The sequence below is a fragment of the Streptomyces millisiae genome (assembly GCF_031845425.1).
GTDB classification, from domain to species: Bacteria; Actinomycetota; Actinomycetes; order Streptomycetales; family Streptomycetaceae; genus Streptomyces; species Streptomyces millisiae.
This window is the reverse complement of record NZ_JAVREM010000028.1, coordinates 1-56,730: the sequence shown is the minus strand read 5'-3', so window position 1 is coordinate 56,730 and position 56,730 is coordinate 1. Positions and strand designations below refer to the sequence as shown.

Below are 56,730 nucleotides of genomic sequence, written 5' to 3'. Positions count from 1 at the left end.
CACGCGGAAGTTCGTGGGAGAGCGGGCGCTGGTCGAACGCTGCGTCATCACCCTCGCCGGCGAACGCGGGCTGCTGCTGGTCGGCGAGCCGGGCACCGCCAAGTCGATGCTCTCCGAGCTGCTGTCCGCCGCCGTCTGCGGCACCAGCGCCCTCACCGTCCAGGGCACCGCGGGCACGACCGAGGACCAGCTCAGGTACGGCTGGAACTACGCCCTGCTGCTGGCCAACGGACCGAGCCGCGCGGCCCTGGTGCCCTCCCCGGTGCTCACCGCCATGTCCACCGGCGCCGTCGCCCGGGTCGAGGAGATCACCCGCTGCCTGCCCGAGGTGCAGGACGCCCTGGTCTCCCTGCTCTCCGAGCGCCGGGTCGCCGTCCCCGAGCTCGCCGGCACGCCGGACGCCCAACTGCACGCGGCCCCCGGCTTCGCCCTCATCGCCACCGCCAACCTGCGCGACAAGGGCGTCTCCGAGATGTCCGCCGCGCTCAAGCGCCGGTTCAACTTCGAGACCGTCGGCCCCATCGCCGACCTGGACGAGGAGACCGCGCTGGTCCGCCGCCAGTCCCGGGCCGCGGTCGAGCGGGCCGGCGCGCCCTACCAGGTGGACGACGCCGTCCTCGAAGCACTGGTCACCGCCTTCCGCGACCTGCGCGAGGGCCGCTCGACCGAGGGCTGGGAGGTGGAGCGCCCCACCAGCGTGATGAGCACCGCGGAGGCCGTCTCGGTAGCCGGCTCGCTCGCCCTGGCCGCCGCCTACTTCCCCTCGGAGCGGGACGTACTCGGCCTGCTGCCCAGCCACCTGCTCGGCGTGATCCGCAAGGACGAGCCGGCCGACGCCGCCTGCCTGCGCGGCTACTGGGACTCCGCCGTCCGCCGCCGCGCGGAACAGGGCTCCCACACCTGGCGCACCCTGTGGGACCTCCGCTCGGCCCTGGAGGACTGAGGACGATGCGCATCGGCGATCCACCAGGGCTCCCGTCCGGCGAGGACGACTCGGTGGCGGCCGCCCTCCGGGAGCTGACCGACCCGGCGGGACCCCACCTCATCGGCGTGCGGCACCACGCGCCGTCGCTGGCCGCCGTCATGCCCCGGCTGCTCGACGCCGCCGCGCCCGAGGTCCTGCTGGTGGAGCTCCCCGCCGAGCTGCAGGACTGGCTGGCCTGGCTCGCCCACGAGGAGACCCGGGCACCGGTCGCGCTCGCCGCCGTGCCGCCGGGCCCCGAGCCAGGACAGCCGGCCTTCTACCCGTTCGCCGACTTCTCGCCCGAGCTGGTCGCGCTGCGCTGGGCGGCCCGCCACGGGGTCCCCGCGATCGCCGCCGACCTGCCGCTGGCCGACCGCGCCTGGCTCGGCGACCGGAGCCAGGCCGCCGCCCACCGCCCCGGGCTGCGCGAGGCGCTCAGCGCCCGCCTGACCGGCCGCGCCGGCGACGACCTCTGGGATCGGCTGGTCGAGGTCACCGCCCCGGGCTCCACGCCGGAAGCGGTGCGCCGCGCCGCCCTCCTCGCCGGCTGGGCGCTGCGCCGGGACGCGGCCGACGCGGGCGGCGTCGACGCCGTCGACCTGCACCGCGAGCGGTGGATGCGGGCCCGGATCGCCGAGGCCGCCGCGGGCGGCCGCCGGGTCGCGGCCGTCGTGGGCGCCTTCCACACCCCGGCCCTCACCGCCGCGGCGCTCGCGGCCGGCGACCTCCGGCCGCCGCACGTCGACGCGCCGGCGGCCCCCAAGGCCGCCGAAGCCCCGTGGACGGTCTCGCTGATCCCCTACACCTACCCGCTGCTCGACGAGCGCTCCGGCTACCCGGCCGGCATCCGCGACCCCGAGTGGCAGCACCAGGTGCTGGCCGCCGCCGGCGACCCCGCCGCCCTGGAGCGCGCGCTCACCACCACCGCCGTCCGCGTCTGCGCCCGGCTGCGCGCCCAGGACCACCCCTCGGGGCCCGCCGACGCCCGGGAGATCGCCCGGGTCGCCTCCGACCTCGCCCGGCTGCGCGGCCTGCCGGCCCCCGGCCGCGGCGAGCTCGTCGAGGCCGCGGGCACCGTGCTCCTCCAGGGCGAGCCGCTCGGCCGGGGCCGGGCCGTGTCGCGGGCCCTGGAGGAGGTGCTGGTCGGCCGGCGCGCCGGTCGGCCGGCACCCGGCGCGCCGCGCGGTGGCCTCGCGCCCGCCGTGGCGGCCGAGTGCGCCGAGCTCGGCCTGCCCGGGCCCGACGATGTCGCGGCGGGACCGCGCGACGTGCGGCTCGACCCACGGCGCGTGCCGATCGACCACCGGCGTGAGCTGCTGCTGCGTCGCCTCACGGTCTGCGGCATCCCCTACGCCGAGGAGCAGCGGGTCGGCGGCGTCGGCGGCGGAGACGCCGTCACCACCCGCTGGACCGTGGGCTGGACCCCGGCCACGGCCGCCATGCTGACGGCCGCGTCGCCGCGCGGCGTGACCGCCGCGCAGGCGGCGGAGGGCACGCTCCGCGAGCGGCACCGCGCCGAGCGGGACGCCGGCGGCCCCACCGCCGCCCAGGTCGTCGCCGGCCTCGACCTGGCCGCCGGCTGCGGCCTCGAAGCCCTGGCCCACGAGCGGCTCGCCGAGGCCGGCACGGTGCTGCCGGCCGCCGCCAGCCTGTCCGAGCTGCTGGCCGCCCTCGGCCTGCTCGACCGGCTCCGTGGCGACTTCCCCGACGCCGTGCCGGTCGCCGAGTCGCTCACCACGGCCGCCGTCCGCCAGGTCGCCGGGCTCACCGGCTCCGAGGACCCAGCCGACGCCCGCGCTCTGGTCGAACTGGCACACCGCGCGGACGAGTTCGGCGGCATCAGGCTCGCCGCCGCGCTGGCCGAGCTCGCCGCGGCCGGCTCCCCGCTGATGCGGGGCGCCGCGGGCGCCGTGCGGGTGCTGCTCGGCCACGAGGAGCCGGGCGCCCTGGGCACCCGTGTCGCCTCCTGGGTGGACGCGGCCACCGACCCGGACCGCCGCGCCGAGCTGAAGCACCGCCTGACGGGCCTGCTGACCGCCGCCGGGCCGCTGTTGGAGGCCGCCCCCGCGGCGCTCGCCCCGCTGCTGGACCGCGTCGCCGAACTGCCGGAGCAGGCTTTCCTCGACCGCCTGCCGGCCCTGCGCGGCGGCTTCGACACCCTCAGCCCGGCCGCCAGGGACCGCCTCCTCGCCGTCATCGAGGACCGTGTCGGCGACGTCCTCGCCGCTCTTCCGGACATCGACGCCCCCACCCTCGAACTGTGGACCCGAGCCGACCTCGCCGCTGGCGCGGCCCTGGCCGCGACGGGGCTCCTGCGGCGGCCCGCGGCGGGCGGCCCGGCCATCCGAAGCCCGGAGCCCACGGGCCCCGCGGCCGTCGGGGCTGACGCCCCGACACCCCACGACGCCCGGCTGGGCAGCACGAAGGGTGCCCCCGGCCTGCCCGGCCAGGGCCCGGCCGGCCAGGCCTCGGCCCTTGCCGAGGGCGACCGGTGGCGGTTGGTGCTCGGGCGGCGCGGGGATCGGCTCCCGGCGCACGCCGTGCCGCTGGCCACGGCGTTGGACGAGCTGTACGGGGTCGGGCGCGGCGAGGGCGCCAGGGGAGACCTGCCCGGCGGGCGCGGCGGCGGGCGCGAGGTGCCCTACCCGGGCGTGCGCGAGTGGTCGGAGGAGCTGGCCGCCCTGTTCGGTCCCGGCATCCGCGAGGAGGTGCTGGCCGCCGCCGTGGCGGCGGGGCGTGGCGACGCGGCGCTGCTCCTCGACCCGGACCGGGTCCGCCCGTCCGTCGAGCTGCTGCGCACGGTGCTCGGCCACGCCGGCGGCCTGCCCGAGGCGCGCCTGGCCCGGCTGCGCCCGCTGGTCCGGCGCCTGGTGGACGAGCTCACCCGCGAGCTGGCCAGCAGGCTCCGCCCGGCGCTCACGGGTGCCGCCCTGCCCCGGCCGAGCCGGCGCCCCGGCGGCCCACTCGACCTCGGCCGCACCGTGCGCGCCAACCTCGCCACCGCCCGGCGCGGGCCCGACGGGGCGCTCCAGGTCGTCCCCGAGCGCCCCGTCTTCCGCACGCGCGCCCGCCGCACCGCCGACTGGCGGCTGATCATCGCCACCGACGTCTCGGGCTCCATGGAGTCCTCCACCGTCTGGTCCGCGCTGACGGCCGCCGTGCTCGCCGGCGTGCCCGCCCTCACCACCCACTTCCTGGCCTTCTCCACCGAGGTGGTCGACCTCACGGGCCATGTCCAGGACCCCCTGGCGCTGTTGCTCGAGGTGCGGGTCGGCGGCGGCACCCACATCGCCGCCGCGCTGCGACACGCCCGCACCCTGGTGACCGCGCCCTCCCGCACCCTGGTGGTGGTCGTCAGCGACTTCGAGGAGGGCTATCCGCTCGGCGGCCTCCTCGCGGAGGTCCGCGCGCTGGCCGGCGCCGGCTGCCACGTACTCGGCTGCGCCAGCCTGGACGACGCCGGCCGCCCCCGGTACAGCAAGGGAACGGCCGGCCAGCTGGTCGCGGCCGGCATGCCGGTGGCCGCCCTCAGCCCACTCGAACTCGCCCGCTGGGTAGGGGAGAAGATCCGGTGACCGACACCCACCCGCTGCCCCCCGTCGCCCCCGAGGTGACCGCCGCTCTGGTGGCCGCGCTCAGCCCTCGGCTCCGCAGGCGTCTCGACGCCGCGACCGCCAAGCTCGCGGCGCGGCCGGTCAGCCGGGACGGCGACACCTACCGCGTCACCGTCGACGAGGAGACCACCCTCGAAGTCCACGCCCCCGGTGGCAGCGTGACCGCCGTCGACGACATCCGCTGCGGCTGCCTGCTGGCGCCCGGCTGCGTGCACCGGCCGGCCGCCGCCGGCGCCGCCCCGGTCGCCCGGCCGGAGCCCGCGGCGGACGCCGGCGACGCCGTCCCCTCCGACGAACCGCCCGAGGAACCACCCCCCTCGGAGGCCCCGGCCACCCCCCGACAGCGCGCGGCGGCCGCCGAGTTGTGGGCCGCGGGAGCCGCCGCCCTGGAGGCCGGCGTGGACGGCGCGGGGGCGGTCACCCAGGCGGAGTTGCTGGCCGCCGCCCATGCCGCCCGGCTGGCCGGGCTGCCGCGCCCCGCCGCGGCGGCCGTGAGCGTGGTCGGCCGGCTGCGCGCCGCCCGCGCCGCCGATCCGGCCTACCGGCTCGCCGACCTCACCGAGGCGCTGCGCGAGCTGCTGGCGACCTCCCACGGCATCGCCACGGCCACCGGCCCCCGGCTGGCCGAGCTGCGCGGCACCGCCCGCCGCCCCTACCTGCCGGGTGGCTCGCTGCGGCTGTACGGCCTGTTCAGCGAGCCGGTGCTGGCCGGCAGCGGCCACGCCGGCGTCGTCACCTGGGCGGCCGACGCCGACGGCCGGCTCTTCCGGGTGCCGGACGTGGCACCAGGCGGCGCCGAGCGGGCGGCCGCCGCCGTGGAGCGCACCGTGCGCCTGGGGGACGCGGCGCTCACCCACCGGGAGCTGTCCCGCGCCGGCCTGGTGGTCTCGGGCGCCACCGTCTCACCGGACGGGAGACTCGGCGCCGGCGCCGCGGTGCGCGCCGTGCAGGCGGGCGGCGCCGGCTGGCACGAGCCGCCGCTGGACCGGCTCTGGGCCGAGCCGCCGCACCGCCAGGCCGAGCGCGCCCTGGCCGCCGCCGCGCTCCCCGAGGACCGGCGGCCGCCGGGCGCGGAGCTGCTGTTCCTCGACCTGACCTGCCGCCGTCCGCTCCGCGCCGCCGGCGGGGACGTCCTGCTCGCCGACTGCGCTGGGCTGCCGATCCACCTCGCCGCCGCCGACGAGGACCCCGCCCTCGCCCACCGGGACAACCTGCGCCTGCTGGCCACCGCCCCCGGCCTCAGGCTCCGCGTCGTCGGCCGCCTGGTGCCGGGACCGGAGCCCCGGCTGCGGCTGCTCGCCGCCGGCCGGCCGCCGGGCGAGGCGGGGCAGGCGCTGCGGCTGGCCGAGCCGCGCGCCCACGTCGACCTGGGGTACGACCGGCTGCAGCGCACCGACCTGCCCGAGCCGGCCGCGGCGGCTCCGCCCGGCGTCGCGCCCGCGGCGGACGAGGCCGCCCACGCCCCGCTCCACCTGCTGCGTCGCCGCACGGACCGGGCCGTCGCCGCGGGCCGGCGGGCCCTGGCCCTGCCGGGCACCGTCGGCGACGACCGGGCCCGGCTGCGCCGCGCCGGGCTCGCCACCGGCGCCGGGCTGATCGAGGAGCTGCACCGGGCCGCCGCCGACCGCGGCAGGGACGTGTTCGGCCGGCTGCTGCCGGCGGACGCCGACCGGTTCGCCCGCGCCTGGCTGGCCGCCGCCCTCTACACGGAGTCCGTGGCGCACGCGCTGTGCGCCGCCGCCTGGGCCGCCCCGACCGCCGACACCGGCGCGGTGAGCGCCTGAGCCCACCGTTATCGTGAGACCCCGCGCGCCCGGCGTCCGCCGCGCCGCCGACGGCCAGCCGGTCACCGCCGCACCCCGAGCCGAGTGAGAGGTTCCATGGCGTTCTCCCGCTTCCGCCCCGAGGCCACCCCCACCGCGCGGATCGGTCTGGGGCTCGCCGCCGTGGGCCGCCCCGGCTACATCAACCTCGGCCGGGACCGCGACCTCCCGGCCGACCGCGCCCCCGAGGCGCTGCGGGAGCGCAGCCATGAGCTGCTCGACGCGGCGCACGCGCGGGGCGTGCGCTACCTGGACGCGGCCCGCTCCTACGGCCGTGCGGAGGAGTTCCTGGCGGGCTGGCTCGCGTCGCGCCCCGAGGCCGCGGCCGACGTGGTGGTCGGCAGCAAGTGGGGCTACACGTACACGGCGGACTGGCGCACCGATGCCGAGGTCCACGAGGTCAAGGACCATGGCCCGGCCACCTTCGACCGGCAGTACGCGGAGACCCGCGCCCTGCTCGGTGACCGCCTCGACCTGTACCAGATCCACTCCGTGACGCCGGAGAGCCCGGCCCTCAGCGATCCCGCCGTGCTCGACCGGCTGGCCGGGCTCGCCGCCGCCGGCGTCACCGTCGGTCTGTCCACCAGCGGCCCCGGCCAGGCGGAGGCCATCCGGGCGGCACTGGAGGTCGAGGTGGACGGGCGGCCGCTGTTCGCCACCGTGCAGTCCACGTACAACGTGCTGGAGACCTCGGCCGGCCCGGCGCTCGCCGAGGCCCACGCGGCCGGCCGCACGGTGATCGTCAAGGAGGCGATGGCCAACGGGCGGCTGGCCGGGGAGGCCGCGCCGCCCGCCGTGCGCCGGATCGCGGAGGCCGCCGGCGCGGGCCCCGACGCGGTCGCGCTGGCCGCCGTGCTGCGCCAGCCGTGGGCCGGGATCGTGCTGTCCGGCGCCGCCACCGTCGCGCAGCTCACGGGGAACCTGGCGGCGGCCGGTCTCGACCTGGACGAGGCCGCGGCGGCCGCCCTCGGCGAGCTGGCGGAGCCGCCCGCCGCCTACTGGGGCCGGCGCTCGGCCCTGCCCTGGCACTGAGCCCCGGCGCCGGGGCGCCGCCCGGCGGCGGGTGGGCTCAGGCGGCCTTCACCTTGGTGGCGTACATGTCCACGTACTCCTGCCCCGAGAGCCGCATGACCTCGGTCATCACCTCGTCGGTGACGGCCCGCAGCACGTAGCGGTCGCGGTCCATGCCCTCGTAGCGCGAGAAGTCGAGCGGCTTGCCGAACCGGACGGTGATCCGCCGCCCCCGGCCGATGCGGGGCAGCCCCTTGCCGCCGGGCTGCACCTGGTCCGTGCCGATCATGGCGAACGGCACCACCGGCACGCCTGTCATCAGGGTCAGCCGCGCGATCCCGGTGCGCCCCCGGTACAGCCTGCCGTCGGGGGAGCGGGTGCCCTCCGGGTAGATCCCGAAGACCTTGCCCTCGTCGAGCACCCGGCGGCCGGTCATCAGGGCGGCCACCCCGCCGTGGCCGCCGTCCCGGTCCACCGGGATCATCCCGACGGCGGTGAAGAACCACGCCATCGCCCGCCCCTTGAGGGACCGGCCTGTCACATAGGACGACTTGCCGATGAAGAAGACCTGCCGCTTGCTGATGAGGTTCAGGATGACCGAGTCGATGAACGTGAGATGATTGCCCGCCACGATCACCGGCCCCTCGGCGGGTACGTTCTCCGCCCCCTCGACCCGAGGCCGGAAGAAGAGCCTCAGCAGCGGGCCGATCAGCGTCTTCATCAGGGCGAATCGGGACAAGTTCCCCTCCGGTTGTTCATGGTCATGCGCTCCGCCGCATGCGTACGGGACGATACTCGCGCTTCGCCCCCGCTCGCGCACGGGGTTCACACGACGGATACTCAGGTTTGATGTGCCTTCGTCAGCTGTTTCCTCGGCCGTCCCCACCGGGACAGGGCCGCGTCCCTACCATCAGCGGCGACCAGAGGGAGGCACCATGGCAGCTTGGCACGCGGCAGGCGCGGAGCCGGCGGATGTGACGGACCCGACAGCGACGAGGGGCGGCGGCGACCCGGGCCACGAGGGCTCGGAGTGCGGCGCGATGGGGCGGCGGGCCCTGCTCGGCGCGGCCGTGGCCGCCGGCGCCGGTGGCGCGGTGTTCACCGCCACCACCCCCGCGCACGCCCAGAGCGCGCGCCCCACGAGCGCTGCCACGCGCCCGGCGAACGGCGGACGCGGCGGGCTCGGTGAACTGCCCACCCCCACCGTCGTCGCCCACCGCGGCGCCTCCGGCTACCGGCCGGAGCACACCCTCGGCTCCTACCAACTCGGCCTCGACATGGGCGCCGACATCATCGAGCAGGACCTGGTGCCCACCAGGGACGGTCACCTGGTCTGCCGCCACGAGAACGACATATCCGGGACCACCGACGTCGCCGACCACCCCGAGTTCGCCGACCGCCGCACCACCAAGACCGTCGACGGCCAGTCGCTCACCGGTTGGTTCACCGAGGACTTCACGCTCGCCGAGCTCAGGACGCTGCGCGCCACGGAGCGCATCCCCGAGCAGCGCCGCAACAACACGCTCTACGACGGCCGGTGGACCGTCCCCACCTTCGAGGAGGTGCTGCGCTGGGCGGACGAGCAGGGCCGGAAGCGCGGCCGTCCCGTGTGGCTGTACACCGAGACCAAGCACCCCACCTACTTCCGCTCCCTCGGCCTCGGCCTCGAACAACCCCTGGCCAGGCTGCTGCGCCGGTACGGTCACGACCGGGCGAGCTCCCGGGTGCTGCTCCAGTCCTTCGAGCCGACCAGCATGCAGCGCATGGCCGAACTCGTCGACACGCCGCGGGTGGTGCTGCTCTCCAACGCCGACTCCCGCCCCTGGGACCTCCAGCAGAAGGGCGACCCGCGCACCGTCGCCGACCTCATCACGCCTTCGGGGCTGCGCGAGATCTCCCGCTACGCCCAGGGCATCGGGCCCACCCTCGACCTCGTCATCCCGCGCCGCTCCGACGGCAGCCTGGCCGAGCCCACCCGCCTGGTCTCCCAGGCGCACACCGCCGAACTGCTGGTGCACCCCTACACGCTGCGCAACGAGAACCGCTTCCTGCCCGCCGACTTCCGCCGCGGCGACGACCCCAACGCCTACGGCGACGTCTTCGGCGCGCTGCGCGCCTACTTCCGCACCGGCATCGACGGCGTCTTCGCCGACCACCCCGACACCGCCCTGCTGGCCGCGGCCGACCACCGTCGCTGACCGCGAACCACCCGATCGGCGGGCAATCATGGGGCCCGAGTCGTAAATCTCACAAGGTAGTTGGCTCCAGCACATTCCCTCCATCCTTGTTTCCCTAGCACAATGCTGACGGCGTGGGTCCTCTTGACCTGCGCCGTCAGGGCTATCGCCGGCCCGATTCGCGTGACCCTCACCCCCCGCCGGGCCGGCCGACACCTCGCTTGGGAGGCGTACGCACACATGGGCATGAGCGTGTTGATCGACGCGGCGAACGACCAGGACGCCGAGCAGATCCTCAAACTTCAGTACCTCTGCTTCCAGGGCGAAGCCGAGCTCTCCGGGGACTACGGCATCGCCCCGCTGACCGAGACGCTGGCCGAGGTGCGCGCCGAGGTGCGGGACACCTGCGTGCTGGTGGCACGGCTCGGCCAGGAGGTCGTCGGCTCGGTACGCGGCACCGTCGACCCCGACGGGACCGCGCACATCGGCCGGCTCATCGTGCACCCCAGGATGCAGCGGCATGGCCTCGGCGGCCGGCTGCTCGCCGCCGTCGAGGAGCGGCTGGCGGCCGAGCGCGACGCCGCCAGGTACCGGCTCTTCGCCGGCCAGCGGGTGCCGGGCAACCTGCGCCTCTACCGGAGGCTCGGCTACGCCCCGGTGGCCACCGAGGAGGTCTCCCGCCACCTCAGCATGATCACCCTGGAGAAGGAGGCCCCGGGCCCGCTGGCCGCCACGGCCTGAGCGGACGTCGGACCCGGCGGAGGGCGGCGAGCGAGACCCGGGCCGCCCTCCCCGCCACCGGCACCGCGGACACCGCCGGGCCTACCGCGCCTCCGGCGCCGCGCGCCGCAGCCACAGCAGGCCGGTCACCGGCAGGATCAGCGGCAGCAGCAGATAGCCGAGGCCGTAGTCGGACCACACCGTGGCGTCGGGGAAGGCCGCCGAGTCGACCAGCGTCCAGGTGCCCACCACCAGGACGCCCGCGAGCTCGGCCGCGCAGCACACCAGCGCCACCCGCCTGGCCGCCTCCCCGCCCCGCACCAGCGAGACCGTGATGAACGCGTACACCAGGGCCGCCACCGCCGACAGCACATAGGCCAGCGGAGCCTCGTCGAAGCGGGTGGAGAGCTGGACCACCGACCGCGAGGCCGCCGCCACCGTGAACACCCCGTAGAGCGTGACCAGCAGCCGTCCGGGCCCACGCGTCAGATCCGGCCGTCCGGCCACGCCCGCACCACGCTCAGCCACCGCCGACGCCCCCCGCCCACACGTCCGCGAGCCGCAGCTCGAGCACCGCGAGCACCAGCGCCCCGGCCGCGACCGTCGCGGAACCCCACCGGCTGCGCTCGCCCAGCGAGACGATCGCCACCACCGGCAGGCACAGCACCACCATCACCAGGTACGAGACGAAGACCGCCGTGCCGTCGCCGGCCGGCCGCTCGCCGCCCCCGAGCGCCACGAGGCCCACCACGAACTGGGCCAGCGTGAGCAACAGCACCACGGCCATGCCCGCGTAGTGCCAGTCCTTCACGGGCTGGTCGCGGAACGCCGCGTACCCGCACCACGCGGCCTGCGAGACCGCGGCCACGGCGACCACGACCGTCAGCGGGGTAAGCATGCCGCCGACTCTACGGGGCGCCCCGCGGCCCCCCGCCGCCGGGTCGCCACCCCGCTGACCTGCGCTCACCGGCCCCGACGGGGAACGTGGCGTTGACCACAGCCCCCCGACCTCCCCCGTAACACCGACGGAACGTCTGATTTACTGGAGCGCATGACCGCGACGAGCGACCACCCCCAGACCACCGAGGCAGTGTCCATGCCCGGTACTGGTTGTTCCGGTCACGCGCGTTGTCGAATGTGTCGCCGCTGAGGGCCCCCACCTGAGCCGCCCCGCGCCCCGAAGCGACCGCGCTCACCCCGCCTGACGCTCCGACGCACCCCTGTCTGTCCGCCTCCGCCAGGCCATGCCCCGCGTCCGGCCGCGCCCGTTCGGCGTGCCCGGACGCCCGACAGTGACGGAATCCCAGTGATCACGACTTCGGACCTGACCAAGGTCTACCGCTCGCGCGGCCGTGAGGTCACCGCCCTCGACGGCGTCGACCTGCACGTACGCCCCGGCGAGGTCTACGGCGTCATCGGCCGCAGCGGCGCGGGCAAGTCCACGCTCATCCGCTGCCTCAACCTGCTGGAACGCCCCACCTCCGGCACCGTGACCGTGGACGGCCAGGACCTCACGGCGCTCGCCGGCCGGCGCGCCCACCGCGCCGGCCGCCCGCTGCGCGAGGCACGCACCCGGATCGGCATGATCTTCCAGCACTTCAACCTGCTGTCGTCCCGCACCGTGCGCGGCAACGTCGAGCTGCCCCTGGAGATCCTCGGCCTGACCCGACGCGAGCGCGCCCGCAAGGCCATGGAGCTCCTCGACCTCGTCGGCCTCGCCGACAAGGCACGCGCCTACCCGGCCCAGCTCTCCGGCGGCCAGAAGCAGCGCGTCGGCATCGCCAGGGCACTGGCCGGCGACCCCAAGGTCCTGCTCTCCGACGAGGCCACCTCGGCCCTCGACCCGGAGACGACCCGCTCCGTGCTGAAACTGCTGCGCGACCTCAACCAGGAACTCGGTCTCACCGTGCTGCTGATCACCCACGAGATGGACGTGGTCAAGGCCGTCTGCGACTCGGCGGCCCTGATGGAGTCCGGGCGGATCGTGGAGTCCGGCGTCGTCTCCGAGCTGCTGGCCACCCCGGGCTCCCGGCTGGCCCACGAGCTGTTCCCGGTCGGCGGCGCCCCGGCCTCCGCCGACCGCACCGTCGTCGACATCACCTTCCACGGCGACACCGCCGACCGGCCCGTCATCTCCCAGCTCTCCCGCGGTCACGGCGTCGACGTCTCCATCCTCGGCGCCGCCATGGACACCGTCGGCGGACGCCAGGTCGGCCGCATGCGGATCGAGCTGCCAGGACCCGTCGAGGACAACGCCGCCCCCCTCGCCTTCCTGCGCGAGCAGGGCCTCACCGTCGAGCTCCCGGAGCCGACCGCGACCACCACACCACCGGCCGGGCTCCCCGCGGCCGCCGAGCTCACCGGAGAGGGCGCCTGATGACCTGGGACCAGATGCGCCCCCTGCTCGAGCAGGGCACCATCGACACGCTCTACATGACCGGCTGGTCCACCCTGATCGCCGTCCTCGGCGGCCTGCCGCTCGGCGTGCTGCTCGTGCTCACCGACCGCGGCGGCGCGCTCCAGAACGCGGTGGTCAACAAGGCCATCGGCGTCGTCGTGAACATCGGCCGCTCGCTGCCGTTCATCATCCTCATGGTCGCGCTGATCCCGGTGACCCGCGCCGTCGTCGGCACCGCCATCGGCCCCACCGCCGCCATCGTGCCGCTCGCCATCGGCGCCATCCCGTTCTTCGCCCGGCTGGTCGAGACCGCCGTGCGCGAGGTCGACCACGGCCTGATCGAGGCCGCCCACGCCATGGGCGGCGGCACCTGGACCGTGGTGCTCAAGGTGCTGCTGCCGCAGGCCCTGCCCTCCCTGGTCGCGGGACTCACCACCACCGTGATCGCCGTCATCGGCTACTCGGCGATGGCCGGCGCCGTCGGCGGCGGCGGGCTCGGCTCGCTGGCCCTCGTCTACGGCTACCAGCGCTTCGAGACCGAGTTCACCCTCATCACCGTCGCGGTCCTCGTCGTCGTCGTGACCGTGATCCAACTCCTCGGCGACGGCGCCGTGCGGCTGCTGTCCCGCCGCGAACGAGCCTCCACCTGAGCGCGGCCGCCCACCCGGCGACCGCGCGCACTTGTCAACACGGATAACGAAGAAAGGCACTTTTCGTGCGTACTCCCAACGGAAACCCCGTCCGGACCGGCGTCCTCCTCGCGGCCACCACCGCGCTCGCCCTCGGCCTCGTCGCCTGCGGCACCGACTCCGACCCCGACACCGGCGGCGACAACGGCGACCAGGCCGACGCCAGCGCGCCCCTCACCGTCGCGGCCAACCCCGTCCCGCACGCGCAGATCCTGGAGTTCGTCCGGGACAACCTCGCCGAGGACGCCGGCCTCAACCTCGAAGTGCGGGAGTTCAGCGACTACGTGCTCCCCAACACCGCCGTCGAGAGCGGCGAGGTGGACGCCAACTACTTCCAGCACAAGCCCTACCTGGACCAGTTCAACGCCGACCAGGGCACCGACATCGTCCCGGTGATCAACGTCCACCTGGAGCCGCTCGGCCTCTACTCCAACTCGATCACCGACCCCGGCGAGCTCGGCGAGGGATCCACCATCGCGATCCCCAACGACGCGACCAACGAGGGCCGTGCCCTCCACCTCCTCGCCGAGAACGGCCTGATCGAGCTCAACGAGGGCGTCGGCGCCGAGGCCACCCTGAACGACATCGCCGACGACCACGGCATCACCTTCCAGGAGCTCGAGGCCGCCACCCTGCCGCGCGCCCTGGAGGACGTGGACGCCGCGATCATCAACGGCAACTACGCGCTGGAGGCCGACCTCGCCCCCGCCGAGGACGCCATCGTCCTGGAGGCCGCCGAGGGCAACCCCTACGCCAACTTCCTCGCGGTCAGGGCCGGCAACGAGGACGACCCGCGCGTCCAGACCCTCGCCGAACTGCTCAACTCCGACGAGGTGCGGCAGTTCATCGAGGACGAGTACGACGGTTCCGTCGTCCCCGCCTTCGGCACCCCGGCCTCCTGACACCGGACCGCCGACCACCTCCCAGCACCGGGCCCCGGCGATCAGCCGGGGCCCGGCGCTGTCTCGCCGGCCGGTGATACTGCATGCTGTCCCCTCTGACCCCAGGCATGGAGCGGCCCATGACACCCACCTTCCCCGACGTCTCCATCAGCACCGAGCGGCTGGTGCTGCGCCCGTTCGAGGAGGCGGACATCCCCGAGCTCGCCGACATGATGAACGACGAGCTGACCGCGGCCTGGACCTCCGTCCCCAACCCGTACACGCCCGCCGACGCCCGCGAGTGGATCACCCGGGGCGCGCCCGCGGAACGCACCTCGGGACGCGGCATCGTGCTGGCCGTCGACGAACACCTCACCCACCGGCTCGTCGGCACCCTCCACCTCAAGAACACCAACTGGCACACACTCACCAGCGAGGTCGGCTACGTCGTCGGCCCCTGGGCCAGAGGCGAGGGCTACGCCGCCGAGTCCGTGCTGGCCATCGCCCAGTGGCTGTTCCACGACCAGAAGTTCGAGCGCCTCGAACTCCGCACCGCGGCCGGCAACACCGCCTCCCAGCAGGTCGCCCAGAAGATCGGCTGCGTCAGCGAGGGTGTCCTGCGCAACGCGCTGATAGTGCGATCCCGTACCGAGGACGGCGGTTGGACCGACATCCGCACCGACCTCATCGTCTGGGGCCTGCTCCCCGAGGATCTCGAGGACGCGCACACCCCCGCACACCGCGGCGCGCGGTAGGCTCACCCCGTCCCTCACCTGCACACAGTCCAGGAGCATGCCGCGCATGGCCGACCGCGTCACCGTGATCGGATGGGACGGATCCCCACTCGACCCGGCCGCCCGGGCGGCCCTCCAGGCGGCCACCCTGGTCGCCGGCGCCCCCAGGCACCTGGCCCACCCCGAAGTCCCCGCCGGGGCCGAGCGCGTCACGCTCGGCAGCATCGCCCTGGCCGCCCGCCGCATCGCCACGCACCGCGGCACCGCGGTCGTCATGGCGGACGGCGACCCCGGCTTCTTCGGCGTGGTCCGCGCGCTGCGCGCCCCCGAGCACGGCCTCGAGGTCGAGGTCGTCCCGGCGGTCTCCGCGGTGGCCGCCGCCTTCGCCAGGGCCGGCATGCCCTGGGACGACGCCAAGGTCGTCGTCGCCAACCCGCGCACCCTGCGCCGGGCGGTCAACGTCTGCCGCGCCCACCCCAAGGTCGCCGTCCTCACCTCGCCGGGCGCCGGCCCCGCCGAGATCGCCCTGCTGCTCGGGCCGACCCATCGCACCTTCGTCATCTGCGAGTCCCTCGGCACCGACCGCGAGCAGGTGTCCGTCCTCACCTCCGACTCGGTCAGCCGACGCCACTGGAGCGATCCCAACGTGGTGATCGTGATAGGCGGCGGAGGCACCACCCGGGACGGGGGCAGCAGTTGGCTGGCGGGCCTCGACCCGGCGGCCGCCGTCCAGCCGCGCGGATGGGCGCTCGACGCGACGGCCTACGGCCAGGACGCGCCCACGGCGCCGGACGCGGGACCCGGCCGCAGCCCGCGGCTGCGCGCCCTCGAACTCGCCGTGCTCGGCCCCCGGGTGGGGGACCTGATGTGGGACGTCGGCACCGGCGGCGGCCTGGCCGCCATCGACGCCGCCCGGCTCGGCTCCGCCGTGATCGCCGTCGACCGCGACGCCCAGGCCTGCGCGTTGGCCGGCGCCACCGCCCGCCGGCTCGGTGTGCACCTGCACATCGTGCACGGCGTGGCTCCCCAGGTGCTCGACGACCTGCCGGAGCCCGACATCATCCGGGTCGGGGGCGGCGGCCCCAGGACCCTCGTCGCCTGCGCCGACCGCCGGCCCCAGCGGCTGGTGACCCACGCCCTGACCCGCGATCAGGCGGAGGCGGCCGGCCGGGTGTTGACCGGAGCCGGCTACGAGGTGGAGTGCACGCTGCTCCAGACCCTCGACCTGGAGCCGCACGACTGGGCGGAGCGTGACCGGACCGTCGCCTTCCTGCTCGTCGGCCGCCGGGCGCCGGCCGCCCGGTGACAAACCGGGACCTTCCCGGGCCAGCCGACCACCCGTGAGCGGGGCCCGGCGGCATCCCGGGTAGGCTGATGGATCGTTGTGCCGTCGACCGGACTTGATGATTCGTCCGTCATGTCCGGGATGGGAAGGAGCGCGTGCGATGGGCGAGGTGGACGCGTGACGGACACCGGCCAGACCCCCGAAGGGGCGGCACGGGAGCAGGCACCGCCGGTGGCGCCGGCGGCCACGGCCGCCTACCCCTTCCCGGGTCAGCCCGACGAGGCGATGGACATGGACGGCGACGAGGAGGAACTGCTGATGCCGGGTGCGATCGGTGCCTGGGGCGACGCGGTCGTCGCCCCGCCGCAGACCGTCGCCCCTCCGCCCCCGGTGCGCCCGCTCGCCGAGCGCGCGCAGCCGGCCGCCGCCGCCCCGCCGGCCGCCCCGGCTGAGGAGCCGGCCCAGGCGGCGCCGCTCGACGGCGTCGTGCCGGTGAGCCCGACCGGCGTGGTCCCCGCCCAACCGGGCGCCTGGCAGTCGCCGCCGGCGCCGCAGGCGCCCGTCGAGGCCACGGCTCCGACCGCTCCCGCGCCGCCGGAGGCGGCGGAACAGACCCCCGAGGCCGCGCCCCCGGCCGCTCCCGACGCGCAGGTCGCCGAGGCGCCGCCGGCCGCCCCCGCCGGCCAGGCGATCCCCGTCCCGCCGGCGAGCGCGGACCAACAGGCCGTCGCCGGCCAGGTGGTGGCCGTCCCGCCGGCCACCACCGAAGCGGCCGCCGTCGCCGACGCGGACGCGCCGGTCGCGAGCGCCCCGGCCCCGGCGGCCGAGGCCGAGGCCGCCGTGCCGGCCGCGGCGGAACCCGCCGTCGAGCCGGCCGAGGCGGCGGGGCAGGCCCCCGCACCCGCCGACCCGGCGGTGCCCGCGCCGCCGTCGGAGGACGGTCCGGCCCCCGCGGCCGAGCCAGCGGACCAGGCGCCCGACGCCGCGCAAGCGGCCGACGACCAAGGCGCCGAAGGCGCCGCCGTCACCGGCGAAGCGACCGACGAGGCTCCCGCGCCAGCCGTCGCGGAACCGGCCGGGCAGCCGGGCGAGGCCACCGACCAGGCTCCCACGCCAGCTGCCCAACCGGCCGAACCCGCCGTGGGCGACCAGGAACCCGGCGATTCGCCGGAGACGAATCCGCCGGCTGAGACCGGCGAAGCCGCCGGCCCGCCTGCCGTGACCGCCGGCGCCGAGGCCGTGGCGACCACCGCCGATCCGGCGCCCGAGGCGAACGCGCCGGTCGAGGCCGGTGAAGCCGCCGGCCAGGCCGACGCCTCGCCCGAGCCGAATCCACCGGCCAAGACCGGCCAAGCCGCCGGCCCGGTTCCGGTGCCCGCCACCGCCGATCCCGCACCCACCGACTCGCCCGAGCCGAATCCGCCGGCCGACACCGGTGAGGCCGCCGGCCAGGCCGTCGCCGGCCAGGCCGTCGCCGTCGTCGCCTACAGCGATGCCGAGCGCGAGGCCGTGCATCGGCTGATGCGGGAGCGGCGCGACGTCCACACCGGGTTCCGCGCCGACCCGATCCCGCACGAGGTGCTGCTCCGCGTCCTGGAGGCCGCCCACACCGCGCCCTCCATCGGCCTGGCCCAGCCCTGGGACTTCGTCATCATCCGGTCGGAGGAGACCCGGCGGACGGTGCACGAGCTCGCCGTCCGGCAGCGCGAGTCGCACGCCGCCGCCCTGCCCAGGGCCCGCGCCCGGCAGTTCACCGAGCTCACCGCCGAGGCCGTCCTGGACGCCCCGGTCAACATCGTGGTCACCGCCGACCCGACCCGGGGCGGCCGGCGCGCCGCGGGACCGACCGGGCAGCCGCGCCTCGCGCCGTACTCGACGGCGCTCGCCGTCGAGAACCTCTGGCTCGCCGCCCGCGCCGAGGGCCTCGGCGTCGGCCTCGTCGGCTTTCTCGACGACCGCGAGCTCACCCGCGCCCTCGGCCTGCCCGAGCACCTGGAGATCGTGGCCTACCTCTGCGTCGGCTACGTCGACGCGTTCCCCGGCGAGCCCGAGCCCGACCAGGGGGACCCGGCCAGGCGCCGCCCGCTCTCCTGGGTGGTGCACGAGGAGAGCTACGGCCGCCGCGCCCTGCCGGGGGCCGAGCCGCACGACCTGCTCAGCGAGACCCTCGCCGAGATCAGGCCGCTCGACGCCCACGCCCTCGGCGAGGCCTGGGAGCGGCAGAAGCGGATGACCAAGCCGGCCGGTGCCCTCGGCGCGCTCGAGGTCATCTCCGCCCAGCTGTGCGGGCTGTCCCGCGCCTGCCCGCCGCCCGTGCCCGAGCCGGCCGCGCTGGCCGTCTTCGCCGGCGACCACGGCGTGCACGCCCAGGGCGTCACCCCCTGGCCGCAGGAGGTCACCGCCCAGATGGTGGCCAACTTCCTGTCCGGCGGCGCGGTCTGCAACGCCTTCGCCACCCAGGTCGGCGCCGAGGTCTGCGTCGTCGACGTGGGCGTCCGCGCCGAACTGCGGACCAGGCCGGGGCTCATGCCCCGCAAGGTGCGCGCCGGCACCGCCGACTTCACGGCCGGCCCGGCCATGAGCCGCGAGGAGGCGCTGCGCGCCGTCGAGGTGGGCATCGAGACCGCCCGCGACCTGGTCGCCGCCGGCAACCGCGCGCTGCTCACCGGCGAGATGGGCATCGCCAACACCACGGTCGCCGCCGCCCTGATCGCCGTCTTCACCGGCGCCGCGCCCGGCGAGGTGACCGGTCGCGGCACCGGCGTCGACGACGAGACGCACGCGCGGAAGGTGGACGTGGTGCGGCGCGCCCTGCAGCACCACCAGCCGGACCCGGCCGACCCCATCGGCGTGCTCGCCGCCGTCGGCGGCCTGGAGCACGCGGCGCTCACCGGCCTGATCCTCGGCGGCGCCTCGCTGCGGGTGCCGGTGATCCTGGACGGCGTGAGCGCGGGGGCCGCCGCGCTCGCCGCCCGCGCCGTCGCGCCGGAGGCGGTCTCCGTGTGTATCGCCGGACACCGCAGCGCGGAACCGGGACACATGGCCGCGCTCACCGCGCTCGGCCTGCGCCCGCTCGTCGACCTCGACCTGCGGCTCGGCGAGGGCACCGGCGCGCTCCTGGCGCTGCCGGTCGTGCAGAGCGCGGCCCGTGCCATGCGCGAGGTGGCCACCTTCGACGCCGCCGGCGTCACCGACAAGAACTGACCGCGGCCGGGCCCCCGCCCACCAGGCCATAGGCTGGGCGAGGGTCCGGAACCGCACGGATTCAGCCGCTCCAGCGCCGCAGCGGCGGTGGCCGGTACGACCGGCAGCACCGGGCCCCGGCGGGTCGGACGGGCCCGCCACCGTCGTCCACCGCCCAGCGCCGAGGAGCCGCACCCCGCTATGCCAGAACATCCCGCCTACCCGGTAGGACTGCGCCTGACCGGCCGCCGCGTGCTGGTGCTCGGCGGCGGCACCGTCGTCCAGCGGCGCCTGCCCGCCCTGCTCGCCGCCGGCGCCGACGTGCGGCTCGTCGCCCCCGAGGTCACCCCGGCCGTCGAGGCCATGGCCGAGGCCGGGGAGCTCCTCTGGCAGCGCCGCGGCTACCGCCCCGGCGACCTGGAGGGCGCCTGGTACGCGCTGGTCGCCACCGACGACCCGGCGGTCAACGCGGCCGCCTCGGCCGAGGCCGAGGAACGCCGCGTCTGGTGCGTGCGCAGCGACGACGCCGAGGCGGCCACCGCCTGGACCCCGGCCACCGGGCGCGTCGACGGCGTCACCGTGGCCGTGCTCACCGGCCGGGACCCGAGGCGCTCCGCGGCCGTCAGGGACGGCGTCGTCGAGGCGCTGCGCGACGGCACCCTGACCGCGCCCAGGCACCGCGGCCGGCACCCGGGAGTGGCGCTGGTCGGCGGCGGCCCAGGCGACCCGGACCTGATCACGGTGCGTGGCCGCCGGCTGCTCGCCCAGGCCGACGTGGTGATCGCCGACCGCCTCGGCCCCCGCGAGCTGCTCGACGAGCTGCCGCCGCACGTCGAGGTCGTGGACGCGGCGAAGATCCCCTACGGCCGGGCCATGGCCCAGGAGGCCATCAACGCGGCCCTGGTCGAGCACGCGCGGGCCGGCAGGTTCGTGGTCCGGCTCAAGGGCGGCGACCCCTACGTCTTCGGGCGCGGCGGCGAGGAGGCCGCCGAGCTCGCCGCCGCCGGGGTGCCCGTCACCGTGGTCCCGGGCGTCACCAGCGCCATCAGCGTGCCGGGCGCCGCCGGCATCCCTGTCACCCACCGGGGGGTCGCCCACGAGTTCACGGTGGTCAGCGGCCACGTGGCACCCGACGACCCGCGCTCGCTCGTGGACTGGCCGGCGCTCGCCGCGCTGCGCGGCACCCTGGTGCTGCTGATGGCCGTGGAGCGGATCGGGGCCATCGCCGACACCCTGGTCCGGCACGGCCGGCCGCCGACCACCCCGGTCGCCGTCGTCCAGGAGGGCACCATGGCCGGCCAGCGCCGGGTGGACGCCACGCTCGCGACCGTGGCCGCGCGGGTGGCCGAGGAGGGCGTGCGGCCGCCGGCCGTCATCGTGGTCGGGGACGTGGTGCGGGTGGCCGCCGGATGAGCGACCCGATCGTCGTCACCGACCCGGCCGACCCGAGGCTCGGCGACTACACGGACCTCACCGACGTCGAGCTGCGCCGCCGCAGGGAGCCCGCCGAGGGCCTGTTCATGGCCGAGGGCGAGAAGGTCGTCCGCCGCGCGCTCGCCGCCGGCTACCCGATGCGCTCGCTGCTGCTGACCCCCCGCTGGGTCGACGGGCTGCGGGACGTCGTCGACGCCGCCACCGTGCCGGTCTACCTGGTCAGCCCGGAGCTCGCCGAGCGGGTGACCGGCTACCACGTGCACCGCGGCGCGCTCGCCGCCATGGGACGCCGCCCGCTGCCCGCGGCCACCGAGCTGCTGGCGGGCGCGCGTCGTCTCGCCGTGCTGGAGGCCGTCAACGACCACACCAACGTGGGCGCCGTCTTCCGGGGCGCCGCCGCCCTCGGGCTCGACGGCGTGCTGCTCTCCCCGGACTGCGCCGACCCCCTCTACCGACGCTCCGTCAAGGTCTCGATGGGCGCGGTCTTCTCCCTGCCCTACGCCCGCCTCGACCACTGGCCGCGGGGCCTGGACGACGTCAGGTCCGCCGGCTTCCGGCTGCTGGCCCTGACCCCCGACGCCGGGGCCGTCGACATCGCCGAGGAGCTGCGGGGGAGCGGCGGCGGTCGGGTGGCGCTGATGCTGGGCGCCGAGGGCGACGGGCTGACCCGCCAGGCGCTGGCCGCCGCCGACGCCCGGGTGCGCATCCCGATGTCGCACGGCATCGACTCGCTCAACGTCGCGGCCGCCGCCGCGGTCGCCTTCTACGCGCTGACCACCGCGGCCCCCCGGACCCCGGAGGACCGGCCCTAGACGGGCCCCTGGCAGCCCTGCGCCACGGCGATGCCGAGCGCGACCAGCAGCGTCACCGTGATGAAGACGATCAGCCGCTGCCGCAACAGCCGCCGGTCGACGCCCCGCCTGGCCGGCGGGCGCCGCCCGGCCGGCCGGGTCGGCGCCGGGTGCGGGGCGCGCCGCTCGGGCGCCGAGCGCTGCTGCGGCGCCCGGGTCAGCACCCGCTGGCCCTCGCCGCGCGCCTCCCTGGCCGCGATCTCCTTCAGCCGCAACGACAGCTGCACCGTGCTCGGCCGGTCCTGCGGCGACTTCGCCAGGCAGGACCGCAGCAACGGCGCCAAGGCGGCCGGCACGCCCGTCAGTTGCGGCTCCTCGTGCACCACCCGGTAGAGCATCACCTCGGAACTGCCCTGCCCGAAGGGCGAGTCGCCGAGCGCGGCGTAGGCCAGCGTGGCGCCCAGCGAGAAGACGTCGGTCGCCGGCGACACCGCCTGCCCCCGCACCTGCTCGGGCGCCAGGAAGCCGGGGGAGCCCACCGCCGTGCCGACGTGCGTCAGCGTGCTCGCACCGGTAGCCCAGGCGATGCCGAAGTCGATGATCCTCGGCCCCTTGGGCGACAGCAGGATGTTCGACGGCTTGAGGTCCCGGTGCACCACGCCCGCCTCGTGCACCGCCACCAGGCCCTCGGCGAGCGCGGCGCCGATCGCCGCCGTCTCGGCCGCCGACAGCGGCCCGTCCTGCATGACCTTGTCGTGCAGCGAGGGGCCCGGCACGTACTGGGTCGCGAACCAGGGCCGCTGCGCGTCGAGGTCGGCGGCCACCAGCCGGGCCGTGCAGCCGCCCCTGATCCGCCGGGCCGCCGACACCTCGCGGGCGAAGCGGGAGCGGAACTCCTGGTCCTCCGCCAGGTCCGGCCTGATGACCTTGAGCGCCACCCGCTGGCCGCGCCGGTCGGAGCCGAGGTACACGACCCCCATCCCGCCGGCGCCGAGCCGCCGGTGGAGCCGGAAGGCGCCGACGACTCGCGGGTCCTCGCGCCGGAGCCGCATCATCGCCATGTCCACCTCGCTGCCCCGTGCTTGTGATGTGCCACAGCTTACGGACTGAGCGGCCCGAGCCGCGCGAAGGCCGCGCGCTCACCGGCGGGAACGACGCCTCGCGTCGGGTCCCCTGGGGGAGAACCCGGGCCTGGCGGGTCACTTGTCCACCCTGGGGAGTATCCGGGTGGGGCCGGTGTCATCCTGCGGGAGGCCCCCAGGTCAGTACGCGGGGGTGACGTCGTGGCCACCCCCGGCGGACTACTGTGAGATCAAGCGGCGGGCGCAGCACTCGTCCCCCGAGGTCACCCGCCCGCCGCCCCAACTCGACGACGGGAGCCGAGAGATGGCACGAATCGCGGTGCGGCAGAGTCCGCCACCCGCAGGGCGGCGCCATCCCCTGGTCGCGGCGGCCATGGTTCTGCCGTTGGCCATCGTCCTCGCCGTCGTCATCGGCGGCGTGGACGCCGTCGTGACACAGGCGTCGTCCGTAGCCGGCATGCTGGGGCGCTGAGCGGCGCCCCGGACCCGGGAGAGCGGCCCGGGTCGGGGACACCGGCACTCGAACCCCGTGGGGACGGGGGTAGGCGGACGGCACATGTGCCCGGGCAGCTGGGGAGCTGCCCGGGCACCGCGCTTTTTCCGGGAGCGGGAACGCCACACGCATGCCCGCACACGCACGCCGAAGGGCCGGAGAGAGACGACTCTCCGGCCCTTCGTGACCACCATCGGTGCGCGATACTGGGATTGAACCAGTGACCTCTTCCGTGTCAGGGAAGCGCTCTCCCGCTGAGCTAATCGCGCGGGCGGATCCTCGCGGATCCAGTGGACGATACTGGGATTGAACCAGTGACCTCTTCCGTGTCAGGGAAGCGCTCTCCCGCTGAGCTAATCGTCCGAGGTGGAGACGGGATTTGAACCCGTGTAGACGGCTTTGCAGGCCGTTGCCTCGCCTCTCGGCCACTCCACCGGATGGGGGCGGGCCCCCTTCGAGCGGACGACGAGACTCGAACTCGCGACATCCACCTTGGCAAGGTGGTGCTCTACCAACTGAGCTACGTCCGCATTTGGCTGCCTCCGGTTTCACTCTCGTGCCCGGCGACGTCATGAACTCTAGCGGATTCGTCAGCCAGCTCAAACTCGGTATGCCGGCACCGCCGCCTACACTCGCGCATGTGTACGACCTTGCTCCGCTCGCCCGCCTCGGCGGGATGCTGGCGACCGACCTGCGCGACGTGACCAGCGATCCGGCCGCGTTGGACTCCACCGGCTGGTGGGCGGTGGTCGCCGGCTACGCGGGTGACCTGGTCTGCGCCCGCTTCGCCGACGTGCGGCCCGCGCCCCCACGGGCGGCGACGCCGGCCCGCTGGCGGGGCCCGGAACCGGCGGCGTGGGCGAGCTCCCTGGACCGGGCGGCCTACACCGCCGCCGTCGGGACGATCCGCGAGCACATCGCGGCCGGCGAGGTCTACCAGGCCAACCTGTGCCGGGTGCTCTCGGCGCCGCTCGCCGACCCGGACGCCGACGTCGACGCCCTCACCGCCCGGCTGGCCCGTGGCAACCCGGCGCCCTACGCCGGCACCGTCCGGCTGCCCCGCCACGGCGTCGAGGTCGCCACCGCCTCGCCCGAGCTCTACCTGCGCCGGCGCGGCCGCACCGTGGAGTCGGGACCGATCAAGGGCACCGGCCGTACCCCGGCCGATCTGCTCCCCAAGGACCATGCCGAGAACGTCATGATCGTCGACCTGGTCCGCAACGACCTGGGCCGGATCTGCGAGCCGGGCAGCGTGACCGTCCCCGAGCTGTGCGCCGTCGAGCCGCACCCCGGCCTGGTGCACCTGGTCTCCCGGGTGCGGGGCCGGCTCGCGCCCGGCGTCGGCTGGGCCGAGCTGCTGGCCGGCACCTTCCCCCCTGGCTCGGTGACCGGCGCCCCCAAGTCCAGCGCGCTGCGCGTCATCGACGCGCTGGAGACCGCGCCCCGCGGCCCCTACTGCGGCGGCGTCGGCTGGGTGGACGCCGACCGGGGAACCGGCGAGCTGGCCGTCGCCATCCGCACCTTCTGGATCCGGCGCGACGAGGGCCGGCCCGTGCTGCGCTTCGGCACCGGCGCCGGCATCACCTGGGACTCGGACCCGGCGCGCGAATGGGCGGAGACCGAGCTGAAGGCGTCCCGGCTGCTCGGGGTAGCTTCTGAGGGAGTGCCGTTGATCGGCACCGCACACGAGAGGAGCCCACATGGCGTTGATCTGGCTGGACGGTGAGCTGCGCGACGCCGACAGCGCGCGGGTCTCCGTCTTCGACCACGGACTGACCGTCGGCGACGGCGTGTTCGAGACGCTGAAGACGCAGGACGGCCGGGCGTTCGCGCTCAGCCGCCACCTCGACCGCCTGGCCGCCTCCGCCGCCGGGCTCGGGCTGCCTGAGCCCGACCGGGAGGAGGTCACCCGCGCCTGCCGCGCCGTCCTGGACGCGGTGCCGCTGCCGCTTGGCCGGCTCAGGATCACCTACACCGGCGGGCTCTCGCCGCTCGGCTCCGACCGCGGCGACGCGGCCCCGACGCTGGTCGTCGCGCACGCCGAGACCCCGCGGCGCCCCGACACGACCGCCGTCATCACCGTCCCCTGGACCCGCAACGAGCGCGGCGCCCTGGCCGGGCTCAAGACGACCTCCTACGCGGAGAACGTGATCGCGCTCGCCCGGGCCCGCCAGGAGGCCGCCTCGGAGGCCCTCTTCGCCAACACCGCGGGGCAGCTCTGCGAGGGCACCGGCACCAATGTCTTCGTCGTGCTCGACGGCGAGTTGTACACCCCGCCGCTCTCCGCTGGCTGCCTGGCCGGCATCACCAGGGCCCTGGTGCTGGAGTGGACCGGCGCCCGTGAGACCGAGCTGCCCATGGACTGCCTGGACCGCGCCGAGGAGGTCTTCCTGACCTCCAGCACCCGCGACGTGCAGGCCGTGCGCCGCGTCGACGGGCGGGAGCTGCCCGAAGCGCCGGGGCCGGTGACGGCCAAGGCGATGCGGGTCTTCCAGGAGCGCTCGGCCGCGGACATCGATCCGTGACCACCACGCTGCGGCCCAGTGGGCCGGAGGAGAGCACCCCAGAGGGGGGCCGTGCGCGGGGCTACGAGATCAGGGTGAACGCCCGCCGGGTCGGCGAGCTGCGGCTCGAGTCCGACCCGCGCGTGGGCGTCGGCCGCGTCACGCGTCTGACCGTCGACGAGGCGGACCGGCGCCGGGGCCGGGCCACGGTCGCCATGCTCGCCGCCGAGGAGGTGCTGCGTGCCTGGGACTGCGCCTCGGTCGAGGCCGCCGTGCCGGCCGAAGAGCGGGCCCTCGCGGCCCTGGCCGACGCCCTCGGCTACCGCGAGCGCAGCCGCAACATGGCCAAGACGCTCGCCGACCGCCCGCCGGCGCTGCCCCCGGGCAGCACGGCACGGGCCATGACCGAGCAGGAGTACCCGGCCTGGCTGGCCCACGACCGGGACGGCGTGACGCGCGCCCTCGTGGAGCGGGGGGTGCCCGAGGCGGTGGCGGCAGCCTCCGCCGAGCGGTCCCTTGCCACCCTGCTCCCGGAGGGGCCGGCCACCAAGGACGCCGTGCTGCGGGTGCTCACCCACGACGGCGCCGACGTCGGCACCCTCTGGGTGGCGGTCCCCGGCGGCCGGGTGGCGGACGAACTCGGCCTGGACGCCTGGGTGTTCTCCGTCGAGGTGGCCGAGGCCCACCGCGGTCGGGGCCACGGCAGGTCGCTGATGCTGGAGGCGGAGCGGGTCGCGGCCGCGGCCGGCGCGCGGCTGCTCGGCCTCAACGTCTACGCCGGCAACACCCCGGCCCTCCGGCTCTACGAGTCACTGGGCTACCGGACGCTGCGGCGCCACCTCTACAAGCCGCTGCGCTGAGCGAGCAGCGACTCGGCGATCTCCACGACGCGCTCGCGCAGCCCCTCCTGGCTGCGCCCGCCGTCCAGCCGCTGGCCGTCGATCACATAGGTCGGCGTGCCGGTCACCCCGATCGCCTGCCCCTCCGCCTGGTCGGCGTCCACCGCGAGCAGGTGCCGGCCGTCGATCAGCGCGGTGTCCACCTCCTCGGCGTCGACGCCGACCTGGCCGGCCACCTCCAGCAGCAGCGCGGGACCGCGCCTGTCGAGCTCCGCGGTCCTGGCCAGCAGCGCCGTCCAGTACTCCTCGCCGCGGCCCTGGGCGAACGCCTCCTCGGCCGCCTGGGCCGCCGCCAGCGCGTGCTGGTGCCCCTTGAGCGGGAAGTGCCGTCGCCTGATCTCCAGGTCCGCGCCGAACCGCTCCCGCAGGGCGCTCAGGTCGGACTCGGCGCGGTGGCAGTCGGGACACTGCAGGTCGCACCACACGTCCAGCACGACGGGCTCGGGGTTCTCGTTCATGGGCCCCAGTCTCGCACCCCGAGATTCCCCTGATCCGGGGGCCGACCCCATGGCCGCGTGCCCGTGGGCGCGGCAGGATGGAAAGATGCTGATTGGTACTGCCTGCACCCTTCTATCCGCCGCCGGCCTCGGCGTCGCCCTCCTGGTGGCCCGCCGGCGCCGCTACGCGCTCGCGCTGCGCACCGCGGCCGTCGCGCTGCTCCCGGTCGGCCTCGCCATGACGGGCGTGGTGCGGTTCGTGGTCAACATGACCTTCAACCCGGTGGCCTGGGCCGGCTTCGGGGTGCTCGGCCTCGCCGTCCTGCTGTTCCTCTCCGGCCGCCTCGCCGAGGGGCGCGGCCGTGAGGTCGAGCGCCGCTCCGCGCCCGCTTCCACCACCGCCCTGCCCGCCTCCCGCGGCGGCGGCGCACCGGCCGACGACTTCTCCGACATCGAGGCCATCCTCAAGAAGCACGGCATCTGACCTCCGGCGGTCCGCCCATACCACAGGGAACCGGCGGAAGGGGTGAGATTCACCGAATGCCCCTGCAAAGAAGGCAGGTTGATCGCGAAGCGCTGACCTGCTGGGTCATGATCGCGGCGCCATGCAACACATCACCGGGGACCTCGCTCCCGACACCGCGCCAACCGTCAGACCCGTCGCCGACCACCAGGAGGTCGACCTGCCCGCGCTCGAGGAGCGCCGCGGCTGTCTCTTCGCCCTGTCGCAGCCGCCGTTGATGCTCTTCCTCACCGTGATCGGCGGGTTGTTACTCATCGCGGGGGTGCACGACCACTTCCTGCTCTGACCGCCCCTCCCGCTCCGGACCGCGCCGCCGGGCCCGGTACGCGGCGACGTGCAGGCGATTGCCGCAGGTCCGGTTCGAGCAGTAGCGACGGGAGCGGTTCCGGGAGAGGTCGACGAAGGCGCGCCCACAGCCCGGCGCCGCGCAGTGCCGCAGCCGCTCCCGTTCACCGGCCACCAGGAAGAAGCCGAGCGCCATGCCGCAGTCGGCGGCCAGATGGTCGGCGATCGAGGCGCCGGGCGCGAAGTAGTGCACGTGCCAGGCATGGCCGTCGTGGTCCGTCAGCCGGGGAGTGGTGCCGGCGGCCGCCACCAGCCCGTTGACCAGCTCGGCCGCCGCCCGGTCGGTCGGGGCGGCGAAGATCTCGGCGAAGCGCTGCCGCACCCGCCGCACGGCGGCCAGATCCCCCGCGTCGAGCGCCTCGGCCTCGACGTCGCTGATCGCGTGCCCGACCACGAAGGCCCGCAGGGCGGCGAGGTCGGCCAGCGCGGCGGGCCCGGAGTTCAGCAGGTCGACGGCGAGATCGAGCGAGCACCTGACGTCGTGGTCGATCAGCACGGTGGTCGGCTTTCGCGGTCATGGCCGGACGGCGGTGGCGGGCGATGTGAGCGCGACTCTAACCGCTGGCCGACCACACGTGCGCGAGGGCGCCGCCGCGGTGGTGGCCGCGGCGGCGCCCTCGCGCCGCTCATCGCCGGCTCCGCGCCGTCGCCCCGAGTTCAGACGGCGCGAGGAGCCGGCGGGTCCTTAACTCTCCGCCAGAATGTGCGAGAGCTCCGTATCGAGATCGAAGTGACGGTGTTCCGTGCCGGGCGGGACGGCGGCGTCCGTTCGCTTCAGGAACGACTCGAGGGCCCTGGCCGGGGCTTCGAGCAATGCCTCGCCCTCCGGCGAACTGAGGGCGATGCAGACGACGCCCTGGCCGTGGCTCCTGGATGGCCAGACCCGCACATCACCCGTGCCCGTGGGGCGATGGAGCCCCTCGGCGAGGAGATCGCGGGCGAATACCCATTCGACGGTTTCTTCGGCTCCGGTGTGAAACGTCGCATGTACGGCGTAGGGGTCCGCCGTGTCATACCGCAGCCCCGCGGGTACAGGTAGTGAGGACTCGCTCGATACAACGAGGCGCAGGTGCAGCTCGCAGCTGACCGTGGTGTTCATAAGCGCCAGGGCCTTTCGCTCAGTGTGCGCTCGGGGATTCGCACGTCGGCCAAATCGACATGCCACGTACGCGCCGGTTGTAAACCCCTCTGCCCTAATTGCGCCCTTTAATCTCATTCCAATGGCGGAATGGCAAAAGCGATAAAGCCGGAGGTGCTCGATGACGGACGGGATGACGGACGACGGGACACGCGGGACCCGGCACCGCTATCGATTCCGTGCCGACTGGTGGGTGCCCGCGGCGCCCCCGGCCGTCTACCGGGTCCTGGAGCGGCCGGAGGACTATCCCCTGTGGTGGCCCCAGGTCCGCGAGGTCCGGCGGCTCGGGCCCGATCAGGGCCACTGTCGGTTCCGCTCCGTGCTCCCCGTCGACCTGCGCGTGACCGTCCGGGCGGCGCGCCGCGACCCGGAGGCCGGGGTGCTCGAGGTCGCCCTCGGCGGCGACCTCGAAGGGTGGATGCGGTGGACGCTCGCCGCCGGGGGCGGGGCGGGGGCGGGTGGGACGCTGGTCGGCTACCGGCAGGACACCGTGCTGCGCCACCCGCTGCTGCGCCGGCTCCCCAGCCCCGCGCGGCCGGTGCTGGTGGCCAACCACGCGCTGATGATGCGGGCCGCGCGCCGAGGTCTGCGCGCCTGGTTGGGAGTTCGTCCCGGGCCCGACGGAAGCCCCGGTCGGTAGCTGGTTTGAATCCGGGCTCACCAGCACTGTATTGTTCTCAACGTGCCGCAGGGCACAACACCCCAGGGGGCGATTAGCTCAGCGGGAGAGCGCTTCGTTCACACCGAAGAGGTCACTGGTTCGATCCCAGTATCGCCCACCCCGGGCAAGGCCGGTCCGCCGTCGATGCGGGCCGGCCTTCGTCGCGGTTCCCGTGGCCCGCCGGCCAGGGACACAGTTCAGACGAGTCAGGAGAGACCGGTGTCCGATGTCCGTGTGATCATCCAACGCGATTCCGAGCGGGAAGAGCGAGTGGTGACCACGGGCACCACGGCCGGCGACCTGTTCGCGGGGGAGCGCGCCGTCGTCGCGGCCCGCGTCGCGGGGCAGTTGCGCGACCTCGCCCACCCCCTGACCGATGGCGACGAGGTCGAGCCGGTGGAGATCACCTCGCCGGACGGTCTCGACATCCTCCGGCACTCCACCGCGCACGTCATGGCCCAGGCCGTGCAGGAGCTGTTCCCCGAGGCCAAGCTGGGCATCGGCCCGCCCATCAGAGACGGTTTCTACTACGACTTCGACGTGGACCGGCCCTTCCACCCGGAGGACCTGGGGCGCATCGAGAAGCGCATGCAGCAGATCCAGAAGCAGGGCCAGCGTTTCGCGCGACGCGTCGTGAGCGACGACGAGGCCCGCGCCGAACTCGCCGCCGAGCCCTACAAGCTGGAGCTCATCGGCCTCAAGGGCGCCGCCGCCGAGTCGGCCGAGGGCGCGTCGGCCGAGGTCGGCGCGGGCGAGCTCACCATCTACGACAACCTCGACCCGAAGAGCGGCGAGCTGTGCTGGAAGGACCTGTGCCGTGGCCCGCACCTGCCGAGCACCCGGCTCATTCCCGCCTTCAAGCTGATGCGCAGCGCCGCCGCCTACTGGCGCGGCAGCGAGCGTAATCCGCAGCTCCAGCGCATCTACGGCACCGCCTGGCCGACGAAGGACGAGCTGAAGGCGCACCTGGAATTCCTGGCCGAGGCCGAGAAGCGCGACCACCGCCGGCTGGGCGCCGAGCTCGACCTCTTCTCCATTCCCGAGGAGCTCGGCTCGGGGCTGGCCGTCTTCCACCCCAGGGGCGGCACCGTCCGCCGGGTCATGGAGGACTACTCGCGGCGCCGGCACGAGGAATCCGGATACGAATTCGTCAACACGCCGCACATCACCAAGGCCAAGTTGTTCGAAACCTCGGGTCATCTCCCGAACTACGCCGAGTCGATGTTCCCGCCCATGCAATTCGAGGGGCAGGAGTATTACCTCAAGGCGATGAACTGCCCGATGCACAACCTTATTTTCAAGGCGCGTGGGCGGTCCTATCGGGAATTGCCGCTCCGGCTCTTCGAGTTCGGCACGGTCTACCGGTACGAGAAGTCGGGCGTCGTCCACGGTCTCACCAGGGCCAGGGGCTTCACCCAGGACGACTCGCACATCTACTGCACCAAGGAGCAGATGCCGGCCGAGCTGGACGGACTGCTCACCTTCGTGCTGAACCTGCTCCGCGACTACGGCCTGAACGACTTCTACCTGGAGCTGTCCACCCGGGACGACTCGGACAAGTTCATCGGCGAGCCCGAGGAGTGGGCGGAGGCCACCGAGGTGCTCCGCCAGGCCGCGGGCAAGCAGGGCCTCGAGCTGGTGATGGACCCGGGCGGCGCCGCCTACTACGGGCCCAAGATCTCCGTCCAGGCGAAGGACGCCATCGGCCGCACCTGGCAGATGTCCACCATCCAGGTCGACTTCCAGCAGCCCAAGCGGTTCGGCCTGGAGTACACCGCGGCCGACGGCTCCAGGCAGCAGCCGGTGATGATCCACCGCGCGCTGTTCGGCTCCATCGAGCGGTTCTTCGCCGTCCTCCTCGAGCACTACGCCGGCGCCTTCCCGGCCTGGCTGGCGCCCGTGCAGGCCGTCGGCATCCCGATCGGCGACGCCCACGTGCCCTACCTCCAGGAGTTCGCGGCCGAGGCCAGGTCGCGCGGGCTGCGGGTGGACGTCGACTCGTCGGCCGACCGCATGCAGAAGAAGATCCGCAACGCCCAGAAGGCCAAGGTCCCGTTCATGGTGATCGCGGGCGACGACGACATGGCGCAGGGCGCGGTCAGCTTCCGCTACCGGGACGGCTCCCAGAAGAACGGCATCCCGCGCGCCGAGGCCATCCAGGAGATCGCCGACGCGGTCGAGCGGCGCGTCCAGGTGTGATTCCGGCGGCCCCCGGCCCCGCGCCTTCGGAGCGGGCCCGGGGGCCCGCCGGCGTCCCGTCACGCCATATGCTGGCCGGCATGACCAGCGAGCCGGAGCAGCAGATCGGGGTCGGGACACCGGACGCCTTCCAGCGGCTGTGGACGCCCCACCGGATGGCCTATATCCAGGGCGAGGGCAAGCCGACCGGCCCGGGCGCGGGGGACGGCTGCCCGTTCTGCGCGATCCCCGGCAAGAGCGACGAGGACGGCCTGATCATCAACCGCGGCGAGGCCGTCTACGCGGTGCTGAACCTCTACCCCTACAACGGCGGCCACCTGCTGGTGGTCCCCTACCGGCACGTCGCCGACTACACGGACCTCACCGCGGAGGAGACGGCCGAGCTCGCCGAGCTCACCAAGCGCGCCATGACCGCGATCCGGGCCGCCTCCGGTGCGCACGGCTTCAACATCGGCATGAACCAGGGCTCGGCCGCCGGCGCCGGCATCGCGCCCCACCTGCACCAGCACGTGGTGCCCAGGTGGGGCGGGGACGCCAACTTCATGCCCGTGGTGGGGCACACCAAGGTGCTGCCGCAACTGCTCGCCGACACCCGGCGGATGCTCGCGGCGGCCTGGCCCGCCTGACGGCTCACATGTTGTACTCGTCGGCCTTGGTCGGCGAGGGCGCCTGCACCGCGCCGCCGAGCGCCTGCGAGCGGCTGTCGAACGCGGAGGTGTCCACGCCGTTCTCGGCGAGCACCTTGAACGCGGCGGCGTGCGCCACCCGCAGCACCGGCGTCGCGGTGCGCAGCACGTCGTCCACCATGAAGCGGTGCTTCCACGGCGTCGTCGCCCACACGTGCCGCAGGCCGAACGGCTCGGGGAACGCGATGGTGCCGCCCCAGGCGTCGAGTCGCTTGGGGAACCAGGTCAGCGGGGCGCGGGCGGCGAGCCGCACCACCTCGGACACCTCGACGAGCGGCCGCGGGCGCTTCACCTTCTTCCAGGGCCGGATCGGGTCGCGGACCTCCCTGGTCTTGTCCGCCGGCTTCTCGCGGAAGAAGCCGTCGACCGGGCCCAGCGTGTACCCCGTGACCTCGATGCGCAGCGTGTGGTGCAGCACGGTCACCGAGATCATCATGGTGACGACCAGCTCGCCCTCCCAGAGCACGAACTGCACGCCCACGTAGTGCCGGTCGCCCTTGTCGTACTGCTGCTCGTTGCAGATCCGCTGCACCTCGATGTTGCTGAAGCTGTAGCCGTCCGCGTTGGGTCCTTCGGGCCGGGACACCTCGCCCGCGCCCTCGCCGACGTGGCGCACCACCCAGTGGGTGATGGAGGGCTTCGTGAAACCACCGGTGTGCAGCGGGCCGCGCTCCAGCAGCCGCAACTGGTCGCCGATGGCGCGGGCCACGTCCCAGCTGCGGAAGGGGTCGATCTCCCGGCCCGGGTCACGTGGTCGCAGCTCCTCGGCCAGTTGCCAGCTGCCCCAGCGCACGCCCATGCCCAATATGCCCTTGGGCCCGGCGTAGTAGGTCATGTTGCTGCCCTGCTCCGCCGCCAGCTTGGCCAGGCCGAGCCTGATCCGCTCCGCCTCCGCGTCGTTCGGGTTCTGCTGCACCGCCTCGGGGATCCGGGCCCCGGCGTCGCCGCCGCCCAACAGGTTGGACCAGTGGGTGCGCAGGTTGCGTGCCGTGCGTTCGCAGATCTGCTGGGCCAGGAACCAGCCGATGACGGGCGCCGGCAGCATGCTCCAGACGTATATCCGCAACACGCCGTCGAGCGGGGCACGGATCACCGCGACCGCGATCAGCACCGCGAGCAACCCGAGCACCAGCATGCCGAGGACGCCGGCGCGCCGGTCCTGGGACCCGGCGATCGTGCGACGCAGTTGGAAGAGGCCGAGCCAGATCGCCACACCGGGCAGGAAGAGCAAGCCGAAGGCGACCATGATGGCGGTCAGCTGCCGGTCCCGCTGCCGGCGGATGCGCTTGGCGTTGAGGGCGTGCTCCACCACGACCCCCGGTTCGAGGCCGAAGGACTGGATCAGCGGCTTGCGGTCGCCGGCCAGCATCCGGGTCTCGACGGCACGGGTCCACGCCTCGCCCAGGTCCGGCTCCAGCAGGCTGAACCGGCCCTTCTTCACCGTGGCCGCGTCGTTCGGCTTCTTGATCTCCTCCGGTGCCGTGTCCCGGTAGGCCACCGAGGCGATGGCGTGGCCGAGGCCGGTGCCGCCGCTCATGCCCGCGAGCGGCACCTGGGCCCCGAAGTCGAACTCCAACCCAGCGGCGTCCAGCGCCATTGGTACCCCCAGCTCGTCAACCGGTCTCGAACTCCAGCCGCCGTCAGGCCAGTTCCCGCCGAGCGGGCCGCACACACCTGACGGGTTCAGCCTAATGGCGGAAGGGCGTCCGATGGCCCGGAACGCCGGCACCGCCACCCGCCCGGGAACGGGCCCGGCGTCCTCCCGGCGGGCGGCGTGGCTACGATGGGCCCTCCGGTGGCCGCCCTCAGTCGCGCGGCCCGTGCGACCCCAGGGAAGGACATGCTCAACAAGTACGCGCGTGCATTCTTCACGCGTGTCCTCACGCCCTTCGCCGCCCTGCTGATCAGGCTGGGGGTGAGCCCAGACGCGGTGACCCTGGTCGGCACCGCGGGAGTGATGGCGGGAGCGCTGGTCTTCTTCCCCCAGGGCGAGTTCTTCTGGGGCACGATCGTCATCACCGCGTTCGTCTTCTCCGACATGGTCGACGGCAACATGGCCCGGCAGATCGGCACCTCCAGCCGCTGGGGGGCCTTCCTCGACTCGACCCTCGACCGGTTGGCCGACGCGGCGATCTTCTCCGGGATCGCCCTCTGGTACGCGGGCGAGGGCGACAACCTGATGCTCTGCGCCGTCACCCTGTTCTGCCTCGCCAGCGGGCAGGTCGTCTCCTACACCAAGGCGAGGGGCGAGAGCATCGGCCTGCCGGTGCGGGTCAACGGCCTCGTGGAGCGGGCCGAACGGCTGGTGATCACCCTGGTGCTCGCCGGCTTCGCGGGCTTCGAGACGACCTTCGACGTGCCGCACATCGGGGTCCTGCTGCCCATCGCGCTGTGGGTGGTGGCCGTCGGCAGCCTGGTCACCCTCGTCCAGCGGGTCGTGACGGTGCGCCGCGAGTCCGCCGAGGCCGACGCGGCCGCCGAGGCGGAGCGCGCCCGGGCCCAGGGGGGCGGTCCGGCGTGAGGGACCGGCTCACCGACGCGGCGTTCGGGGTCGGCTGGGGCGCCGTGAAGCGGCTGCCCGAGCCCGCCGCCATGGCCCTGGGGCGGCGGGTCGCCGACCTCGCCTGGCGGCGCCGGGGCGCCGGGGTGCGGCAGTTGGAGGCCAACCTCGCCCGGGTCGTGCCGGACGCGGACGCCCACGGCCTGCGGGAGCTGTCCCGAGCCGGGATGCGCAGCTATCTGCGCTACTGGATCGAGTCCTTCCGGCTGCCGACCTGGAGCGCCGAGCGCATAAAGGGTTCCTTCGCGCTGACCGACGTGCACCGCGCCACCGACCCGATCGCCGAGGGCCGGGGCGTCGTGCTCGCCCTGCCGCACATGGGCAACTGGGACCTGGCCGGCGCCTGGTTGGTCACCGCGCTCGACCTGCCGTTCGCCACGGTCGCCGAGCGGCTCAAGCCGGAGCGGCTCTTCGACCGGTTCGTCGCCTACCGCGAGAAGCTCGGCATGGAGGTCGTGCCCCACACCGGGGGTGCCTCGTTCGGCACCCTGGCCAGGCGGCTGCGGGGCGGCGGGATAGTGGCTCTGGTGGCCGACCGTGACCTGTCCAGGTCGGGGATCGAGGTGTCGTTCTTCGGCGAGCGGGCGCGCATGCCGGCCGGGCCCGCGCTCCTGGCCCAACAGACGGGCGCGCTGCTGCTGCCGGTGAGCCTGTGGTACGACGAGACCTCGGTGATAAAGGGCCGGATACACCCATACGTCCCGGTGCCCGAATCCGGCACCAGGGCGGAGAAGACCGCCGTCATGACCCAGGCCCTGGCCGACGTGTTCGCGACCGGCATCGCCGAGCACCCGCAGGACTGGCACATGCTCCAGCGGCTGTGGCTCAGCGACCTCGACGGGCCCCCGGGCGCCGGCGGGGCGCGGGCCGCGGCCGCGTCGGCGGCAGAGGCGCGCGAGGCGCCGGAAGCCAGGGAAGGAACGTAGACCACCGCATGAGGATCGGCATCGTCTGCCCCTACTCCTGGGACGTCCCGGGCGGGGTGCAGTTCCACGTCAGGGACCTGGCCGAGCACCTGATCCGGCAGGGCCACACGGTCTCCGTGCTCGCCCCCGCCGACGACGACACCCCGCTGCCGCCGTACGCCGTCTCCGCCGGCCGCGCCGTGCCGGTGCCCTACAACGGTTCGGTGGCCCGGCTCAACTTCGGCTTCCTGTCCGCCGCGCGCGTCCGTCGCTGGGTGCACGAGGGCGACTTCGACGTGCTGCACGTCCACGAGCCGGCCGCGCCCTCGCTCGCCCTGCTCACCTGCTGGGCGGCGCGCGGCCCGATCGTCGCCACCTTCCACACCTCCAACCCGCGCTCCCGGGCCATGGCGGCCGCGTACCCGATCCTCCAACCCGCCCTGGAGAAGATCAGCGCCCGGATCGCCGTCAGCGAGTACGCGCGCCGCACCCTGGTCGAGCACCTCGGTGGCGACGCGGTGGTCATCCCCAACGGCGTCGACGTCGAGTTCTTCGCGAGCGCCGAGCCGAAGGCCGAGTGGCAGGGCCGGACGATCGGCTTCATCGGCCGGATCGACGAGCCGCGCAAGGGGCTCCCGGTGCTGATGCGCGCGCTCCCCGCCGTCCTGGCCGAACACCCCGACGCCCGGCTGCTGGTGGCCGGGCGCGGCGACGAGAAGGAGGCGGTGGCCGACCTGCCGGCCGCCATGCGGGGCCGGGTCGAGTTCCTCGGCATGATCAGCGACGAGGACAAGGCGCGGCTGCTGCGCAGCGTCGACCTGTACGTGGCGCCCAACACCGGCGGCGAGAGCTTCGGGATCATCCTGGTCGAGGCCATGTCGGCGGGCGCCCCGGTGCTCGCCAGCGACCTCGACGCCTTCGCCCAGGTGCTGGACGGCGGCGCGGCCGGCGAGCTGTTCCCCAACGAGGACGCCGAGGCGCTGGCGGCCGCGGCCAACCGGCTGCTCGCCGACCCGGGCCGGCTCGCCGAGCTGCGGGAGCGCGGCAGCAGCCATGTGCGGCGCTTCGACTGGTCCACGGTGGGCGCCGACGTCCTGGCCGTCTACGAGACGGTCACGGACGGGGCCGGCGCCGTCGCCCCCGACGAGCGGGCCGGTCTGCTCGGCCGGCTCGGCTTCGCGCGCGACTGACGGCCGCCCGTGCCGGCCGGGGGCCGCGCGGCTCCGGCCGCCCGGTAGGGTGACCGGGCGTGACCACCGTCATCTGGATCGCCGTGGCGCTGCTGCTCGTCGGCGTCTATCTCAGCTGGACCGCGGGCCGGCTCGACCGGCTGCACGCCCGCATCGACGCCGCGCGCGCCGCGCTCGACGCGCAGCTGCTGCGCCGCGCCTCCATCGCCCAGGAGCTGGCCACCGCCGGCGTCTTCGACCCGGCCGCCTCCATGGTCCTCTACCAGGCGGCGCACGCGGCCAGGCTCGCTCAGGAGGAGCAGCGCGAGGTCGCCGAGAGCGAACTCAGCCAGGCGCTGCGGGCCGTGCTCGCGGAGACCGCCCAGGTGCGGGTCCTGCGGGACGCGCCGGGCGGGGAGGCCATGGTCGACGAGCTGGTCGCCGCCGTGCGCCGGGTCCCGATGGCCAGGCGCTTCCACAACGACGCGGTGCGCGCGGCCAGGGCCGTGCGGCGGCACAGGACCGTGCGTTGGTTCCGGCTCGCCGGGCACGCGCCGTTCCCGATGGCCTTCGAGATGGACGACGAGCCGCCGACCTCCCTGACCAGGCACGCCACCGCGTAGCACCCGGCGGCGCACCAGGCCACCGGGTGGGGATTGGCCCTTTCCGACCGGGCCACTCGTCGGGTTCCATGGATCGCCGTGGTCCCGGGCGTGCGCGCCGGCCCTCCGGATTCGCGTTCGAACGGGCCTACGATGGTCGTATCGGGTGTTTTTCATCCGGTTCCACCGATCGTTTCCCGCATGTCAACGCCGAGCCACCGAGTGAGGTCGCCACCGTGAGCACGTCCCCCGCCACCGCCCAGACCCCCGAGACCGGCACCGCGCGCGTCAAGCGCGGCATGGCCGAGCAGCTCAAGGGCGGCGTGATCATGGATGTGGTCACGCCCGAGCAGGCCAGGATCGCGGAGGACGCCGGGGCCGTGGCCGTGATGGCCCTGGAGCGGGTGCCGGCCGACATCCGCAAGGACGGCGGCGTGGCCCGCATGTCCGACCCGGACATGATCGACGGCATCATCGAGGCCGTCTCCATCCCGGTGATGGCCAAGTCCCGCATCGGGCACGTCGTCGAGGCCCAGGTGCTCCAGGCGCTCGGCGTCGACTACATCGACGAGTCCGAGGTGCTGACCCCGGCCGACGAGGTCAACCACACCGACAAGTGGTCCTTCACCACCCCCTTCGTCTGCGGCGCCACCAACCTCGGCGAGGCCCTGCGCCGCATCTCCGAGGGCGCCGCCATGATCCGCTCCAAGGGCGAGGCCGGCACGGGCAACGTGGTGGAGGCCGTGCGTCACCTGCGCCAGATCAAGGGTGACATCGCGCGGCTGCGCGGCCTCGACAACCACGAGCTGTACGCGGCCGCCAAGGAGCTGCGCGCCTCCTACGAGCTGGTCAAGGAGGTCGCCGAGCTCGGCAAGCTGCCGGTCGTGCTGTTCTCGGCCGGCGGCGTCGCCACCCCGGCGGACGCCGCGCTGATGCGTCAGCTCGGCGCCGAGGGCGTCTTCGTCGGCTCCGGCATCTTCAAGTCGGGCGACCCGGCCAAGCGCGCCGCCGCCATCGTCAAGGCCACCACCTTCTACGACGACCCCAAGGTCATCGCGGACGTCTCGCGCGGCCTCGGCGAGGCCATGGTCGGCATCAACATCGACGTGCTGCCCGAGGGCGAGCGCTACGCCTCCCGCGGCTGGTGAGCGGGGGATCGTGCACGTGACTTCCCCGGTCATCGGAGTCCTCGCCCTGCAGGGCGACGTCAGGGAGCACCTCGCCGCGCTCACCGCGGCCGGCGCCGAGGCGCGGCAGGTCCGCCGCCCGGCGGAGCTGGCCGCGGTCTCCGGCCTGGTCATCCCCGGCGGCGAGTCCACCACCATCTCCAAGCTGGCCGACGCCTTCGGGCTGCTCGAACCGCTGCGTGAGCGGGTGCGCGCGGGGATGCCGACCTACGGATCCTGCGCCGGCATGATCATGCTCGCCGACAAGATCCTCGACCCTCGCTCAGGGCAGGAGACCGTCGGCGGCATCGACATGATCGTGCGGCGTAACGCTTTCGGGCGGCAGAACGAGTCCTTCGAGGCGGCCATCGAGGTCGCCGGCGTCCCGGGCGGGCCGGTCGACGGCGTGTTCATCCGCGCCCCCTGGGTGGAGTCGCTGGGCGCCGCCGCGCGGTCCGTCGCCACCTTCGAGGGGCGTACCGTCGCCGTCCGCCAGGGCAACCTGCTGGCCACCGCGTTCCACCCGGAGCTCACCGGCGACCACCGGGTGCACGCGATGTTCGCCGACATGGTGCGCGCGGCGGGGTAGTCCGCGGCCGGTAGGATCACCACGTCGGTTTGAAGAATAGGTGACATCTCTGAAGGAGCAGCGCTGTGTCCGGCCACTCCAAGTGGGCAACCACCAAGCACAAGAAGGCCGTGATCGATGCCAAGCGTGGCAAGCTGTTCGCCAAGCTGATCAAGAACATCGAGGTCGCGGCCCGCACGGGCGGCGCGGACCCGGACGGTAACCCCACCCTCTTCGACGCCATCCAGAAGGCCAAGAAGAGCTCGGTGCCGAACAACAACATCGACCGGGCCGTCAAGCGCGGCGCCGGTCTGGAGGCGGGCGGCGCCGACTACCAGACGATCATGTACGAGGGCTACGGCCCCAACGGCGTCGCGGTCCTGATCGAGTGCCTGACGGACAACCGCAACCGCGCGGCCTCGGACGTCCGGGTCGCCATGACCCGCAACGGCGGCTCGATGGCCGATCCCGGCTCGGTCTCCTACCTGTTCAACCGCAAGGGCGTGGTGATCGTCCCCAAGAACGGCCTCTCCGAGGACGACGTGCTGGGCGCCGTGCTGGACGCGGGGGCCGAGGAGGTCAACGACCTGGGCGAGTCCTTCGAGGTGGTCAGCGAGGCCGGCGACCTGGTCGCGGTGCGCACCGCCCTGCAGGACGCGGGCATCGACTACGACTCCGCCGAGGCGGGCTTCCTGCCCACCATGCAGGTCGAGCTCGACGAGGACGGGGCCCGGAAGATCTTCCGGCTGATCGACGCCCTCGAGGACAGCGACGACGTGCAGAACGTCTTCGCCAACTTCGACGTGGCCGACGACGTCATGGCCCGCGTCGAGGCCTGAGTCCCGCCTCGTGGGCCCGCGGCCGGCGCGGGCCCGCCCGGTCCCACGGATTGTCAGTGCCGCCCGGTAGCCTCCCAGTCAGCTGATCGGGCGTGCCTGATCGACCAGGGCGAACGAGGGAGGGCCGGTGCGGGTACTTGGGGTCGACCCGGGGCTGACCCGCTGCGGGGTGGGCGTGGTGGACGGCACCGCGGGCCGCCCGCTGCGGATGGCCGCGGTGGGTGTGGTCCGCACCCCGGCGGAGGAGGAGACGGCGCGCCGTCTGGTCCTCATCGAGCGCGGCATAGACGCCTGGTTGGACGAGCACCAACCCGAAGTCGTCGCCGTGGAGCGGGTGTTCAGCCAGCACAACGTCAGTACCGTGATGGGCACCGCACAGGCGAGCGCCGTGGCGATGCTGTGCGCGGCCCGGCGCGGGCTGCCCGTCGCGCTGCACACCCCGAGCGAGGTCAAGGCGGCCGTCACCGGCAGCGGCCGGGCCGACAAGGCCCAGGTCGGCTCCATGGTGGTGCGGCTGCTGCGGCTCGACGCGATGCCCAAGCCCGCCGACGCCGCGGACGCCCTGGCGCTGGCCATCTGTCACATCTGGCGCGCCCCCGCGCAGAACCGTCTGCAGCGCGCGGTGGCCGCCGCCCGCCGGGGCCCCGTCCCGCCGAGTCCGAAGGGCATCTCCCCGTCATGATCGCCTCCGTCGCAGGGCCGGTCGCCGCCCTCGGCCCCGACACCGCGGTGGTCGAGGTGGGCGGTGTCGGCATCGCCGTCCACTGCACCCCCGGCACCCTGGCCGGCCTGCGGGTCGGCGAGCCGACCAGGCTCGCCACCTCGCTGGTCGTCAGGGAGGACTCGCTCACCCTCTACGGCTTCGCCGAGGAGGACGAGCGCACCGTCTTCGAGCTGCTGCAGACCGCGAGCGGCGTGGGCCCCCGGCTCGCCCAGGCCATGCTGGCCGTGCACTCGCCGGACGCGCTGCGGCGGGCGGTCGCCTCGGGGGACGAGAAGGCGCTCACCGCCGTGCCCGGCATCGGCAAGAAGGGTGCCCAGAAGCTGCTGCTCGACCTCAGGGACCGGCTCGGCGAGCCGGTCGGCCGGCCGGGCGCCCCGGCCGCCGCGGCCGCCGTCGGCTGGCGCGACGAGCTGCGGCAGGCGCTCGTCGGCCTCGGGTACGCGCCGCGCGAGGCGGAGCAGGCCGTCGAGGCGGTGACCCCGCTCGCCGAGGCGGACGGCGCCGAGCCCGCGCTGCCCCGGCTGCTGCGGTCCGCCCTGCAGAGCCTCAACCGCGCCAGATAGCGCGCGGCCCGGCCGGGACCGACCGGGACCACCGCACCGAGACCACCCGCGTCGAGAGGGAAGACCGGCATGCCGCAGCAGCCGAGCTGGGACGAGGACACGAGCGAGGGCGGTGAGCGCCTGGTCGGCGCCGCGGCCGACGGGGAGGACCTGGCGGTCGAGGCCGCGCTGCGTCCCAAGGACCTCGGCGAGTTCGTCGGACAGACCCGGGTCCGCGAGCAGCTTGACCTGGTGCTGCGCGCCGCGCGGGCACGCGGCGGCACCGCCGACCACGTGCTGCTCTCCGGCGCCCCCGGGCTCGGCAAGACCACCCTCTCCATGATCATCGCCGCCGAGATGGGCGCCCCCATCCGGATCACCTCGGGCCCGGCCATCCAGCACGCCGGCGACCTGGCCGCCATCCTCTCCTCGCTCACCGAGGGCGAGGTGCTCTTCCTCGACGAGATCCACCGGATGTCGAGGCCGGCCGAGGAGATGCTGTACATGGCCATGGAGGACTTCCGCGTCGACGTCATCGTCGGCAAGGGGCCGGGGGCCACCGCCATCCCGCTGGAGCTGCCCCCCTTCACCCTGGTCGGCGCCACCACCAGGGCCGGCCTGCTGCCGCCGCCGTTGCGCGACCGGTTCGGCTTCACCGGGCACATGGAGTTCTACGCGCCGACCGAGCTCGAGCGGGTGCTGCACCGCTCGGCCGGGCTGCTCGGGGTCCACATGACCGACGAGGGGGCGGCCGAGATCGCCGGCCGCTCCCGGGGCACCCCCCGCATCGCCAACCGGCTGCTGCGCCGGGTGCGTGACTACGCGCAGGTGCGGGCGGACGGCGTGGTCACCCAGGAGGCCGCGGCCCGCGCCCTCGCGGTCTACGAGGTGGACGAGCGGGGTCTCGACCGCCTCGACCGCGCGGTGCTGCTGGCGCTGCTGAAGCTCTTCGGCGGGGGCCCTGTGGGCCTTGCCACGCTGGCCGTCGCGGTGGGGGAGGAGCGTGAGACAGTGGAGGAGGTGGCCGAGCCCTTCCTCGTCAGGGAGGGGCTGCTCGCCCGCACTCCGCGGGGCCGGGTGGCGACCCCGGCCGCCTGGCGTCATCTGGGCATGGAGCCGCCCCAGCAACCCGCCTCGGGCGGACAAGAGGGATTGTTCGGGCCGTGAGGGCGCGGATTTCCCCTCGGGGAACTCCGATAGCATCCGAGGCGTTGTTCCCCCGGTGCAGCCTCGCCTAGACTCCGCCGATGCCGTCCGATTTCGAGGGCGGCATGCCCCCACCCCCGAAAAGCGGGCCGCGACAGCGGTCATACAAAGGAAATTTCTCCATCGTGGATATCGCGTTTCTGTTCCCTTTCATTCTGCTCATCGGCGTCATGTTCCTGATGACGCGCTCGGCCAAGAACCGGCAGCGTCAGGCCATGGAGATGCGGGACGCGATGGAGCCGGGCACCGGTGTGCGGACCATCGGCGGCATGTACGCCCAGGTCAAGGAAGTGCGTGACGACACCGTGCTCCTCGAGATCAACCCCGGTGTGCACGCCCTCTTCGCGAAGAACGCCATCGGCGCCGTGCTGGACGCCGACGAGTACGAGCGGATCGTCAACGGCGAGACCGAGGACGAGGAGACCCCCGTCGTCCCCGACGACGCCTCGTCGCTGATCGAGAGCGACGACGACGCCGGCGACGACCGGGTGGAGCTTGGCAAGGACGAGGCCAAGGACGACGCCAGGGCCGAGGCCAAGGCGGAGGAGTCCCGCAAGGACGACGGCGAGAGCGGCTCCAGGTCCGACAGCTGAGGGCGACGGCACCGGGCCGTCCGTCAGGTCATCCCGCTGGACCGCGCGACGATCACCGGGCGCGCGGGTCGTTGGACAGAGAGAAGACGAGAAGGTGGCGACACCGAAGAAGGACCTCAGGTCCTCACGGAAGAGGGATCTCGGGTCCCGGGGAGCCCAGGGCAAGCCCGGGCGAGCCCTGTTCCTGATCGTGTTGATCATGGGTGGCCTCATCGGGGGGATGTTCGCCTCCGGGCACACCACTCCCCGCCTGGGCATCGACCTCGCCGGCGGCACGAGCATCACGCTCTCCGCCGTGCCGGACGGTGACAATCCGGACGCGATCAACCCGACCAACCTGAACACCGCCGTCAGCATCATCGAGCGGCGGGTCAACGGTCTGGGCGTCTCGGAGGCCGAGGTCCAGACCCAGGGCGACCGGAACATCATCGTCAACATCCCCAGGGGCTCCGACGAGCAGCAGGCCAGGGACCAGGTGGGCACCACCGCCGAGCTCGGCTTCCGGCCCGTGCTGAGCGCCACCTCGGCGCAGCCGCTCCCCGAGGACACCGGGGAGACCGGCGACACCGGGGAGACCGGTGACACCGGTGACTCGGCCGACACCGGTTCGGGTGACTCCGCCGACTCGGGCGAGAACCAGGACTCGGGCGAGTCCGCCGACTCGGGTGGGTCCCAGGAGTCCGGTGACACCCAGGAGGAGTCGGGTGACTCCGCCGACGCGGACAGCACCGACCAGAGCCTCGCCCCCCTCGGCCAGGGCGGCTCCGCCACCACCGCGACCACCGCGTCCTACCGCGCCGCGGAGGACGACACCGGTGACGAGTCCGCCGACACCGGCGGCTCCGGTGAGTCCGAGGCCCCGGCGGACTCGGGCGACGGCACCGAGACGACCCCCGAGCAGCCGGCCGCCGACGAGGTCCAGGCCCAGCTCGACGCGCTCGACTGCACCACCGACGAGGCGCGGCTCGAGGCCAGCCGGGCGGCCGGCGAGGCCAACGCGGACGAGCCCATCGTCGCCTGCTACCCGGACCAGGACGCCAAGTACGCCCTCGGCCCGGTGGCCGTTCCCGGCACGGACGTGACCGACGCCAGCGCCGTCTACGACTCCCAGCGCGGGCAGGGCTGGATCGTCCAGATGGAGTTCAACGGCGCGGGCGCCGACAAGTTCGCCGACGTCACCGCCGACCTGGCCACCCAGATCCAGCCGCAGAACCAGTTCGCCATCGTGCTGGACGGCGAGGTCGTCTCCGCGCCCAGCGTCTCCGAGCGCCTGGGCGGCGGCCGTGCCGAGATCTCCGGCAGCTTCAACCAGGAGACGGCCGAGGAGCTGGCGAACGTCCTGAAGTTCGGCGCGCTGCCGCTCAGCTTCGACGAGGCCAGCGTCTCCACGGTCTCCCCGACCCTCGGTGGCGAGCAGTTGGAGGCCGGCCTGATCGCGGGTGCCATCGGCCTCGCGCTCGTGGTGATCTACATGCTGGTCTACTACCGCGGCCTGTCGCTGATCGCGATCGCCAGCCTGATCGTCTCCACCATCCTGACCTACACGCTCATGTCGCTCCTCGGCCCGGCCATCGGCTTCGCGCTGAACCTGCCGGCCGTCTGCGGCGCCATCGTGGCCATCGGCATCACGGCCGACTCGTTCATCGTGTACTTCGAGCGGATCAGGGACGAGGTCCGGGAGGGCCGCAGCCTGCGGCCCGCGGTGGAGCGCGCTTGGCCGCGGGCCCGGCGCACCATCCTGGTGTCCGACTTCGTCTCCTTCCTCGCCGCGGCCGTGCTCTTCGTGGTCACCGTCGGCAAGGTGCAGGGCTTCGCCTTCACCCTCGGCCTCACCACGGCGCTCGACGTGGTGGTCGTGTTCCTCTTCACCAAGCCGCTGATGACGCTGCTGGCCAGGAGGAAGTTCTTCTCCAGCGGGCAGAGCTGGTCGGGACTCGATCCCAAGCGGCTCGGTGCCCGCCCGCCCCTCCGCGGCGCGCGCCGCGGGCCCGCCCCCGTCCAGCCCGACGTGAAGGAGGCGTGACCATGTCACGGCTCGGCGATCTTGGAGCCCGGCTGTACCGCGGCGAGGTCGGCGTCGACTTCGTCGGTCGGCGCAAGACCTGGTACGCCGTCTCCATCCTGATCACCATCATGGCCTTCGCCGGCCTGATGACGCGCGGGCTCCACATGGGCGTGGAGTTCGAGGGCGGCGCGGTGTTCACCACCCCGGCCACCAACGTCTCCGTCGAGGAGGCCCGCGAGGTGGCCGAGGAGGCGTCCGGTGCCCCGGCGCTGGTGCAGACCCTCGGCGACGACGGCTCGATGCGGATCCAGGTCAGCGGCCTGGACACCGACCAGTCCAACGTCACCAGGGAGGCCATCGCCGAGGAGCTCGGCATCTCGACCGACAGCCTCAACGCCGAGGTCATCGGCCCCAGCTGGGGCAACCAGATCGCCAACAAGGCGTGGCAGGGCCTGGGCATCTTCCTGGTGCTGGTGGTCATCTACCTCGCCATCGCCTTCGAGTGGCGGATGGCCCTGGCCGCGCTGATCGCCCTGATCCACGACCTCACCATCACCGTCGGCGTCTACGCCCTGGTGGGCTTCGAGGTCACCCCGGGCACGGTGATCGGCCTGCTGACCATCCTCGGTTACTCGCTCTACGACACGGTCGTCGTCTTCGACGGCCTCAAGGAGCAGACCAGGCACTTCACCAGGCAGACCCGCTTCACCTACGCGGAGCTGGCCAACCGCAGCCTCAACGGCACCCTGGTGCGCTCCATCAACACCTCGGTGGTGGCCCTGCTCCCGGTGGCGGCGCTGCTCTTCATCGGTGGCGGCCTGCTGGGCGGCGGGATGCTCAACGACATCGCGCTCTCCCTCTTCGTCGGCCTCACCGCCGGTGCCTACTCCTCGATCGTGATCGCCACCCCGCTCGTCGCCGACTTCAAGATGCGCGAGGCGGAGGTCAGGGCCCAGGACAAGCGGGTGCTCGCCAAGCGCGCCAAGCGTGCCGAGAGCGGCGACGAGGACGGGCCGGAGGCCGAGGAGCACGCGAGCGCGTCGGAGCCGGCGGACGAGTCGGTGGAGCCTGCGGGCGACGACGAGCCGGCCGCGGTCGGCGCGCCCGCGCCGCGCGGCCCGCGCCGCCAGCCGGCGGCCCGCTCCCGCGGGCGTGGCCGGCCCTCGGGGAAGCGGCGGTGAGCCCGCAGGCCGAGGCCGGCCCCGCCGCGTCCTCCCGCCCCGCCCTGGCCGACCTGCTGCTCAGCCGCATCAGGGACGTGCCGGACTACCCGAAGCCGGGGATCGCCTTCAAGGACATCACCCCGCTGCTCGCCGACCCCGAGGCGTTCACCGCCCTCACCGACGAGCTCGCGGCGTTCTCCCTGGCCCAGGGGGCCACCAAGGTGGTCGGCCTTGAGGCCCGTGGCTTCATCCTCGCCGCCCCGGTCGCGGTCCGGGCCGGGATGGGCTTCGTCCCCGTCCGCAAGGCGGGCAAGCTGCCCGGCGCCACGCTCGCCCAGGCCTACGACCTGGAGTACGGCAGCGCGGAGATGGAGATCCACGCCGAGGACCTGAGCCCGGACGACCGGGTGCTGATCATCGACGACGTGCTGGCCACCGGCGGCACGGCCGAGGCCGCCATCCAGCTGATCCGCCGCACCGGCGCCCAGCTGGCCGGCCTGGCCGTGCTGATGGAGCTGACGTTCCTGCCAGGCCGCGAGCGGGTGACCGCCGCCCTGGGCGAGGCCCCCTACCAGGCCCTGCTCACGGTCTGACACCCCACCGTCACGCGCCCGGGTTCCGCCACCCAAGCGGAGCCCGGGCGCCGTCGCCTGTCCGACGCGAGCCCGCGGCCGGACCTCGTTACCATGGCAGTCCGATCGTTCCCCGGCCGGACTCCGCCTAGGTCCCGTCGTGACCCGGGAGGACCGCTCCCTTTCCCGGCCGCCCATGGCGGGGAAGGGCCCGCTAAGGAGTGCCCTTGCCAGACGACGCCCAGCCGCTCACCTCGACTCAGCGGAAGAACTCGAAGCCGTCGACCCTCGGCTGGCGCGACGGCGCCGACACCCGTGCCCAGCCGCCGGCCCCCCAGCCCACGGCCGCGGTCTCCGGCGTCTCGGGCCGCTCGGGCTCGTCCAACCGTGTGCGGGCCAGGCTCGCCCGGCTCGGCGTCCAGCGCTCCACCCCGTACAACCCGGTCCTGGAGCCGCTGCTGCGCGTCGTCCGGGCCAACGACCCCAAGGCCGACACCGCGGCGCTGCGCCAGATCGAGCGCGCCTACCAGGTCGCCGAGCGCTGGCACCGCGGTCAGAAGCGCAAGAGCGGCGACCCGTACATCACGCACCCGCTGGCCGTCACCACCATCCTGGCCGAGCTCGGCATGGACGCGGCGACGCTGATGGCCGGCCTGCTGCACGACACCGTCGAGGACACCGAGTACGGCCTCGACACCCTGCGTCGCGACTTCGGCGACCAGGTGGCGCTGCTCGTCGACGGCGTCACCAAGCTGGACAAGGTCAAGTTCGGCGAGGCCGCCCAGGCCGAGACCGTCCGCAAGATGGTCGTGGCCATGGCCAAGGACCCGCGGGTCCTGGTGATCAAGCTCGCGGACCGGCTGCACAACATGCGCACCATGCGCTTCCTCAAGCGGGAGAAGCAGGAGCAAAAGGCCCGCGAGACGCTGGAGATCTACGCCCCACTGGCCCATCGGCTGGGGATGAACACCATCAAGTGGGAGCTGGAGGACCTGGCCTTCGCCATCCTCTACCCCAAGATGTACGACGAGATCGTGCGCCTCGTCGCCGAGCGCGCCCCCAAGCGCGACGAGTACCTGGCCACCGTGATCGACGAGGTCCAGGCCGACCTGCGTGGCGCCCGCATCAAGGCCACCGTCACCGGCCGGCCCAAGCACTACTACAGCGTGTACCAGAAGATGATCGTCCGCGGCCGGGACTTCGCCGAGATCTACGACCTGGTGGGCATCCGGGTCCTGGTCGACACGGTCCGTGACTGCTATGCGGCGCTCGGCACCGTGCACGCCCGGTGGAACCCGGTGCCCGGCCGGTTCAAGGACTACATCGCGATGCCCAAGTTCAACATGTACCAGTCGCTGCACACAACGGTCATAGGACCCGGCGGCAAGCCGGTCGAGCTGCAGATCCGCACCTTCGACATGCACCGGCGCGCCGAGTTCGGCATCGCCGCCCACTGGAAGTACAAGCAGCAGGCCGTCGCCGGCGCCTCCAAGGTGCGCTCGGACGCCCCCAAGAAGGGCGAGCGGCGCGGCGGGCGCAGCACCGTCGACGACATGGCCTGGCTGCGGCAGCTGCTCGACTGGCAGAAGGAGACCGAGGACCCCGGCGAGTTCCTGGAGTCGCTGCGCTTCGACCTCTCGCGCAACGAGGTCTTCGTCTTCACGCCCAAGGGCGACGTGATCGCCCTGCCGGCCGGCGCCACGCCGGTGGACTTCGCCTACGCGGTGCACACCGAGGTCGGCCACCGCACCATAGGCGCCAAGGTCAACGGCCGCCTGGTGCCGCTGGAGTCCACCCTGGACAACGGCGACACGGTCGAGATCTTCACCTCCAAGGCCGACGGCGCCGGACCGTCCCGCGACTGGCTGGGCTTCGTCAAGTCGCCCCGGGCGCGGAACAAGATCCGGGGCTGGTTCTCCAAGGAGCGCAGGGACGAGGCCATCGAGCAGGGCAAGGACTCCATCGCCCGCGCCGTGCGCAAGCAGAACCTGCCCATCCAGCACGTGCTCAGCGGCGACGCCCTGGTCACCCTGGCCCACGAGATGCGCTACCCGGACATCTCCTCGCTCTACGCCGCCATCGGCGAGGGCCATGTCTCGGCGCACAGCGTGGTGCAGAAGCTGGTCCAGGCGGTCGGCGGCGAGGAGGCGGCCAACGAGGACATCGCCGAGGCCGCGCCGCCCGTCCCGGCCCGCAGCAAGCGCCGCGCCAACGCCGACCCCGGCGTGGTGGTCAAGGGCGTGGACGACGTCTGGGTCAAGCTCGCCCGCTGCTGCACCCCGGTGCCCGGCGACCCGATCATCGGCTTCGTCACCCGGGGCAACGGCGTCTCGGTGCACCGCGCCGACTGCGTCAACGTGGACGAGCTGGCCAGGGAGCCGGAGCGGATCCTGGACGTGGAGTGGGCCCCCACCCAGTCCTCGGTGTTCCTGGTGGCCATCCAGGTCGAGGCGCTCGACCGGTCCCGGCTGCTCTCCGACGTCACGCGGGTCCTCTCCGACCAGCACGTCAACATCCTGTCGGCCGCGGTGCAGACCTCGCGGGACCGGGTGGCCACCTCCCGGTTCACCTTCGAGATGGGCGACCCCAAGCACCTGGGCCACGTGCTGAAGGCGGTGCGCGGCGTGGAGGGCGTCTACGACGTCTACCGCGTCACCTCGCCCCGCCGCCCCTGAGCCGGCACACCGGAGCCACACGACGACGGCGGCCGCCCGGGATCGCCCCGGGCGGCCGCCGCGTTCACGGCCCCGCGCTCCGCGTCAGCCGCCGAACTCGGCCAGGCCCTTCAGCGCCTGGTCGAGCAGGGCCTGGCGCCCGGCGAGCTCCTGCTCCAGCTTGTTCGCCTTGGCGGTGTTGCCCGCGGCCCTGGCCCGCTCCGCCTGCTCCCGCAGCCGGTCGACCGCGTCCTGGAGCTGGCCCGTGAGGCCGGCGGCCCGCGCCCGCGCCTCCGGGTTGGTGCGCCGCCACTCGGCCTCCTCGGCCTCCGAGACGGCCCGCTCCACCGCGCTCATCCGGCCCTCGATCCCGGCCCTGGCCTCGCGCGGCACGTGCCCGATGGCCTCCCACCGCTCGCCGATGGACCGCAGCGCCGCCCGGGCGGCCCGCAGGTCGGTGATCGGCAGCAGCTTCTCGGCCTCGGCGGCCAGCTCCTCCTTGCGCGCCAGGTTGTCCCGCTGCTCGGCGTCACGCTCCGCGAACGTCGCGCCCCTGGCCTGGAAGAACACGTCCTGCGCGGCCCGGAAACGGGCCCACAGGTCCTCCTCCGCCTCCCGCTGCGCCCGGCCCGCGGCCTTCCACTCCCGCATCAGCTCGCGGTAGCGGGCCGCCGTCGGACCCCAGTCCGTCGAGTCGGAGAGCGCCTCGGCCTCGGCGATCAGCTTCTCCTTGCGCCGCCTGGTCTCCTCGCGCTGCGAGTCGAGGGAGGCGAAGTGCGCCTTACGGCGCTTGGAGAAGGCGGAACGCGCCTGCGAGAAGCGGTGCCACAGCTCGTCGTCTGTCTTGCGGTCGAGCCGGGGCAGGCCCTTCCAGGTGTCGACCAGGCCGCGCAGCCGCTCGCCGGCCGCCCGCCACTGATCGCTGGCCGCGAGCTCCTCGGCCTCGGCGACCAGCGCCTCCTTGGCGGCCCTCGCCTCCTCCGACTGCCTGGCCCTGGCCGCCTTGCGCTCCTCCCGGCGCGCGGCGACCACGGTCTCCAACTCGTCGAGACGCCGCCCGAGCGACGCGAGGTCGCCCACCGCGTGCCCGGCGTCGACCTGCTCCCGAAGGTGGCCGATGGCCGTCGTGGCGTCCTTGGTGGACAGGTCCGTCGTCCTGATCCGGCGCTCCAGCAGGTCGATCTCCACCACGAGCCCGTCGAATTTGCGCTCGAAATAGGCCAGCGCCTCGTCCGGGGAACCGGCCTGCCAGGAGCCGACGACCCTCTCGCCATCGGCGGTCCGCACGTAAACGGTCCCCGTCTCGTCAACGCGGCCCCACGGCTCGCTGCTCACAGCGCCTCCTCGTTTGATGCCCGCGGGGGAAGGTGACGCCCCCGGCATCGTCCACAGTTCTCGTCCGGTGAAACCGGCTGTCGGGCCCGCCTGACCGGCGAAGGGACCCTACACAACGCCAACATAGGCGACAGCCCGCCCGGCTGTCCGCACCTTGCCGGGCGGAAAATCGTCCCCGGACCCACCCGACCTCGGGAAAGCCCCGGCTCAGCCCTCCTCGGCCGGCACCACCGTGGCCTCGTCGATGACCACCGTCGCATAGGGGGCGGTGTTCCCCGTCGTCGGGTCGGGCGGGGCCGCGCCGGTCGCCGCGATGGTCTCCAGCACCTCCATGCCGCCGGTGATCGTGCCGAAGGGCGTGTAGTCGGGCGGCAGCTGGCTGTCCTCGTACACCAGGAAGAACTGGCTGCCGCCGGTGTCCCGCCCGCTGTCGGTCGTGGGGTCGTAGGTGTTGGCCATGGCCACCGTGCCGGCCGGGTAGACGCCGTCCGCCACCTCGGGGGAGTCCAGGTTCTCGTCCGGGATGGTGTATCCGGGGCCGCCCTGACCGGTGCCGGTCGGGTCACCGCACTGCAGCACGTGGATCCCCTCGGTCACCAGCCGGTGGCAGGGGGAGTGGTCGAGGAATCCCTCACCGGCCAGGAACGCGAAGGAGTTCACCGTGCGCGGCGCGGCCGCGGCGTCCATGGTGATCTCGATGTCGCCACAGGTGGTGGCGAGCGTCATCACGTAGCTCGCCCCCTCGTCCACCGTCAGCTCCGGCTCGGCATCCCACTGCTCCTGGGACGGCTCGCCCTCGGCCGGCGCCGCGCACGGGTCCTCCGGCGGGTCGCTCGGCTCCGCCGTCGGCTCCGTGGTCGGCGCGTCGTCCGCGGCCTGGTCCGTGGTCTCGTCGTCCCCGCCCAGCATCACGAGCGCCGTGCCGCCGCCGGCCACCACGAGCACCAGCACCGCGCTCAGCAACACCCGGCGCCGGCGCGTCCTCCGCACCCTGTCCTGTCTGCGCTCCGCCTGTCGCTGCCACTTGGCCCGTGCCAGCTGCTTCCGCCGCTGATCCCTGCTGACCACCGCGCTCTCCTCCCACCAACCGGCCTGCCGTCAACTGGACTCGTGGGCGTCACCGTATACGGGTTCGCCCGTGCCGCACCGTCGCCGGTAGGCTCTTGACGCGAGGCGGCCCGCGCCCGGCGACGGGTAACCGTGAAACGTGTAGCCGAAGACGCGTAACGACGACCTAAAGGACGACCGTGCTCATCGCTGGCTTCCCCGCCGGAGCCTGGGGGACGAACTGCTACCTGGTCGCCCCGGCGGCCGGTGAGGAATGCGTCATCATCGACCCCGGCCACCAGGCCGCGGCCGGCGTCGAGGAGACCGTCGCCAAGCACCGGCTCAAGCCCGTCGCCGTCGTCCTCACCCACGGCCACCTCGACCACGTCGCCTCGGTGGTCCCGGTCTGCGGCGCGCACGACGTGCCCGCCTGGCTGCACCCCGAGGACCGGTACATGCTCACCGACCCGGAGAAGGCGCTCGGCATGCGGATCGGCCAGCCGCTGCTCGGCGACCTCAGCGTCGGCGAGCCCGACGACCTGCGGGAGCTGACCGACGGGACCGAGCTGGAACTCGCCGGCCTCTCCCTCACCGTCGCGCACGCCCCCGGGCATACCAGGGGGTCGGTGACCTTCCGGATGCCCGAGCTGGCCGACGTGCCGTCGGTCCTCTTCTCGGGCGACCTGCTGTTCGCCGGCTCCATCGGACGCACCGACCTGCCCGGCGGTGACCACGCCGAGATCCTGCGGTCGCTGGCCCGTGTCTGCCTGCCGCTTGACGACTCGACCGTGGTGCTTTCCGGGCACGGCCCGCAGACCACCATCGGCCGCGAGCGCGCCACCAACCCGTTCCTCCGGGAGTTGGCCGCCGGCCAGGGGACCGCAGAGGCGGCACCCCCGCGACAAGGAATGTGAAGAACCACTCCGTGAGCACCTTCTCCGCCCCCAAGGGCACCTACGACCTGCTCCCGCCCGACTCCGCGACCTACCTCGCGGTGCGCGAGGCGCTCGCGGCGCCGCTGCGCCGCGCCGGCTACGGGTACGTCGAGACCCCCGGCTTCGAGCACGTCGAGCTCTTCTCCCGCGGCGTCGGCGAGTCGACCGACATCGTGACCAAGGAGATGTACACCCTCACCACCAAGGGCGGCGCCCAGCTCGCGCTGCGCCCCGAGGGCACCGCGTCCGTGCTGCGCGCCGCGCTCCAGGCCAACCTGCACCGGGCCGGCGGGCTGCCCGTCAAGCTCTGGTACTCGGGCTCCTACTACCGCTACGAGCGGCCACAGGCCGGGCGTTACCGGCACTTCTCCCAGGTCGGCGCCGAGGCGCTGGGCGCCGAGGACCCGGCGCTCGACGCCGAGCTGATCATCCTGGCCACCGACGCCTACCGCTCGCTCGGGCTCGGCGGCGTCCGACTGCTGCTGAACTCGCTCGGCGACCGCGAGTGCCGGCCCGTCTACCGGGCCGCTCTCCAGGAGTTCCTGCGCGGTCTCGACCTGGACGAGGACACCAGGGCCAGGATCGAGATCAACCCGCTGCGGGTGCTCGACGACAAGCGCCCCGACGTCCAGCGTCAACTCGTCGGCGCGCCCATGATGCGTGATCACCTGTGCGAGGCGTGCAAGGAGTACCACGAGCGGGTGCGCGAGCTGCTGACCGCGGCGGGCGTCGCCTTCACCGACGACGAGCGGCTGGTCCGCGGCCTCGACTACTACACGAGGACCACCTTCGAGTTCGTGTACGACGGCCTCGGGGCCCAGTCGGCGGTCGGCGGCGGCGGGCGCTACGACGGCCTCTCGGAGATGATCGGCGGGCCGCCGCTGCCCTCGGTCGGCTGGGCGCTCGGCGTGGACCGCGTCGTGCTCGCGCTGCGCGCCGAGGGGGTGGCCCCGCCACTGCCCGCCACCACCCAGGTCTTCGCCGTGCCCCTCGGCGAGCAGGCGAGGAACGAGCTGTTCGCGCTGGTCACCGAGTTGCGGCGGGCCGGCGTCGCGGCGGACTTCGCCTACGGCGGACGCGGGGTGAAGGCCGCCATGAAGGCCGCCAACCGCAGCGGGGCCCGGTTCGCCGTGGTCGCCGGCGAGCGCGACCTGGCCGAGGGCGTGGTCCAGCTCAAGGACCTGGAGAGCGGCGACCAGACGCCGGTGGCGCGCACCGAGATCGCCGCCGAGCTGACGCGCCGGCTCGGCTGAGACCCCGCCCGGGACCTCCGCCCGTTGACGGCGGAGCGTGCACGGTGGGTCACTGGTGCAGAATGGACCGGTACCCGTGACCGAGCGGATGGGCGATATGGCTTCGGCAGTAGATGAGGTGCGGACCGGCCGGCCGGCCGCGCCGAGCGACGAGCGGCAGGGCGTGGGCGCGACGCGCGGCTTCGCGCTGCTGCTCGTCATCACCGGCTTCGCTGGCCTGCTGGCCTCCTGGGTGATCACCCTGGACAAGTTCCACCTCCTCGAGGATCCGAACTTCACGCCGGCCTGCAGCCTCAACCCCGTGATCTCCTGCGGCAGCATCATGGAGAGCGACCAGGCGTCGGCCTTCGGCTTCCCCAACCCGATGCTGGGGCTGGTGGCCTACGGCTCGGTGATCACCATCGGCATGGGGCTGCTGGCCGGCGCCCGCTACCGGCGCTGGTTCTGGCTCGGCCTCCAGGGCGGCACGCTCTTCGGCGTCGGCTTCTGCACCTGGCTCCAGTACCAGTCGCTGTACGAGATCAACGCGCTGTGCCTGTGGTGCTGCCTCGCCTGGGTCGCCACCATCGTCATGTTCTGGTACACGACGGTGCACAACGTCAGGGAGGGCGTCCTGCGGGTGCCGCGCGGCGTCCGCGCGACCCTGGAGGAGTTCCACTGGCTGCTGCCCGCGGTGCACGTCGGCATCATCGGCATGCTGATCCTGACCCGCTGGTGGGACTTCTGGACCAGCTGACCGGCCGCCGCTGTCAGTGCGGTGGCTTAGGGTCGGGGGCGTGGATGCCGACCTGTTCACCGCGGCCGCCGAGGAGCGCGCCGAGCGGGAGCCCGCTGGCCGCCCGCTGGCGGTCCGGATGCGCCCGCGCACGCTCGACGAAGTCGTCGGCCAGCAGCACCTGCTGCGCCCTGGATCGCCGCTGCGCCGGCTGGTCGGCGAGGGCGGCGGTGGCCCCGCGGGACCCTCGTCGGTGATCCTCTGGGGGCCGCCTGGCACCGGGAAGACCACCCTGGCCCACGTGGTCAGCCAGGCCACGGACAAGCGGTTCACCGAGCTGTCAGCCATCACCGCCGGGGTCAAGGAGGTGCGCGCCGTGATCGACGGCGCGCGGCGTTCCTCGGGCGTCCTCGGTAAGGACACCGTCCTCTTCCTCGACGAGATCCACCGCTTCAGCAAGGCACAGCAGGACTCCCTGCTCCCGGCCGTGGAGAACCGCTGGGTCACGCTGATCGCCGCCACCACGGAGAACCCGTACTTCTCGGTGATCTCCCCGCTGCTCTCCCGCTCCCTGCTCCTCACCCTGGAGCCGCTCAGCGAGGACGACCTGCGCGGGCTGCTGCGCCGCGCGGTGGCCGACGAGCGCGGCCTGGCGGGCGCGGTCCGGCTGCCCGCGGACACCGAGGAGATGCTGCTGCGGATCGCCGGCGGGGACGCGCGCCGGGCCCTCACGGCCCTGGAGGCCGGCGCGGGCGCGGCGCTCGCCAAGGGCGAGCGGGAGATCGCCCTGGCCACCCTGGAGACGGCCGTCGACCGGGCGGCCGTGAAGTACGACCGGGACGGCGACCAGCACTACGACGTGGCCAGCGCGCTGATCAAGTCCATCCGCGGCTCGGACGTGGACGCGGCGCTGCACTACCTGGCCAGGATGATCGAGGCCGGCGAGGACCCCAGGTTCATCGCCAGGCGGCTGATGATCTCCGCCAGCGAGGACATCGGCATGGCCGACCCGACCGCGCTGCCGACGGCGGTGGCCGCGGCCCAGGCGGTGGCCATGATCGGTTTCCCGGAGGCGGCGATCACCCTCGGCCACGCGACGATCGCGCTGGCCCTCGCCCCGAAGTCCAACGCCGCCGTGGTCGCGATCGGGGAGGCCCAGGCGGACGTCAGGGCCGGCCTCGCGGGGCCGGTGCCGGCGCGCCTGCGGGACAGCCACTACGGCGGCGCGAGCAAGCTGGGACACGGCGAGGGTTACCAGTACCCGCACGACGTCCCCGGCGGCATCGCCGCCCAGCAGTACGCGCCGGACGAGGTGCGCGACAAGCGGTACTACCGGCCGACGCGGCACGGGGCGGAGGCGCGCTACACGGAGATACTCGCGCGGGTGCGTGAGCGCCTCGACGGCCGCAGCGGCTGACGCTGCGCTGTGCGGTGCGGGTGCGCCGGCCGCCCAGGCCGGTCACCGGCGCGCTCCGCGCGCCTGGTGCCGGGGCCTTGCGGCCGTGC

At 74.0% G+C, this 56,730-nt stretch carries 52 protein-coding genes and 5 tRNA genes (1 of these 57 only partly in view); 43 read left to right on the top strand and 14 right to left on the bottom strand.

Annotated elements, in window-relative coordinates; genetic code table 11:
* The 4 genes from RNC47_RS20640 to RNC47_RS20625 all read left to right on the top strand — a co-directional run.
* Window positions 1–943 carry the 3' portion of an ATP-binding protein gene (locus RNC47_RS20640; RefSeq protein WP_311600896.1) on the top strand. The gene continues 224 nt to the left of window position 1, outside the view, so the window shows 943 of its 1,167 coding nt (coding positions 225–1,167); the start codon falls outside the window, past its left edge; it ends in the stop codon at window positions 941–943.
* 5 nt (window positions 944–948) lie between these two features.
* On the top strand, window positions 949–4,539 hold the full coding sequence (locus RNC47_RS20635) for a DUF5682 family protein (RefSeq protein ID WP_311600894.1): 3,591 nt from the start codon (window positions 949–951) through the stop codon (window positions 4,537–4,539).
* Window positions 4,536–6,362, top strand: a complete 1,827-nt coding sequence (locus RNC47_RS20630) for a hypothetical protein (RefSeq protein ID WP_311600893.1) — start codon at window positions 4,536–4,538, stop codon at window positions 6,360–6,362. Before RNC47_RS20635 ends, RNC47_RS20630 begins: the two co-directional genes overlap by 4 nt.
* Window positions 6,363–6,458: 96 nt before the next feature.
* Window positions 6,459–7,433: an aldo/keto reductase gene (locus RNC47_RS20625; protein ID WP_311600891.1), complete on the top strand. Its 975-nt coding sequence runs from the start codon at window positions 6,459–6,461 to the stop codon at window positions 7,431–7,433.
* A 37-nt stretch (window positions 7,434–7,470) separates the two neighbouring features.
* Here the strand turns inward: RNC47_RS20625 and RNC47_RS20620 are convergent, their stop codons facing one another.
* Window positions 7,471–8,133 carry a lysophospholipid acyltransferase family protein gene (locus tag RNC47_RS20620; RefSeq protein WP_394814832.1) on the bottom strand — a complete coding sequence of 221 codons (663 nt, stop codon included), beginning with the start codon at window positions 8,131–8,133 and terminating at the stop codon, window positions 7,471–7,473.
* A gap of 319 nt (window positions 8,134–8,452) precedes the next feature.
* On the opposite strand from RNC47_RS20620, the gene RNC47_RS20615 reads away from it, so the two are divergent.
* Together RNC47_RS20615 and RNC47_RS20610 are read left to right on the top strand one after the other, a co-directional pair.
* On the top strand, window positions 8,453–9,610 hold the full coding sequence (locus RNC47_RS20615; protein WP_311600915.1) for a glycerophosphodiester phosphodiesterase: 1,158 nt from the start codon (window positions 8,453–8,455) through the stop codon (window positions 9,608–9,610).
* 219 nt (window positions 9,611–9,829) lie between these two features.
* On the top strand, window positions 9,830–10,330 hold the full coding sequence (locus RNC47_RS20610) for a GNAT family N-acetyltransferase (protein WP_132934376.1): 501 nt from the start codon (window positions 9,830–9,832) through the stop codon (window positions 10,328–10,330).
* Window positions 10,331–10,411: 81 nt separating this feature from the next.
* Here RNC47_RS20610 and RNC47_RS20605 read toward each other — a convergent pair whose 3' ends face one another.
* Window positions 10,412–10,816 (bottom strand): hypothetical protein, encoded by a 405-nt coding sequence (locus tag RNC47_RS20605; RefSeq protein ID WP_311600886.1) that lies wholly within the window; start codon window positions 10,814–10,816, stop codon window positions 10,412–10,414.
* 13 nt (window positions 10,817–10,829) lie between these two features.
* Entirely contained in the window at window positions 10,830–11,207 is a 378-nt protein-coding gene (locus RNC47_RS20600) for a hypothetical protein (RefSeq protein WP_311600884.1), read from the bottom strand.
* 408 nt (window positions 11,208–11,615) lie between these two features.
* Here RNC47_RS20600 and RNC47_RS20595 point away from each other — a divergent pair, with 408 nt between their 5' ends.
* The 8 genes from RNC47_RS20595 to RNC47_RS20560 all read left to right on the top strand — a co-directional run bounded on the left by RNC47_RS20595 (window position 11,616) and on the right by RNC47_RS20560 (window position 21,725).
* Entirely contained in the window at window positions 11,616–12,686 is a 1,071-nt protein-coding gene (locus tag RNC47_RS20595) for a methionine ABC transporter ATP-binding protein (protein WP_311600882.1), read from the top strand.
* A complete protein-coding gene (locus RNC47_RS20590) occupies window positions 12,686–13,357 on the top strand; it encodes a methionine ABC transporter permease (RefSeq protein ID WP_311600880.1) in 672 nt (223 codons plus the stop codon). Before RNC47_RS20595 ends, RNC47_RS20590 begins: the two co-directional genes overlap by 1 nt.
* A gap of 65 nt (window positions 13,358–13,422) precedes the next feature.
* A complete protein-coding gene (locus tag RNC47_RS20585; protein WP_311600878.1) occupies window positions 13,423–14,298 on the top strand; it encodes a MetQ/NlpA family ABC transporter substrate-binding protein in 876 nt (291 codons plus the stop codon).
* A gap of 119 nt (window positions 14,299–14,417) precedes the next feature.
* Complete coding sequence (locus RNC47_RS20580; protein ID WP_311600876.1) at window positions 14,418–15,032, top strand: GNAT family N-acetyltransferase; 615 nt, start codon at window positions 14,418–14,420, stop codon at window positions 15,030–15,032.
* Window positions 15,033–15,078: 46 nt separating this feature from the next.
* On the top strand, window positions 15,079–16,317 hold the full coding sequence (gene cbiE / locus RNC47_RS20575; protein WP_311600874.1) for a precorrin-6y C5,15-methyltransferase (decarboxylating) subunit CbiE: 1,239 nt from the start codon (window positions 15,079–15,081) through the stop codon (window positions 16,315–16,317).
* 156 nt (window positions 16,318–16,473) lie between these two features.
* Complete coding sequence (gene cobT, locus RNC47_RS20570; RefSeq protein ID WP_311600872.1) at window positions 16,474–19,500, top strand: nicotinate-nucleotide--dimethylbenzimidazole phosphoribosyltransferase; 3,027 nt, start codon at window positions 16,474–16,476, stop codon at window positions 19,498–19,500.
* A 180-nt stretch (window positions 19,501–19,680) separates the two neighbouring features.
* Window positions 19,681–20,892, top strand: coding sequence for a uroporphyrinogen-III C-methyltransferase (gene cobA, locus RNC47_RS20565; protein WP_311600870.1), 1,212 nt, complete (start codon window positions 19,681–19,683; stop codon window positions 20,890–20,892).
* Complete coding sequence (locus RNC47_RS20560; RefSeq protein WP_311600868.1) at window positions 20,889–21,725, top strand: TrmH family RNA methyltransferase; 837 nt, start codon at window positions 20,889–20,891, stop codon at window positions 21,723–21,725. The genes cobA and RNC47_RS20560 overlap by 4 nt, the downstream gene beginning before the upstream one ends.
* Here the strand turns inward: RNC47_RS20560 and RNC47_RS20555 are convergent.
* A complete protein-coding gene (locus RNC47_RS20555; RefSeq protein WP_311600867.1) occupies window positions 21,722–22,765 on the bottom strand; it encodes a serine/threonine-protein kinase in 1,044 nt (347 codons plus the stop codon). The two genes, RNC47_RS20560 and RNC47_RS20555, sit on opposite strands and share 4 nt — an antisense overlap.
* Window positions 22,766–23,090: 325 nt before the next feature.
* Here RNC47_RS20555 and RNC47_RS20550 point away from each other — a divergent pair, with 325 nt between their 5' ends.
* Window positions 23,091–23,258 carry a hypothetical protein gene (locus tag RNC47_RS20550; RefSeq protein ID WP_311600865.1) on the top strand — a complete coding sequence of 56 codons (168 nt, stop codon included), beginning with the start codon at window positions 23,091–23,093 and terminating at the stop codon, window positions 23,256–23,258.
* Window positions 23,259–23,476: 218 nt separating this feature from the next.
* On the opposite strand, the gene RNC47_RS20545 is transcribed toward RNC47_RS20550, so the two are convergent.
* From RNC47_RS20545 to RNC47_RS20530, 4 genes are all read right to left on the bottom strand, one after another.
* Window positions 23,477–23,548, bottom strand: a tRNA-Val gene (locus RNC47_RS20545).
* Between the two features lie 22 nt (window positions 23,549–23,570).
* Window positions 23,571–23,642 (bottom strand) — tRNA-Val (locus tag RNC47_RS20540).
* A gap of 1 nt (window position 23,643) precedes the next feature.
* Window positions 23,644–23,714 (bottom strand) — tRNA-Cys (locus RNC47_RS20535).
* Window positions 23,715–23,736: 22 nt separating this feature from the next.
* Window positions 23,737–23,809 (bottom strand) — tRNA-Gly (locus RNC47_RS20530).
* A 110-nt stretch (window positions 23,810–23,919) separates the two neighbouring features.
* On the opposite strand from RNC47_RS20530, the gene RNC47_RS20525 reads away from it, so the two are divergent.
* From RNC47_RS20525 to RNC47_RS20515, 3 genes are read left to right on the top strand one after another with little or no spacing between them, the layout of a single operon-like run.
* Window positions 23,920–25,005, top strand: coding sequence for a chorismate-binding protein (locus tag RNC47_RS20525; RefSeq protein WP_311600863.1), 1,086 nt, complete (start codon window positions 23,920–23,922; stop codon window positions 25,003–25,005).
* Window positions 24,980–25,804, top strand: coding sequence for an aminotransferase class IV (locus tag RNC47_RS20520; RefSeq protein ID WP_311600862.1), 825 nt, complete (start codon window positions 24,980–24,982; stop codon window positions 25,802–25,804). The genes RNC47_RS20525 and RNC47_RS20520 overlap by 26 nt, the downstream gene beginning before the upstream one ends.
* Complete coding sequence (locus RNC47_RS20515; RefSeq protein ID WP_311600860.1) at window positions 25,801–26,643, top strand: GNAT family N-acetyltransferase; 843 nt, start codon at window positions 25,801–25,803, stop codon at window positions 26,641–26,643. The genes RNC47_RS20520 and RNC47_RS20515 overlap by 4 nt, the downstream gene beginning before the upstream one ends.
* On the opposite strand, the gene RNC47_RS20510 is transcribed toward RNC47_RS20515, so the two are convergent.
* Window positions 26,625–27,140 carry a DsbA family protein gene (locus tag RNC47_RS20510; RefSeq protein ID WP_311600858.1) on the bottom strand — a complete coding sequence of 172 codons (516 nt, stop codon included), beginning with the start codon at window positions 27,138–27,140 and terminating at the stop codon, window positions 26,625–26,627. The two genes, RNC47_RS20515 and RNC47_RS20510, sit on opposite strands and share 19 nt — an antisense overlap.
* Before the next feature lie 85 nt (window positions 27,141–27,225).
* Here RNC47_RS20510 and RNC47_RS20505 point away from each other — a divergent pair, with 85 nt between their 5' ends.
* On the top strand, window positions 27,226–27,603 hold the full coding sequence (locus tag RNC47_RS20505) for a hypothetical protein (protein ID WP_311600857.1): 378 nt from the start codon (window positions 27,226–27,228) through the stop codon (window positions 27,601–27,603).
* A 121-nt stretch (window positions 27,604–27,724) separates the two neighbouring features.
* Window positions 27,725–27,928, top strand: coding sequence for a hypothetical protein (locus tag RNC47_RS20500; protein WP_311600917.1), 204 nt, complete (start codon window positions 27,725–27,727; stop codon window positions 27,926–27,928).
* Here RNC47_RS20500 and RNC47_RS20495 read toward each other — a convergent pair.
* On the bottom strand, window positions 27,890–28,483 hold the full coding sequence (locus RNC47_RS20495) for a CGNR zinc finger domain-containing protein (RefSeq protein ID WP_311600856.1): 594 nt from the start codon (window positions 28,481–28,483) through the stop codon (window positions 27,890–27,892). The two genes, RNC47_RS20500 and RNC47_RS20495, sit on opposite strands and share 39 nt — an antisense overlap.
* Before the next feature lie 189 nt (window positions 28,484–28,672).
* Entirely contained in the window at window positions 28,673–29,086 is a 414-nt protein-coding gene (locus tag RNC47_RS20490) for an SsgA family sporulation/cell division regulator (protein WP_003959770.1), read from the bottom strand.
* Between the two features lie 160 nt (window positions 29,087–29,246).
* On the opposite strand from RNC47_RS20490, the gene RNC47_RS20485 reads away from it, so the two are divergent.
* The 4 genes from RNC47_RS20485 (at window position 29,247) to RNC47_RS20470 (ending at window position 32,611) form a co-directional block, all read left to right on the top strand.
* Window positions 29,247–29,765: an SRPBCC family protein gene (locus RNC47_RS20485; RefSeq protein ID WP_311600798.1), complete on the top strand. Its 519-nt coding sequence runs from the start codon at window positions 29,247–29,249 to the stop codon at window positions 29,763–29,765.
* 67 nt (window positions 29,766–29,832) lie between these two features.
* Window positions 29,833–29,904 (top strand) — tRNA-Val (locus RNC47_RS20480).
* A gap of 101 nt (window positions 29,905–30,005) precedes the next feature.
* Complete coding sequence (gene thrS, locus RNC47_RS20475; RefSeq protein ID WP_311600796.1) at window positions 30,006–31,985, top strand: threonine--tRNA ligase; 1,980 nt, start codon at window positions 30,006–30,008, stop codon at window positions 31,983–31,985.
* A gap of 68 nt (window positions 31,986–32,053) precedes the next feature.
* Window positions 32,054–32,611 (top strand): HIT family protein, encoded by a 558-nt coding sequence (locus RNC47_RS20470; protein WP_311600794.1) that lies wholly within the window; start codon window positions 32,054–32,056, stop codon window positions 32,609–32,611.
* Between the two features lie 4 nt (window positions 32,612–32,615).
* Here the strand turns inward: RNC47_RS20470 and RNC47_RS20465 are convergent, their stop codons facing one another.
* Window positions 32,616–34,268, bottom strand: coding sequence for a hypothetical protein (locus RNC47_RS20465; protein ID WP_311600792.1), 1,653 nt, complete (start codon window positions 34,266–34,268; stop codon window positions 32,616–32,618).
* 243 nt (window positions 34,269–34,511) lie between these two features.
* Between RNC47_RS20465 and pgsA the strand changes: the two genes are divergently transcribed.
* The 15 genes from pgsA (at window position 34,512) to RNC47_RS20390 (ending at window position 49,960) form a co-directional block, all read left to right on the top strand.
* A complete protein-coding gene (gene pgsA / locus RNC47_RS20460; protein ID WP_311600791.1) occupies window positions 34,512–35,192 on the top strand; it encodes a phosphatidylinositol phosphate synthase in 681 nt (226 codons plus the stop codon).
* Window positions 35,189–36,157 carry a phosphatidylinositol mannoside acyltransferase gene (locus tag RNC47_RS20455; protein WP_311600789.1) on the top strand — a complete coding sequence of 323 codons (969 nt, stop codon included), beginning with the start codon at window positions 35,189–35,191 and terminating at the stop codon, window positions 36,155–36,157. Before pgsA ends, RNC47_RS20455 begins: the two co-directional genes overlap by 4 nt.
* 8 nt (window positions 36,158–36,165) lie before the next feature.
* Window positions 36,166–37,326, top strand: a complete 1,161-nt coding sequence (locus tag RNC47_RS20450; RefSeq protein WP_311600787.1) for a glycosyltransferase family 4 protein — start codon at window positions 36,166–36,168, stop codon at window positions 37,324–37,326.
* Between the two features lie 59 nt (window positions 37,327–37,385).
* Entirely contained in the window at window positions 37,386–37,928 is a 543-nt protein-coding gene (locus tag RNC47_RS20445) for a LemA family protein (protein ID WP_311600786.1), read from the top strand.
* Window positions 37,929–38,143: 215 nt separating this feature from the next.
* Window positions 38,144–39,055 carry a pyridoxal 5'-phosphate synthase lyase subunit PdxS gene (pdxS, locus tag RNC47_RS20440; protein ID WP_311600784.1) on the top strand — a complete coding sequence of 304 codons (912 nt, stop codon included), beginning with the start codon at window positions 38,144–38,146 and terminating at the stop codon, window positions 39,053–39,055.
* Window positions 39,056–39,071: 16 nt separating this feature from the next.
* Complete coding sequence (gene pdxT, locus RNC47_RS20435) at window positions 39,072–39,662, top strand: pyridoxal 5'-phosphate synthase glutaminase subunit PdxT (RefSeq protein WP_311600782.1); 591 nt, start codon at window positions 39,072–39,074, stop codon at window positions 39,660–39,662.
* 65 nt (window positions 39,663–39,727) lie between these two features.
* A complete protein-coding gene (locus tag RNC47_RS20430; protein WP_132928787.1) occupies window positions 39,728–40,480 on the top strand; it encodes a YebC/PmpR family DNA-binding transcriptional regulator in 753 nt (250 codons plus the stop codon).
* Window positions 40,481–40,607: 127 nt separating this feature from the next.
* Window positions 40,608–41,162, top strand: coding sequence for a crossover junction endodeoxyribonuclease RuvC (ruvC, locus tag RNC47_RS20425; RefSeq protein WP_311600780.1), 555 nt, complete (start codon window positions 40,608–40,610; stop codon window positions 41,160–41,162).
* Window positions 41,159–41,767, top strand: a complete 609-nt coding sequence (gene ruvA / locus RNC47_RS20420) for a Holliday junction branch migration protein RuvA (protein WP_311600778.1) — start codon at window positions 41,159–41,161, stop codon at window positions 41,765–41,767. The genes ruvC and ruvA overlap by 4 nt, the downstream gene beginning before the upstream one ends.
* Window positions 41,768–41,836: 69 nt before the next feature.
* Window positions 41,837–42,913, top strand: a complete 1,077-nt coding sequence (ruvB, locus tag RNC47_RS20415; RefSeq protein ID WP_311600776.1) for a Holliday junction branch migration DNA helicase RuvB — start codon at window positions 41,837–41,839, stop codon at window positions 42,911–42,913.
* 164 nt (window positions 42,914–43,077) lie between these two features.
* Entirely contained in the window at window positions 43,078–43,545 is a 468-nt protein-coding gene (yajC, locus tag RNC47_RS20410; protein WP_311600774.1) for a preprotein translocase subunit YajC, read from the top strand.
* Window positions 43,546–43,639: 94 nt separating this feature from the next.
* The gene (gene secD, locus RNC47_RS20405; RefSeq protein WP_394814830.1) at window positions 43,640–45,568 is read left to right on the top strand and encodes a protein translocase subunit SecD; all 1,929 of its coding nucleotides are present in this window, start codon (window positions 43,640–43,642) and stop codon (window positions 45,566–45,568) included.
* A 2-nt stretch (window positions 45,569–45,570) separates the two neighbouring features.
* Window positions 45,571–46,731, top strand: coding sequence for a protein translocase subunit SecF (gene secF, locus RNC47_RS20400; RefSeq protein WP_311600914.1), 1,161 nt, complete (start codon window positions 45,571–45,573; stop codon window positions 46,729–46,731).
* Window positions 46,728–47,306, top strand: coding sequence for an adenine phosphoribosyltransferase (locus tag RNC47_RS20395; protein ID WP_311600770.1), 579 nt, complete (start codon window positions 46,728–46,730; stop codon window positions 47,304–47,306). Before secF ends, RNC47_RS20395 begins: the two co-directional genes overlap by 4 nt.
* Before the next feature lie 206 nt (window positions 47,307–47,512).
* Window positions 47,513–49,960, top strand: coding sequence for a RelA/SpoT family protein (locus tag RNC47_RS20390; protein ID WP_311600768.1), 2,448 nt, complete (start codon window positions 47,513–47,515; stop codon window positions 49,958–49,960).
* Window positions 49,961–50,044: 84 nt separating this feature from the next.
* On the opposite strand, the gene RNC47_RS20385 is transcribed toward RNC47_RS20390, so the two are convergent.
* Window positions 50,045–51,274, bottom strand: coding sequence for a DUF349 domain-containing protein (locus RNC47_RS20385; protein WP_311600766.1), 1,230 nt, complete (start codon window positions 51,272–51,274; stop codon window positions 50,045–50,047).
* Between the two features lie 207 nt (window positions 51,275–51,481).
* A complete protein-coding gene (locus RNC47_RS20380) occupies window positions 51,482–52,342 on the bottom strand; it encodes a peptidylprolyl isomerase (protein WP_311600764.1) in 861 nt (286 codons plus the stop codon).
* Window positions 52,343–52,521: 179 nt separating this feature from the next.
* Between RNC47_RS20380 and RNC47_RS20375 the strand changes: the two genes are divergently transcribed.
* The 4 genes from RNC47_RS20375 (at window position 52,522) to RNC47_RS20360 (ending at window position 56,641) form a co-directional block, all read left to right on the top strand.
* Window positions 52,522–53,235: an MBL fold metallo-hydrolase gene (locus tag RNC47_RS20375; protein WP_311600762.1), complete on the top strand. Its 714-nt coding sequence runs from the start codon at window positions 52,522–52,524 to the stop codon at window positions 53,233–53,235.
* 11 nt (window positions 53,236–53,246) lie between these two features.
* Window positions 53,247–54,509: a histidine--tRNA ligase gene (hisS, locus tag RNC47_RS20370; RefSeq protein ID WP_311600760.1), complete on the top strand. Its 1,263-nt coding sequence runs from the start codon at window positions 53,247–53,249 to the stop codon at window positions 54,507–54,509.
* Window positions 54,510–54,597: 88 nt separating this feature from the next.
* On the top strand, window positions 54,598–55,245 hold the full coding sequence (locus tag RNC47_RS20365; protein ID WP_394814831.1) for a vitamin K epoxide reductase family protein: 648 nt from the start codon (window positions 54,598–54,600) through the stop codon (window positions 55,243–55,245).
* Window positions 55,246–55,285: 40 nt separating this feature from the next.
* A complete protein-coding gene (locus tag RNC47_RS20360; RefSeq protein ID WP_311600756.1) occupies window positions 55,286–56,641 on the top strand; it encodes a replication-associated recombination protein A in 1,356 nt (451 codons plus the stop codon).
* Window positions 56,642–56,730: the final 89 nt, after the last annotated feature.

Excerpts from the sequence above, each read along its gene's own strand:
- RNC47_RS20505 (WP_311600857.1), top strand. The coding sequence starts at position 27,226 with ATGCTGATTGGTACTGCCTGCACCCTTCTATCCGCCGCCGGCCTCGGC.
- RNC47_RS20635 (WP_311600894.1), top strand. The coding sequence starts at position 949 with ATGCGCATCGGCGATCCACCAGGGCTCCCGTCCGGCGAGGACGACTCG.
- secF (WP_311600914.1), top strand. The coding sequence starts at position 45,571 with ATGTCACGGCTCGGCGATCTTGGAGCCCGGCTGTACCGCGGCGAGGTC.
- RNC47_RS20625 (WP_311600891.1), top strand. The coding sequence starts at position 6,459 with ATGGCGTTCTCCCGCTTCCGCCCCGAGGCCACCCCCACCGCGCGGATC.
- RNC47_RS20560 (WP_311600868.1), top strand. The coding sequence starts at position 20,889 with ATGAGCGACCCGATCGTCGTCACCGACCCGGCCGACCCGAGGCTCGGC.
- RNC47_RS20555 (WP_311600867.1), bottom strand. The coding sequence starts at position 22,765 with ATGGCGATGATGCGGCTCCGGCGCGAGGACCCGCGAGTCGTCGGCGCC.
- RNC47_RS20600 (WP_311600884.1), bottom strand. The coding sequence starts at position 11,207 with ATGCTTACCCCGCTGACGGTCGTGGTCGCCGTGGCCGCGGTCTCGCAG.
- RNC47_RS20610 (WP_132934376.1), top strand. The coding sequence starts at position 9,830 with ATGGGCATGAGCGTGTTGATCGACGCGGCGAACGACCAGGACGCCGAG.
- RNC47_RS20590 (WP_311600880.1), top strand. The coding sequence starts at position 12,686 with ATGACCTGGGACCAGATGCGCCCCCTGCTCGAGCAGGGCACCATCGAC.
- RNC47_RS20470 (WP_311600794.1), top strand. The coding sequence starts at position 32,054 with ATGCTGGCCGGCATGACCAGCGAGCCGGAGCAGCAGATCGGGGTCGGG.
- RNC47_RS20500 (WP_311600917.1), top strand. The coding sequence starts at position 27,725 with ATGCAACACATCACCGGGGACCTCGCTCCCGACACCGCGCCAACCGTC.
- RNC47_RS20510 (WP_311600858.1), bottom strand. The coding sequence starts at position 27,140 with ATGAACGAGAACCCCGAGCCCGTCGTGCTGGACGTGTGGTGCGACCTG.
- RNC47_RS20520 (WP_311600862.1), top strand. The coding sequence starts at position 24,980 with ATGGCGTTGATCTGGCTGGACGGTGAGCTGCGCGACGCCGACAGCGCG.
- RNC47_RS20615 (WP_311600915.1), top strand. The coding sequence starts at position 8,453 with ATGGGGCGGCGGGCCCTGCTCGGCGCGGCCGTGGCCGCCGGCGCCGGT.
- RNC47_RS20550 (WP_311600865.1), top strand. The coding sequence starts at position 23,091 with ATGGCACGAATCGCGGTGCGGCAGAGTCCGCCACCCGCAGGGCGGCGC.
- pgsA (WP_311600791.1), top strand. The coding sequence starts at position 34,512 with ATGCTCAACAAGTACGCGCGTGCATTCTTCACGCGTGTCCTCACGCCC.
- cbiE (WP_311600874.1), top strand. The coding sequence starts at position 15,079 with ATGGCCGACCGCGTCACCGTGATCGGATGGGACGGATCCCCACTCGAC.
- ruvA (WP_311600778.1), top strand. The coding sequence starts at position 41,159 with ATGATCGCCTCCGTCGCAGGGCCGGTCGCCGCCCTCGGCCCCGACACC.
- RNC47_RS20580 (WP_311600876.1), top strand. The coding sequence starts at position 14,418 with ATGACACCCACCTTCCCCGACGTCTCCATCAGCACCGAGCGGCTGGTG.
- RNC47_RS20485 (WP_311600798.1), top strand. The coding sequence starts at position 29,247 with ATGACGGACGGGATGACGGACGACGGGACACGCGGGACCCGGCACCGC.
- ruvB (WP_311600776.1), top strand. The coding sequence starts at position 41,837 with ATGCCGCAGCAGCCGAGCTGGGACGAGGACACGAGCGAGGGCGGTGAG.
- RNC47_RS20365 (WP_394814831.1), top strand. The coding sequence starts at position 54,598 with ATGGGCGATATGGCTTCGGCAGTAGATGAGGTGCGGACCGGCCGGCCG.
- RNC47_RS20620 (WP_394814832.1), bottom strand. The coding sequence starts at position 8,133 with ATGAAGACGCTGATCGGCCCGCTGCTGAGGCTCTTCTTCCGGCCTCGG.
- cobA (WP_311600870.1), top strand. The coding sequence starts at position 19,681 with ATGCCAGAACATCCCGCCTACCCGGTAGGACTGCGCCTGACCGGCCGC.
- RNC47_RS20450 (WP_311600787.1), top strand. The coding sequence starts at position 36,166 with ATGAGGATCGGCATCGTCTGCCCCTACTCCTGGGACGTCCCGGGCGGG.
- RNC47_RS20465 (WP_311600792.1), bottom strand. The coding sequence starts at position 34,268 with ATGGCGCTGGACGCCGCTGGGTTGGAGTTCGACTTCGGGGCCCAGGTG.
- RNC47_RS20490 (WP_003959770.1), bottom strand. The coding sequence starts at position 29,086 with ATGAACACCACGGTCAGCTGCGAGCTGCACCTGCGCCTCGTTGTATCG.